The following is a 57671-nucleotide window of genomic DNA, read 5'->3' on the forward strand; positions in this document are numbered from 1 at the left end:
TATAGGAACAGAGTTTAATATAAACGCATATCTGGACGAACGCAGTATAAAAACAACCCTTGTGGAAGGAAGCGCTAAAATATCCTCTTTGTCATCCAGAGCGAAAGCGAAGGATCTCATTTTAACCCCCAACCAACAAGCTATTCTAACTAATACCAACTTAGCTACTCGACAAGTAGATGTATCAGAAGTGGTATCCTGGAAGGAAGGGCTATTTGCTTATAACAATACTACTTTAGAAGAAGTTATGCGGCAAACTGCGCGATGGTATGACATTACTATTGTTTACGAAGAAGATGCCTTAAAGCAAAAGAAGCTTAGTGGAACAGTGACTCGGTATGATAACCTATCCAGTTTATTGAAAGCCATCAGTTATACCGCGAATGTTAATTTTAAAATAGAAGGGCGTAAGCTCTTGATCAAAAGATAATCAACCTAGAACCAACCGAATCCTAAACCAAGAACCAAAAAGATGAAAAGAAATTTACGACAGCAAAATTAGTGCAGCGTTAGGTGCTTAAAGAAAAAGCGTAACTCCGAGTGCAATCGGAATCACGCCTAAAGCTTGAGTTAACCTTTCCCGAATCCAGACTTACATCAGGATGCACGGGATAAACAATTTGGACAACCGTTTATTATCAACTCAAACCGAACACTAAAGTATGAATAAATATGCTTTATACCTAGGTATGCGCGCAAAGCGAATACCTGCTAACCTATTATTAATAATGAAGCTCACCACTTTCCTATTAATGATTGCGCTGGCTCAAGTCAGCGCAGCCACGTTTGCCCAAAAGCTTACCTACAGTAAGCAAGGCGCAAGCTTAAAAGAGATTTTTGCGGAGATCAAAATACAAACTGGCTATAATGTATTGTACTCCCCAGATCAGATTGACCCTTTTAGAAAGGTTAACGTAAGTTTTAAACAAGCGAATCTTGATGATGTGCTGAATAAATTGATCAATGCGAAGACACAAGAGTATTCGATAGTTGATAAGAATATTTTGATCAAGGAGAAGGAGAAATCTTCTCTGGATAACCTGAATGCCCGATTGCATGTGATTGATGTACGCGGCCGGGTGGTAGATGAGAATGGATCGCCGTTGATCGGCGCATCTATTAAAGTGATGAATGGAAAAGGAGGAGCGACAGCAGGAAGTGATGGTAGGTTTGTGGTTACCAATGTAGATGAAGGGGGCACGCTTGTTATATCTTTCATAGGTTTCGTAAATAATGAAGTTAAGGCATCAGCAGATTTGGGTGACGTCACTCTTCATTTAAGCTACAGTAAGTTAGATGAAGTACAAGTTATAGCGTATGGAACAACATCCAAAAGATTAAGCACAGGAAATGTTACCAGTATTAAATCAAAAGATATCGAAAACCAGCCGGTTAACAATCCTTTATTAGCTTTGCAAGGACGTATACCCGGACTGACAATTACTCAAGCGACAGGTTATAGTGGAACATCTGTTATAGTTAGGATACAAGGACAAAATAGCATAAGGAACGGAAATAATCCCTTCTATATTATCGACGGTACCCCATATCTATCTGCGCAGTTTCCAAGTGGAAATATTCTAAAAGGTGATGCCAAGGAGCCTGCTATTAATGGTGGTAACGTTTATGATAATCCTTTAACTTACATTAATCCAAATGATATTGAGTCGATCGAGGTCTTGAAAGATGCAGATGCAACTGCAATCTATGGATCCAGAGCTGCAAATGGCGCAATTTTAATTACTACCAAGAAAGGTAAGACTGGAAAACTGGATGTAAACTTCAATCTTAGAAACGGCTATGGAAACGTAGCCACAAAATCAAAAGCGCTGAGTACACCACAATATCTGGAGTTAAGAAGAGAGGCATTGAAAAATAACGGTTTAAAACCTGATCCCCATATAGATTACGATTTGTTTGAAGATTATGGTTGGAGTGCCGACAGAAGTACCGACTGGCAAAAGGAATTAGTAGGCAATACTTCAAGCTACAATGATTTACAATCTTCAATTTCCGGAGGAAACGAGTATGCCCGCTATTACTTGTCTGGAACTTATCATGGTGAAACTACAGTATTGCCATCAAATTTTTCTGATCAAAAAGGGTCACTTCATTTAAATATTGATGCATACTCTCCCAATAAGCGCTTTGGTGTTGAATTCTCAGGAATGTATTTAAGCGACGTAAATCAGTTACCGGGCTATGATCTAGCAAGTGTCGCGATGACATTGCCACCAAATGCTCCTCAACTATACAATAGTGATGGTTCAATAAATAATGCGCTTGACGATAATGGAAATTCAACTTGGTTTTATACTGGAAATCCTGCGTCAGCCTTAAAGCAACGCAATAAGACAGTGGCAACAAATTTACTTGGAAATCTATCATTAAGTTATAAAATCCTGAAGGGTTTGAATTTAAAAAGTAATTTCGGATATAACAGGTTTTTGACCGATGAATCTTCTCAAACCCCTAAGTCTGCATTGCCATATGTAGCGCAGGCGGACGTACCTCGAACTTCATCATTTCGAATAAATAAAAGCACTTCGTATACAATCGAGCCGCAGTTATCTTATCTCACGAATATTGGAAGTCTGAGATTGGAAACTCTACTTGGAGGGACTATCCAAAACAGTGGGGCCTCAAGTAATCAAATCACGGCTACAGGATATGGCAGTGATGATCAAATGAGTACTTATGCGGGTTCTACAAATTTGTTGATTGGGTATGACGTATACAACAACTATAACTACAATGCCATTTTTGGGAGATTGAATTTGAATTTTAAAGATAAATATATTCTTAATGCCACTGCAAGGACAGATGGTAGTTCAAGATTTGGCGGCGCAAACCTTTATCACACATTTGCTAGTTTAGGTGGTGCATGGCTTTTTTCAGAGGAAAGTATTTTAAAAGACAATCCTTATTTATCATTCGGAAAGCTGCGGTTAAGTTATGGAACAACTGGAAGCGACCAGATAGGAAATTACAAATTTTTAAGCCTTTATGGCCCAACTCCGGTATTCGGAATGCCTTATCAAGGTATTAACGGTTTATTGCCACAAGGACATTCAAACCCATATTTACAGTGGGAAGAAACTAAGAAGTTGCAGGCAGGTATCGACTTAGGATTTTTCAACGACAGGTTTTTAATTTTCGTCAATTATTTCAGAAATCTTTCTTCGAATCAATTGCTGGATTACAAACTTCCGTCCGCCACTGGATTTTCGTCAGTAACCACAAACTTTCCTGCTTTAGTTAGAAATACTGGTTGGGAACTGTCGCTAACTTCTACAGTTATGAGGTTTAAGGAACTAAACTGGACCGCAAATTTCAATTTCACATCTTCCAGAAACATTCTGGCGAAGTTTGATAATTTGGAAACGTCAACAATATCGGCCGACTATATTTTAGGGAGACCGTTGCAACTAGTCAAGTTGTTCCCCTTTGAAGGGGTTAATTCCGCAACAGGGGCATATCAATTCAGAACAGTAAATGGAGAAGTTACTTCGCAGCCGAATTTCAATGTCGACAGGACTGTACTTGAATCTTTAGATCCAAAGTTTTATGGTGGTTTTCAAAATACTATAGGTTTTAAGATGATCTCTCTTGATTTTCACCTTCAATTTGTTAAACAGAAAGGATACAATAATATCTTCGGTTATTATCCGGGATATTTTTCAGGAACAACCGGGAACCAGCCTGTTTATGTTTTAGATAGATGGCAAAAGCCCGGCGATCAAAAGTTAACGCAACAATACGACAGTAATTTTAGCCTCAGGGGAGAATACTACAATGCAACGGTAAGCAGCGCGGCATTTACTGATGCCTCCTTCCTACGTCTTAAAAACATTACTCTAAATATTCAGGTTCCACAAGCCTGGACAGAGAAACTATATGCGAAGAATCTATCAATTTTTGCCAGTGGTCAGAACCTGTTAACATTCACTAATTATAAAGGTTGGGACCCAGAGACCAGAAGTTCAAATTCATTACCTCCGTTAAGACTTATTGCTTTCGGAATAAAAGGAACGTTTTAAAATCTTCAAAGATGAAAAATCCATTGAAACAAAACTATAAGGTATATGTACCCTTATTCTCTTCAGTTATCACAAAGCAACTGAGGTTATCTTTACTATTGACACTAATTACAGGATGTGTAGCATCGTTACAAAGTTGCAAAAAACAACTCGAGGTAGATGCACCTATTTATAATGTTAATGAGGTGAATGCTTACGATACAGATGCATCAGCCAGTGCAGTTCTTGCAGGCATTCTTCAAGTTACCAGCAAAAACACTTTCTGGAAGATATCCACACTTTCAGGACTATCTGCTGATGAACTAAATATTTTCACTACGAATACTTCTGATACAAAAGATCTTTATTATAAAAATGCGCTGGATCCAAAGTATGATTTTTTATGGTCGGAGCTCTACGGATTTGTGTATTATACAAACTCCGCCATAAATGGTCTTAATAAATCAACTAAACTTACGCCTACGGTAAAAAAACAATTACTTGGCGAAGCAAAATTTCTTCGTGCTTTCACTTATTATTATCTAGTAAATTTATATGGAGAAGTACCTCTTATTCTTCAAACGGACTATCAGACAAACAGTTTGGCCCCTAAGAATTCTATAGGAGAGGTTTATAGTCAAATCATTACTGATTTACTGGATGCACAAAATGATCTGAGTATAGACTATCTGGACGGATCCGTTTTAAAACCTGCAGCCGAAAGAGTTCGTCCAACTAAATGGGCGGCAACAGCACTACTTTCGCGGGTTTATATGCATACAAAAGCTTATGATAAAGCAGAACTAGAGGCTACAAAAGTGATTAATGCCAATATATTTCAACTGGTTCCTTTGAATGAAGTATTCAAAAAAACAAGTCAGGAAGCAATCTGGCAACTTCAAACAGTAGATTATCAGCAGGTTACTAATGATGGTTTCTATTTTATTTTACCTTCCACCGGACCCAATGGTGAACACCCGATATATTTAAACACCCGACTGGTTAGTGCTTTTGAAGCTGGAGATCAAAGAAAAGCCAATTGGACAGCTTCGGTTACCATTGCGGGCAAACCTTATTTTTACGCTTTCAAATACAAAGAGAATGCAATTTATCAGCCTTCTTCAGAATATCAAACTATTTTCAGGCTTGCAGAAGTATACCTTATACGTGCAGAAGCAAAAATTAGGCTCGGAAAGATTCAAGAAGGTATAACAGACATAAATGAAGTTAGAGCAAGGGCCACAGATGCCAGTGTTGCCCTTTCTGATCAACTTAAGCAACTATCTGGTAATCTTGGTTCAGATGCAGCGTTAACTGCAGTTTTACATGAAAAGCAAGTTGAGTTATTTACTGAACTTGGTCAGCGTTGGTTTGATCTAAAGAGAACCGGACTGGTTAATCCGGTTATGACAGTAGTAACGCCGGAAAAGGGAGGAATTTGGAATTCAAACTGGCAGCTTTATCCTATTCCCAACTCTGAAATTCTTGCGAATCCAAATTTAAGACAGAATGTTGGTTATTAACTTTACAAAAATGAAAAACCTAATTTTATTAGTGGGCGTGATGTTACTTAGTTTCTCCGTTCGCAGTCAAGAATCATCTATAAAATCATTGAGCACTGCGGATTCTTTGAGTAAGATCAATAAAAAAATAATTGAAATGCTAGATAACCTTGATAAAAAAGACTTAGATACTACAGGTATAAATCTTGCTTTGACTAATAACTTTTTTTATGATGTTGTATTTCAAAATTCATCAGACAAGAAAATCCTGAATAGAAGTATAAAGTGGATGAGTAAGCTGGTAAAATATACTGCTTACGATCAAACAAATCTAGACACCTACGCAAACCTGCTCTATAAAGCTGGCAAAGTTAAAAAGGCAATTGAGGTAGAACAGCATGCATTGGAGTTGGAACTAAAAGAGGCAAAATTACAAGGTCGAAAGCCCGATACTTCTTACGATGAAATCATCAAAAAAATGAAGTTAGGAATCAAAACTTGGAAATAGCATGGAAATCAAAATTGCACTTTACTTTTTTTTATTCTCATGTCTTATATGTTCAGCTCAAAAACCGCCAATAGATTCCAATGCCTTCTCCAGATGGGAGCAGGTATCTGATTTGAAAATGAGCGCAGATGGCAAGTTTGTAGCTTATCGGCTCGCCAGTAAAACTTTATCGAAGCTTGTCATTAGTAATGTTGAAACTAATGTTTCTGATACACTAGACAACTTAAAGTTGGGGTCGGGAATTTCATTTACCGATGACAGCAAAACAATTATCTTCCTCAGAGAGGATAATTGTTTAATGATAAAAAAAATAGGTAATGATGTTTCTGACTCCGTTAAAAATATAAGTAATTTTAACCTGATTAACATAAAAAACGAACAAATTATTATCCTACGAAATTTTGAAAACAGGATACAGATAAAAAACCTTACAAACCGAAACGAGGAGATATTTATTTATGTAAAGAACTTTGAGCTTTCTAAAGACAAAACCAAAATATTTATAACTCAAAAGGGTTTATCGGGGAAAGAACAACTTGTGAAGTTTGATTTAGCAACCCGGAAAAAGGAAGTGATTTGGCAAGGAGATGAGCTTATCCAGTTCATATCAACCAATGATAATCGAATTGTATTTCTTTTAACCGTTGACAAGCTTTCAAATTACAAAAAGGTTTGGTCTTATAGCAGTAGTTCCAAGTTAAATCCAATTGCGATAGAAGTTAAAAGTGGACATGAAATTGCCGAATTGATAGGGTTTGATTCAAAACTCAAGCACCTATATTTTCAACTTAATGACAATTTAGAAATTTCAAATAAACCAATCAGCATTCCCACAAAAGTTACTGTTTGGAATAAAAACACCTTTAAATTTTCTTTAGATGAAGTTAACGATGTTAGATCTCCTGTAGTTGGTACTTATGATATAAAGTTTGCCAAAACTAAATATCTGAATTTACCTGGCGAAAAAGTTCAATTGTTTCTTGGCAGCAAATGTGATTCAATGGCAATAATCACTCGGAGTGATAAGAAAGTATATTTAATATCACTTATAAATGGAAGAAAAACCTATCTGAGTGATAAGTATAATTTTTATATGCTTTCTCCGGCTGGTAAATATTTACAATGTTCATTTGGAAACGAACTGGCACTTTACAATTTAAAGAAGCATGCATGGACCTCAGTAAATGATCTTCTTCCACGTGCAGCTAAAAAGAAAGATGAAAATGGTGTAATGAAGTCATTATTACACTTTTTTTTCCTCTGGGAGCCTGATGATAAAACACTGTTAATTGGTGATGGATATGATATTTGGCAGGTTTCTCCAGGTCATGAGAATATTCCGATAAATCTAACTAATAGTTATGCTTTTAAGAATAAAATGAGGTTTGAGCTTCTTCAGGGAAGCGCTGACAATTATATTATTAATGATATTAATCAGACCATTTTACAATCCTTTAATTATAATAATAAAGAAATAGGATTTTACAAGTTTGGCTACTCGAAAAACACCGATCCTACTGAAATCTTCTCTGATAATTATTTTGCTCCTTTGGTTACAAAACGGCCTGACGGAAATTATATACTATTTGTTCAAAAAAGTGATTTGTCGCCAAATTATGTGATGACAAAAGATTTTAAAGCCTTTAAGCAATTGACATTTAATTATCCGGAAAGGTCTTATAATTGGTTAACATCTGAGTTGCTTAATTACCGGGCATTGGACGGTGATTCAATCCAAACAATTCTCTATAAACCGAAAGACTTTGATCCTACCAAAAAATATCCGGTGATTATACATGTTTATGAAAAAATGACTCAGGATTTGAACTTATTTATTCAGCCAGAGGCTTCTAATGGCGCGCTGAATATTCCATGGTATATTAGCCGGGATTATATAGTTTGCACACCTGATATTAATAAGAAAGCCGGTAAACCTGGGATTAGCGCGTATAACAGTGTTATAGGACTTACAAATGCTTTGAAATCTTGTACATATGTTGATACATCCAAAATAGGCTTACTTGGTCACAGCTATGGTGGATACGAGGTAAACTACATCGTAACACATTCTAATGCTTTCGCAGCTGCGTATGCTGGAGCCGCAACATCAGACTTCATTAGTTCATATGGATCAATTCGGGGAGAAGGCGTGAGTAATTCGTTTGCTTATGAACATGGGCAATACGTTATGGATAAACCAATTTGGGCCGATCCTCAAAGTTACATATCCAATTCTCCAATATTCTTTGCAGATCGTGTTTTAACCCCCATGCTGTTAATGAATAACAAATCTGACGGCTCTGTACCATATGAGCAGGGAGTCCAATTTTATCTTTCATTAAGCCGTATGAATAAGACTGTATGGTTATTGCAATACGATGATGAGGGTCATACTATCATACGTCCAGATAATCAAATGGACTTCACTATAAAAACAACTGAATTTTTCGACCACTACCTCAAAGACAAACCAATGCCAGATTGGATGAAAGTACACAACTAATCCCTAAATTCCTGTAATAGAAATTGTACTCATGCATTACGAACACCCCGCGGTGCTCCTTCTGCATAGACCAATTGCCGTTTTGCTGGTCAGTCGCGGAAAGGGAGTATTGCGGATAGGTTCGTATCGGGTAGCGCTCCAGCCCGGCCGAGTGTTTTTACTTCGGCGGGAATTAAAAATACACCTAGATGGAAATTCGCTGACGGGCCTTTTCTGGAATTTCAAAAGGTGCTGCTGGACCATTATTTAGTTAGTAGTTTAACGCTTCCAAGCATGGTCATCTTTTATCAGGATTTGCCTTTGCCATTTTTGGATGTGCGGAATAAGGCTGTACCTTTTTTGAAGAATTTACTGTCGCAATTCATCTCTTAGTTGGGAAATGGCTTCGCCTTTGGCCTCTGTTTAGCAATATTGCTTCATGTTATTTAGGCACATCAACAGAAATGATTTATTGTTATCGCATAATCAAGAAAATACGGAAAAGCCCCATCGGATTGCCCAGTTGATCGATCAGTTTTACGTGCAGGAGCGGAGCTATACTTTTAACTTGATCAATTGGGCATCTCGTCAGTGATTTAAACAAACTGGCTAGGCAGCTTTATGGCAAGCGCTTCGGTGAAGTACTACTAGTCAGGGTTTGGTTTTTAGGCTGATTTGATGCAGGCTGATGTGAAAAAGCCCATCAAGGTAATTGCATGGGCTTTGAGTTATCGGTGTAAGAGGTATTCTGCCGCTGAGTTTAGGAATCAGTCGGCATCTGGCGGCGAAGGATAAGCGCGCTGATTAATGCGACAACCAGGCCTATAGGTAATACCTCCGCATAGGTGATCAATACAACCAATAACGGACTTTTATACATTTCTTTTAAGTTGTTGAGTTCGGCAGTTTTAGCCGGCACATCAGAAGCAGCGCATTTGTTGAGTACACAGTTGCTATAAACGTCTATAAAATCTGGTACGAAGAGGTAATAGTAGACGAGCCAGATGACCACATACATAGTTGAGGCAGTAAGTGCGACTAAAGCCCCGGTTTTAAGTGCCCTGCCAAACGTAATGTAGCCATCCAGATATTTGTTGCGGTAATTCCGTACCGCAAAAAAGATGAGGGAGAATACCAATACCATTGCGGCGTAGCCGACAACATCATTACTTTTGTAATTGGGGTTGGTGTACATCATGTTGACCATGATGATCATGTTCGCGCACAGGAACAGGCCTACTAGTAAGCCAAAAATGAATACGTTTTTTTTCATACTGTTGTTCTTAAATTATGCGACAAAACTATATTGTGGCTTTCGTTTTCTACTCATACTTTAGTATCAAATTTACTTTTTTGGTACTTTGGTACTAAGTATGGGCGCTGCTATGCTATGATATTTAACCGCTTAGCCATCTCTATGGTTTGGGTTCTGCTTTTTACATTCATTTTGCTAAACAGATTTGATACGTGGGTTTTAACCGTGCTTACCGACAGAAATAATTGTTCTGCAATATCTGCATTGCTATAGCCTTTGGCCAGTAGCTGCAGAACTTCATACTCCCGACTGCTGAGTTTTAGTTTGTCTAACTCGCGTTGGTTGATTTCGGTTTGTGCCGGTTTTTCTACGACTACAGTTTGAACTTTGGGTTTAATAATTTGTGAGGCTACCCAAATGCCTAAGGCGGTAAAGAAGACTGCGATAAGACCCACGTAGATTTCTATAGCGTTATCTGCAATGAGGAATTTCCATTGCATCCATTTTAAGGCAAAGACCAGAATGGAAAGGGTTAAGCCATACAAGGCAATGTGCTGCAAATTTTTTGAGAAGGCCATTGTTATCTTTTATGATCTTAAGTTAAGATAATTGTAGTATTTAATATGTAACAGTTAGCTATTGTTTCCAAAATGCCTTATTATTTTGCCAAACCTTAATCATACTTCTGTTTTATATTAAACGATATTGTGGTTTTTATTGAGGGAAACCTCTTTTACAGACCAAGTATGATAAAACAGTTTTTTATAAGTCTTAGGATATCTTTAGTTTTCGTAATCCTGATTGGTTTTGGTTATACGGGTCAAGCAAGTATTGGTCTTAATCCTTTACCCACGGTTTTTTACATCAATCCAATCACTGGGAGCGATTTGAATGCCGGAGTTTCTAAATTAAAGCCCTGGAAAAGCTTTGCTCCAGTTAATAAACGGCAACTTTTAGCAGGCACTTCGATTGAAATTTTAGCCGGCGGTGATTTCAACCAATCTTTGTGGATTAAAGCCAAGGGCAGTAAGCAATTTCCAGTGAAGATTAGGTTTGCCCCTGGGAACTATCATTTTTATCCTGATGGTGCTGAGCAAAGACAATTGCAAATTACCAATACCAACGACCGCCCTTATGAGCCTAAGGCCATAGCCTTGTTTTTCGACAGCTGTCAGTTTATACAACTAAGTGGAGCAGGTGCAAGGTTAATCCTCCACGGTAAAATGTTGGAGACTTTTGTAAATCACTGCGATAATATTTCGATTTCGGGACTGGTTTTTGATTATAACCGACCCACGGTTTCGGAATTGCAAATTACCAATGTTGGGAATGGTTATGCGGATGCGGTAATACACAAGGATTCTAGATATAGTATAACGGATAGTGTGATTACCTGGATTGGTGATGGTTGGCAGTATAAACCTGACGGGTATTGGCAGGTTTTAGACCCTTTAACCAACAATTTGAGCCGTATAGGTATGCCGATGGAATCCTTCCGCTTTGCGCAATTGGATGGCAGAAACGTACGCATATTTTTTAAAAAGGATGTGGGTTTTAGAAAGGGTTTGATTTACCAAAACCGAGATGTAACACGCGACTGTGCTGCTTTTTTTATGCTGTACAGTAAAAATATTGCGCTGGACAATGTTAGGCTATATTTTATGCATGGCATGGGCATAGTAAGCCAGTTTTGCCATAACGTGATGATGAAGAGGGTAGTGGTGAAGCCAGATGAGCGATCTGGTCGGACGAGTGCAGCCTGGGCCGATATTTTGCACTTCGCCGGTTGCAGCGGCAAAATTGAGGTAAGTAATTGCTACCTCAGCGCGGCTAATGATGACGCGGTTAATGTTCATGGGATTCATCTTCAAGTTACGGAGCTAATGAAGGACAATAAGGTGAAAGTGAAGTTTATGCATAGCCAGACTTATGGTTTTGACGCATTTGCGCCTAAGGATTCTGTGGCTTTTATTGGCAAGGAGAGTTTGCTTTCCTTACAGAATAATCAAGTGCTGGCGGTAAAGCGTTTAAACGATAAGGAGTTTGTGCTGACTCTGTCTAAGTCGGTTTCTGCTTCTGTAAAGTTAGGGGATGCGATAGAGAATGTAACTGCTACGCCAGAGGTTTGGATCCACCATACGACGATTACCCGCATCCCCACAAGGGGCATATTGACCACCACCCGCCGGAAGGTATTGATTGAGGACAATACTTTTGATAATACCCACATGAGCGGTGTGTTTATTAATGATGATGCCTCGGGATGGTTTGAATCTGGGATGGTTAAGGATGTAACGATAAGGAAGAATTGGTTTTTGAATTGCGGGGAACCGGTGATTAGTGTACATCCTGAGAATACTGTTGTGCCTGGTGTTTTAGCGGGGAGTTCTACAGCGGTGCATTCGGGTATTAAAGTTTTGGATAACCAGTTTTGGTTGCATGCTGGGCAATTGCTGGAAGCCAAGAGTACAAAGGATATCAGTGTTTCTGGCAACAGGATTTATTATGGTGGTAGCGCAGGGATTGAGGAGTTGTTGAAGTTTGTGGATTGTACGGGGGTTGTGGTTGCCGATAATCAATTGTTAAAACTTAAGTAGTTTGTAGGCTAAGGTGCGATGCCATTATTGATGGCAAAAACAACGTTCGAGATGATGACAGGATGGATGAGGATCTTAAAAGTTAAGCTAATTTGGAGAAATCTTCCGCTGTATCAATGTCAATATGACCTAGTGGAAATTCAATTAGGCTAAGCTGATCTGGTTGAGCTGCTATGATCTTTTTTGCCCCCTGGTCCCCTGTGAGTGCCAGCAATTGATGGTAGAGTGTTTTGTTGAATAATACCGGCGTACCGATTGTGTCTCCGTACTGGCAGGCAATGATGGTTTTACTGGTTTGTATTCTGCGTTGGAGCAAACCATCAAAGATTTGACTATCGATAAAAGCTTGATCAGCCACTGTGATGATGATGTCTTCTAAATCCGGCTGCTGATGGAGCATCTCGGAAATTCCGGTGGCGATACTTGAGGACATACCTTCCTGCCAATTGTGGTTAACTACATAGGTGATATCTGGATGGTGGTGTATTTTACTTATTTCTTCAGCGTATGCGCCCAAAACCACAACAATTGGTCTGCACGAGGTATTCAATGCCGTGTTGCTAACGTTTTGCAACAAGGTTTTGCCACGGAAAACTAATAACTGCTTTGGTTTGCCCAGTCGGCTTGAACTCCCGGCTGCCAGAATGATAATTCCAGTACTCATCAATGCCAACTAGTAATGTTCGTGAATGGGGGCATTTTTATTCTTTAAGGAGCCTGCAGCCGCGCCGGTGAAGACCGACTTGATTTCGGCGAGAATGGCAATGGCGATTTCTTCTGCGGTTTCTGCCCCGATGTCAAGGCCAATTGGCCCATGAATCCTGGTTTCATTCTCGGCACTGTAGGCGCCTAACTCTTCCAGCATCCTGATCAGTTTCTTTTTTGGTCCGAGTGTGCCGATATACGCTGCGGGAGTGTGGAGCAAATATTTAAGGAGTTCCAGATCGTAATTGTAATTGTGGGTCATGAGTACAAAGGCCGTCTGCTCATCGATATTGATTTGTGGAATCAACTGATCAGCTTTGCTGACCAAAACCCTGTTGGCCGTAGGGAAGCGGGCGGATGTGGCATGTGCTGGTCTGCCGTCGGCCACGGTAACTTCCCATCCCAAGCGGGAGGCCATTTCGGCAAGAGGCTGCGCATCGTTTCCGGCCCCGGCGATGATGAGCGCAGTTGGTGGATGAAGAAATTCCAAAAAGGCATCTACTGGCTGTGCTTGAAGGTTATAAGACTTGAAAGCAGAACTTTCAGTATTTAAGCCATTTACCGCATCTGGAATGATTTGTTCATTTAAGTCGGCCGGCAATGTACTCAAACTAGCTTTTTCCCGGTAAAGGACTGCGGTTCCTAATTGATTGGAACCGTTGAGCGAAAATAAGGTAACCAAAACTGCATTTTCGCGCTGTGCCTCCAAGGCAGTGAGCAGGCTGATCGGGTTGGTTTTAAGCTCAGGTTTAATGGGTTCAAAAAGAATATAGACAATGCCGTTGCAGCCCAGCTGTACACCCAGTTTGGCATCGTCCTCATCAGTTGTATCATAGGTGACCAATTTGTTCTCCTGCTGGTGGATGGCTGATAATGCTTTACGCAATGCATCGCCTTCCAGACAGCCCCCGCTAATGGCACCGGTTAAAACACCATCAGCTGTGATCAGCATCCTTGCACCTGGCCTCCGGTAAGAGGAGCCTTCGACTTTGACCACTGTAGCCAATGCGGATTTGAGGCCAGTCTTGGTAGCCTGATGATAAGCATTTAAGATGTCTTTGATTTCCTTCAAAATGGTCTTAACTAAATGCTAAACGGATTTAAGATCAAAAGGCAGTTTGCGTATGCGTTTGCCCGTCAAATCAAATATGGCATTGGTTAACGCAGGGGCGAATGCAGGTAAACCAGGTTCGCCCATACCACCGGCTTCTGCATCGTTTTCCATGATGTGGACCTCGATGGGCGGAATGTCTGTAATCCTCGGCATTTTGTAATCGTAAAAGTTTCGCTGTTCAACCATACCATCTTTAAAGGTAATTTCGTGAATGGTGGCGGCACCAATGGCCATGACCACACTACCTTCAACCTGTGCTTTGATGATGTCTGGGTTGACGTACCAGCCACAATCTACCACTACCCAAACTTTATCGATGTGAATACCGCCGGTTGGAGACTTGGAGACTTTAACAATATGTCCAACAGTACTGGCGAAACATTCTGTAATGGCCAAGCCGTAACCGGAGTTCTTTTTTCTGCTTTTCCAACCGGAGAGCTCTTCCATTTTATCCAGCAGGTGCTGGCTTCTTTCGTCTTTTAAGTGTTGCCTTCTCAGCTCCAGCGGGTCTCTTTTAGCCTTGTGGGCAATTTCGTCCAGAAAGCTCTCGTAAGCAAAGCCGTTGGTGGACGCATAAACCGAACGCCAGAAACTGGTTGGGATAGGTGTTTTGAAAGGGACATCTGCAAAACTGATGTTTTTAATGCTATCATAATAGGGCTTTAAAAAGCCTTCAGTAGTGCTTCTGTTGGGTTTACCGGTGTCGCCACCCCTCCAGTGGTCGTTGTTTTGACCGGCCATTCTAAATTTAAGCGCAGCGATATCGCCGTTTTCTACCGCACCTTCGCAACGATAGGAAATACCTGGTCGGAAAGGCCCTTGGGTGGCATCGTCTTCACGCGACCAAACCACTTGTACGGGTGCACCGATTTCTTTAGATACCATGACGGCCTCGTAAGGATAATCTGGCATGGCCTTGCGGCCGAAGCCACCGCCCAGAAACGTCATGTTTACCGTAACATTCTCTCTGGCGATACCCAATTTTTTGCTCACATAATCCTGGATCCAGCTGGGTGCCTGAACTGGTCCCCAGATCTCCACTTTATCTCCCTGGACATGCGCAATACAATTTACCGGTTCCATGCAGCTGTGCGCCTGGTAGGGCGTTTCGTAAACCACATCTAATTTATCTGTAGCCCTGGCGAGAATGCCGTTTGGATCGCCCTGCGTTTTTACAGAGAGGCCTTCGCTGGTGCTGAGCAATTCGCGGTGGCGACTGTAGATTTCTGGTGTGCTGACGTGGTCAAAGCCGGTATCATCCCATTCTATTTTTAACGCTTTTTTGCCCTGCATGGCTGCCCATGTGGAATTGGCGACTACGGCTATACCTTCGCGGTCTGTATACCAAACACCCATTACTACTTTGAAAACGTGGGAGACGCCCGGAACCTTTAAGGCTGCGGAAGCGTCAAAGCTTTTGACTTTTCCGCGTAATCTTGGGTTGCGTTCAACCGCGGCGAACTTTAGTCCGGGGATTCTTTTGTCGATCCCGAAAACGGTTTGCCCTTTGGTTTTCATCGGTGTATCACGACGGTGGTTACCTTTACCAATGACTTTATATTCAGAACGTGCTTTTAATTTAACTTCTTTTGGAGCCGCAATTTTAGAGGCCTCTACTACCAACTCACCATAATGAAACTTTTTGCCAGAAGGCTTATGGAATACTTGTCCGAGTTCTGCGTAACACTCGGTGACAGGAACATTCCAGCGTGCTGCGGCTGCCATAATCAGCACCTGGCGTGCAGTGGCGCTTAACTTTAGGAGGTTTTTGTAACCGCCTCTGATGGTGGAGCTGCCACCGGTAAGCTGGCTTCCGTATTTCTTTTCATCACCCTGTGTAAGCTGAATATCTACTCCGTAAAGGTCTACCTCCAGCTCTTCGGCAATGATCTGTGCAATGGAATGGTAAACACCCTGACCCATTTCTGCGCGGTGACAGATGAGGGTTACTTTGCCGTTGGTATTGATGATGATCCAGGCGGCCAGAGCTACATCCGCATCTGCCTGGATGTCTTGTTCATTGTGGATGACCTTGGTTTCGCCGGAGGCATATAAACCCAGGCAAAGTGCGGTGGTACCTAAACCTGCAATCCTTAAGAAATTTCTTCTGGACAGGTGCTCAACTTCTTCTGATACTGACATGTTCTAATGATTAAGAATCAATTGGTTGCTATTATCTATTTGGTGCATAGGCACCGGTATTGAGCCAGGTTAGCCAGGCTTTCTTGAATTCTGCGTGAGATATTGGAGGTAATGAACGCCCTTCGCCAGGGTTCCATCCGGCGAGTACCAAGCCATCATCTGCATGCGCAATCAATTTCTTCATGTCCTTATGGCCATTCTGTTTAGGATCAACTAATTGTTTGGCCAGCTGACGTGGTGTTCTGCCCTGAAAGACCATCTTCATACCAGCCGGAGGTAAGTGCCAGTTTGGATTTCCCGGAGGCGTGTGTAAGCCAGGGGTGTTTTCTGGTTGGTGACAATTGGCACATTTCATGGCTAGTACGCCCTTACCATCCAATCCTCTTTTAGGAGACATGGTGTGTAACTTGCTTTCATCGCCCTGCAAGGGTATGTTGCCAGAGGGGTGACAGTTCATACAACGCGGACTCATCAATACCCTATAGACTTGTTTAAACGCAGTAACGGATGCAATACTGTCTTTCTTTACAGCAGGAGAGATTGGTTTACCTGAGTTTGTTTCCCTGGTGCCACTTAAGCCGAAGGCCATAACGGCGACCATGGTAAGCATAATTCCGATTACGATGATCCCTTTCATGATTTACCGCCTTCCTTCATTTGTAATTCTGCAGCCAAATGAATGGCTTTACGTATCCTGAGGTAGGTACCGCAACGGCAAATGTTGCCCGCCATGGCGTCGTCAATATCCTGATCTGTAGGGTTCGGTTTTTCCCGAAGCAATACTGCCGCAGACATGAGTTGTCCGGAGTGACAGTATCCGCATTGCGGAACATCTGCCTCATTCCAGGCGACTTGCAAAGGGTGGTTATTGTCGCTAGACAACCCCTCAATTGTGGTTACCTGCTGGCCAATGGCCCTTTTTACCTTTGTGACGCATGACCGCACTGCTTCTCCATTGAGGTGAATAACGCAGGCTCCGCATTGGGCAACCCCACAACCATATTTGGTGCCTGTTAAGCCCACTAAATCCCGGATTGCCCACAGTAAAGGCATTTCTGGGTCTGCATCGATCTGGTAATCTTTTTGATTTACGTTGAGTGATATCATAGCTAATCCGTTAAAAAGGCATTGGTAACTAATTTAAGTTTTTAACAATCAAAACAAGGAATTGATTGGTATTATTTCTGTTTCCAAGTTGTTAAAAGTGTGAATGCGTATGGTGTATTGCCAACTAATAATAATGATTTATCCCTAACTTAGCCCTGCCTTTATTATAAATGAAAAGATATACCTATCCAAGCGTATTGACTATTGCCGGTTTTGATGGCAGTGGAGGGGCGGGCATCCAGGCTGAAATCAAGACAATCTCAGCCCTGGGTTGTTATGCAACATCAGTGCTTACCGCTCTTCCGGTCCAGAATACTACTGGGGTGAAAGCGGTATACCCAATACCGGTTCTGGCAGTTAAGGAACAAATGGAGGCCATATTTGAGGACATTTATCCGGATGCCATTAAAATGGGAATGGTGCATACCGAAGACCTGGTAACTGTGATTGCAGCAATTTTATCTACCCATGCCCATGTGCCCGTTGTGTTTGACCCGGTTATGGTGTCATCGAGCGGGCATCGGTTACTAGAAGAGCAGACCATATGTGCTATAGTGGAAAAGCTTTTTCCAATTGCTCACCTGATCACGCCGAATTTGGATGAAGCGGCAGTGTTGGCCGAGATGGAAATTACTACTGTGGCGCACATGTACCTGGCGGGAGAGAAAATTCTTAAACTGGGCGCAAGAGGAGTATTGCTAAAAGGCGGTCACCTTAAATCAGCGCAGCTTACCACTTTATACTTTAGTGAAGCAGGTGATGTATTTGAATTCCATTCGTCTAAAATTGAGACCAATAATACTCATGGTACGGGATGTACATTATCCTCTGCCATAGCCAGTTACCTGAGCAGAGGAGAAACAATGCTTGACGCGGTGAAACTAGGGCAGGATTATGTGCAGCAAGCGATTATTAGCGGACAAGATGTTATTGTTGGTAAGGGAAAAGGTTCGCTAAACCATTTTTTTGACCCAAAACAACTTATTAAAATTAATGAGGGCTAGCCGTTACTCTTACTACTACGCTAGTCCGGTTGCTGCTGACTTCTGGATTAAAACCAACCTTCATTAAAAAATCTCCGGAATAGGATTGCTCCTTGTCGATTGGAGACTTTGTGCCGGGATAAAGGTTAATTTCCTCTAGTTTATACATCTTGTTGGGGTCCAATCCTTTTAGCTTGATGGGAAGCGATACGCCATTGGTAAATAATGTAGCCACATAGTAATTAAATAGGATGGCTTGTTCTTTAGCTTCGTCTACATAGGCGATTGATGCCACTTTGTTTTCGTAAGGATCTTGCAGGCGGTATTGTTGCCCGTGCCAAACAATGTCTTTGAACTCATTATAGGTCTGGACAGCTTTTTGGCTAAACAGCAAATCATTTTTGCTAAGCTCATTGACCCGGACATCGTAGCCCAATTTGCCCATCATGGCGACGTCTGTTTTAAACTTAATGGGTTGTTTGCCCATGTCTGTAATGTGGTTATCGACCGCGATTGAAGGAAAATAATAGGAATATTCCCACTGTATAAAGATCCGGTCGTACGGATTGGTATTGTCGCTGGGCCAGAACTCGGTAAAATATTTAAGTGCTGCGTAATCTACCCTTGATCCTCCGCCTGCACAAAGCATCATCGGGGTTTTGGGGTACTTTTTCCGAATCCGTTCCAGCACGTTATTCAATCCCCTGATGTATTCGATGTAGAAATGGTCCTGATTCTTCAACGTAGGAGAGTGGGCGTTGTAAATTAAAGAATTGCAGTCCCACTTGATGAACGCAAGTTCTGGTACTTCTTTAAAAACATCATCTACTGTTTTAAAGATGAAATCCTGAACCTTTGGGTTGGTGAGGTCCAAAACCAACTGATTGCGCATGTAGTATTCTTTTCTTTCAGGCTGCCGGATGATCCAGTCGGGATGATTTTCATAGAGTTCACTCTTGGGGTTCACCATCTCAGGCTCAAGCCAGATGCCAAATTTAACACCGCTTGCAGTGGCCTCTTTGCCTAGTGCGCTAATCCCATTTTTTAGCTTTTGTTTGTTGTACTGCCAGTCGCCCAGTCCGGAAGTGGAGCCATTGCGGGGATATTTATTACCAAACCAACCATCATCTAACAGAAAGACATCAACCCCTAATTTTTTAGTGTCTTTGGTGAGCTCGTTTAGTTTTTCGTCGTTAAAATCGAAATAGGTAGTTTCCCAGTTGTTTAAGATGGTGGAGCGCTCACCTTTGCCGTCCAGCAACTGGTAATTCCTTGCCCAGTTTTGCAGGTTCCTGCTGGCCAAACCTTTGCCGGCAGAGGAATAGGTGTAAACGAAGCGGGGGGTAATAAATTTCTCGCCTGCTTTGAGTGTATAGTTAGCCGAAAAGTTATTGATACCTGCGGTGATTCTTAAGTAATTTTCGTCGAAAGACTCAAAATCGAGTTTGAAGTTTCCCGACCATGCTAAAGAACCGGCAACCACCTCACCTATGTCTTCAGAGGCAGGCTGGTCAACGGAAACCATGAAAGAAGAGGAGTGCAGCAGGTTTGTTCTTGTGCCCAGTTTTGAATCAATAGTTTTTATACCATGCAGCAATTGCTGCTCTTCAGACCGCATTTCCCTGGTAGCACCACTGTACTGATTTTTTAGGAAGAACTTTTTGCCGCTTAAGGTTAAGTTTGCTGAAGCATATTTATTTAACACGACCGTGCCTTTTTCCTGATGCAGGATCTCCACCCATTGCTCAATCACATCTTCGTTGTAGTAGGCAAGATAGTTAAGTATTACCTGAAACTTGTATTTTGAATCTTTGAGAACGACGCTGGTTAACTTTCTGTTCTGGTCAATCTGTTCTGTTTTTACTTCGGAAAAGGTGAGAACGGTGGATTTGTTGCCATCTCCATGAGTAACTGTTAATGCAGGTTCTAATAAGTTGAGTGAGCCAGAGGCGATGTAAGCCTCATGTTTGTTAAACAGATCGTCAGACCCAGGCTTGTACTTATCCAGGGTTTGAATAACAGGATATTCATCCTCGTTATTCAATTTTTTCCCCAGGTAGCTTGATATTAGTGAATTGTCTTTATCCGTTTCCAGAACAAGGACATTGTTCTTCGTCGTTATTTTAAAAGTTTGCTGTGCAAAGTCAGTTTGAGCGATGGACATAAGTAATATGAGGATATTTATGGTTTTTTTAACTGTCATGCCTTTTTTAGTTAGGTCTTGATACAGCTAATAAACCAATATGTGTTTGTTAGTACTACACGTTTATTATCTCATTGTCACCTTATTTTGTTGAGCTTATGCACTGAATTTGCAGATGGTAAATACTTTAAACGATTCTTATTTACTGGCTTTTAAGGTTTCTAAAAGTAGGTTAGCAGTTTCTTCTGATGAACCTGGATTTTGACCAGTGATCAATAAGCCATCTTTCTTTACATGAGAAGACCAGTCGGCACCCTTACTGTAAATTCCACCCAGGCTTTTCAACTCGTCTTCCAGGAGAAAAGGTACTACATTGCTGAGTTGTACGGCATCTTCTTCTGTATTGGAAAAGCCGGTAACCTGTTTCCCTTTCACGAGCGGCTCTCCAGTACTTGACTTAACCTTTACCAGCGCTGCAGGCGCATGACAAACAAAAGCAACAGGTTTTTGATGTTGAATGAAGCTTTCAATTAGCGATATGGAGGTCTCATCATTGGCTAAATCCCAAAGAGGACCGTGACCGCCCGGGTAAAAAACAGCATCGAAGCCACTTTGATCAACCTCAGTCAACTTTAAAGAATGAGAAAGCTTTTCTTTCAGCTCATCATCTGCATGGAATCTTTTGGTCGCAGCAGTTTGATTTTCAGGGCTATCACTTTTAGGGTCTATTGGTGGCTGACCACCTTTAGGTGATGCAATAGTAAGTTCAACGCCGGCATCAGCCATTACGTAATATGGAGCAGCAAATTCTTCTATCCAAAAGCCAGTCTTATGCCCGGTATTTCCTAGTTCACTATGTGACGTTAATACAATTAATACTTTCATGTTTTTTTATAAATTAAGATCACCACTTTTATGCGGAGTTAACTGATTAAACAACCCAGCGAAGCGAAGTGTTTCATCCTACCAAAAGAATTATGACTATTTTAGCGGCACCTGGAAAGAAACATGTATAGCGCGCTTTATAATCACATCCACAAGTTTACAGATTTGAATCCGGCAGATCAGGAGGTTCTTGGCCTGCTGTTGAAGACTGTGACCTATAAAAAGAAAGCATATCTGCACCGTGCAGGAGAAATCTGCCGCTATAATTATTTTGTTGTGAAAGGTTGCGTCAGGCTGTATTTTATTGACATAAAAGGGGTGGAGCAAACTACCCAATTTGCAATAGAGAACTGGTGGATTTCAGATTTGACCAGTTTTATGTTTCAGAAAACTTCAGAATTCTATATCCAGGCAGCTGAGGTGACTGAAGTAATTGCTATAGAACACCATCATTATGAGGAGATGTTTGTTAAACTGCCTCAACTGGAGAAATATTTCAGGTTGATATTTCAGAAGCTGCACCAGGCTTCTCAAATCAGGATTAAATATCTGTGCAGTCAGACGGCCGAAGAACGGTACGTCAATTTTAATAAGATGTTTCCGCAATTTGTACAGCGGGTTCCGCAGTATATGCTTGCATCATATTTGGGTTTTACGCCAGAGTTTTTGAGTAAGATAAGGGCGAAAAAATAGATAGACAGGTTTCCATTGGCTATTTGTTTTCTTAAACTACATTAAGTTTTTTGCGGCGTAGGGGGCTGATCTTTACATCGTCATTAAAAACAATAAAATGGAAAACAGAATCAATATCCAGAAAGTGGAACCAGCGGCCTACCAGGCAATGTACAGTTTAGAAAAATACCTTTCTACCAGTAAATTAGACCCTATACTTTTAGAATTAATCAAAATGAGGGCATCTCAATTAAATGGTTGTGCGTTTTGTTTAAATATGCATGCTACAGATGCCCGCAAGCTGGGAGAGACAGAACAACGGTTATATCTTTTGAACGCCTGGAGAGAAACAACTTTGTTTACAGAGCAGGAACAAGCTGTACTGGCATTAACGGAAGAAGTAACACGCATTAGCAATCATGTTTCTGATGTGACCTATAACAACGCAGCAGGATTATTTGATGAACACGAATTGTCGCAAATTATTATGGCAATTGTAACCATTAATGCCTGGAACAGACTGGCTATTACCGCAAAATTGATGGTAGGTTAACTAAAAAATTGTTATGTTAGTGTTAACGAAATATAAGTTAACATGAAACGATTGCTATCCCCCCTTTGCTTTGCGCTTGTTTTTTTTAGTTGTAAGAAAAGTGTGCCGATTGAAGAACCACCTTCGCCTGAGCCTGTAGTGGTGGTTAAGGATTCTGTTTACTTATCGCAGGTAAAGATTGAGCCAGTCAACAACACCGATAAAGTTCAACAAGATATCATTGCAAAAATCGTTAATGATACCATTAATGTGCTGATTCCTTCTTTTGAGAACAACAAGAAGTTTGTGGTTACCTTTACCGCTTCAAACGCAAATGTGACGGTAAATGATACGTTGCAGGTGAGCGGAAAGACGCTTACAGATTTTAGCAAAATTATTGATTACAAGCTTACCTCTGCTAAAGGAACTATAAGAACTTACAAGTTTAACCTGAAGAACTTTACCGGGCTTCCAATATTGTATTTGAATACTACTGATTCTATAACATCTAAAGATACCTATGTAACAGGTAGCGTAGCAATCAATACCAATAACCTTTACGACCAACCGCTTAAAAACATCACATTGGAAGCCAAGGGGAGGGGAAATAGTACCTGGGGAATGCCCAAAAAGCCTTACCGTTTGAAGTTTGGTACAAAAGCACCAATGCTTGGAATGGCCACTGCAAAAAACTGGGTATTGCTGGCTAATTATTCTGACAAAACTTTGATGCGAACCAGTGTTGCGTTTGATTTGGGCCGTAAGATAGGAGCCGATTTTACATTTGACGGAAGGTTTGTGGAGCTCGTTATGAATGGCAAATACGCAGGAAGTTATTACCTGACGAGCCAGGTTGAAGTGAATGAGAACAGGGTAAATATCACAGAGCTTAAGTCTACGAATACATCTGCGGCAGACCTAACAGGTGGTTATCTTTTAGAACAGGATATGCGATTAGATGAAGCGGTCTGGTTTAGGACCAAGACCGCCAATCTTCCCCTAACCATAAAATCGCCCGACGGGATTACAGCCGCACAGTTGGCGTACATAAAGGATTATATGCAACAAACTGAAGATGCAATCATTTCTGAGAACTTCACTGATCCGGAGAAAAGCTATGAGAAGTTTATAAAGCCGGAATCTTTTATCAACTGGTTTATTGTTCAGGAAATTATGAAAAATGAGGACGCCCAGGAGAAAACCAGTATTTTTTATTACAAAAACAGAAATGAAAAATTAGGTTTAGGACCACTGTGGGATTTTGATCTCGCGGCAGGGAACGTTGATTATTCCAATTCAAGATATGCTACTGGCTGGTGGATTAAAGACGGGCCGCTGTTTAAGCATTTGTTTAAAGACCCAAAATTTGTGGCAAAGGTGAAAGCCAAATGGAACGCGATAAAAGGAAAAGAACTGAAAGATATTCCCGCCAATATTGATAGAACAGCATCATATTTAAGCCTCTCTCAGCGAGAGAACTTTAGAAGATGGAATATACTGGGGGTTTATGTTTGGCCTAATCAGTTTGTACTGGGCAGTTATGAAGCTGAAGTTGGGCAGCTGAAAAAGTGGCTCAACGAGAGGATTTCCTGGTTAGATGTCGAGATCAATAGATTATAAAGCCAGTGCTTTAGAAACACTGGCTTTGCAGATGACTATCCGTAGGTTACAGATAATGTAATGGGTACGCTCAATGCTTTAGATACGATGCAATTGGCTTTAGCACCTTCTGCAATCTCTTTAAATTTAGCTTCGTCAACACCATCAATGGCACTGGCTTTCAATTCTAAATGGATACCGGTTACACTTAAGGCCTGCATGTCTAAATCCAGGATTGCCTCTGTGTTCAGATCACCAGCAGTGATACCTTGTTGTGATAAAGTAGCACTCACCGCCATGGTAAAGCATCCAGCATGTGCCGCAGCGATCAATTCTTCTGGATTAGTGCCTACACCATCCGCAAAGCGGGTTTTGAAAGAATACTGGGTTTCATTTAATATTGTGCTTTGAGTACTGATTTCGCCCTTTCCTTCTTGTAAGGTACCATTCCAATGTGCTTTTGCTGTACGTTTCATGTTTCTTTGTTTTAACTATTGTAAATTTAGGGTATTTATCTTTTAATCTTCTACTGAAATTCAGCCCTTTTTGTTTGAAAAAAGTTAATGTTTTTTATCAGATGCGTAGCTCTTCTCGCCAGCTTCAATTGCTATTTTTAAATGATTTGCTTCTGGCGGTTTTGGACAAGAATACCCACCACTAAATGCGCAATACGGGTTGTAGGCTTTGTTGAAATCAATTGATACGGTTCCATCATTAAAGTCGCCCGTTCTCAAATCGATATACCTACCGCCAGCATAGGTTGTTGCGCTATTGGTTTTGTCTGTAAAAGGCAAAAAAAGATAATCAGCAAGTTCAGGTCGCTTTGCAAATGAGGTATTCCTGTATACAGTTAGCTTTTGTGGTTTTCCTTTTATATGGAATTTCAATAGTGCATAAGGCACATACTCAGCACCGGAGCCAGCAAATACGGGCATGATAAAGGGTTCAGCATCTGTTAGGATGGTAGCTGTTGCTTTAACGTTATAGGTGTTGTCGGCCTCATAAAAGCGCAGGTATTGCAGGTCTTTCTCTTTTAAAGGAGATCTAGTATCTTTCAAGAAATCCTCTGCATAGTTTTTTCTGTGCAGGGCAATCTGTGATTTAAAATCTTGAGAATAGCCCCCAAGACTAAGCAGGCATAATGATATAAGAATGTACTTCATTTAAGAGTGTATTAAGACTAGCGATCCATAAAGTTAAAGTTTATTAATCATCATCATCCTTTTTCTTCTTTTCTAAAATAACGAAGGCGCTTCTTTTTGGAGCAGGCATGATGCTGTGCTCACCTTTCACGGACTTCCATACTACTTCATTGAGGTCGAGATCGGGCGCAGCATCTTCTTTGGCAAAGTTGAAAAGCTCAGATCGTTTGCTGCTTTCATTTACCGCCACATTCCTGGTGTCTATATTGATCAGAGGCTTTTTAACCGTGTAGGGTGTGAAATCTGGTTTGCTGGTAAAGCACTCGAATAGGGGCATGGCCCCTGCATCATACTGGCTCATTGGCGGCAGACCAAGAATCAATTCCATTGTTCTCAGGAATCCGGATGTGGAATACATGGTATGAACTGCGGTATGTCTTTTGACATACGGACCGATTACATATGCTGGTGAGCGGTGTGCATCTACATGGTCTGGGCCGTTTTGTGCATCATCTTCCAGAATAAATACCACTGACTCTTTCCAGATAGAACTATGAGAAAGATGCTCAATAATGCGACCCACGGCCAGGTCATTATCTGCAACAGCTGCTTGTGGAGATACTTTGCCTTTCTTTTGACCACTGGTATGGTCGTTAGATATCCTCAAGGTGCTGAATTGCGGAACCACGCTGGCATTTAACAAAGAATCGAAATCATGTTCCCAGGCATCAGCCCTTACCTGATCGGTGATGTCCATATCAAAGCCAGGAGAATTTGGACTCATGTGCCCCTGCAGGGACTTAATATTGGCTTTACCGTAGGCACCAAACTCGCCATAACTTCTGTAGGAGATTCCGGCACGCTGACAATAATCCCAAATAAATCCACCTTTCGGATAAGTAACTACCCGTCCCCCCTCGAAACTCGTAGAACCACCGCGTGAACCATAACTTGTTGGCCATGTTTTTTCCACGATATCTGTAGCGTAAGCTGCCATGCTCCAGTTGTGTCCATCAGCACTTACTTCTGCATCTACATAAAAGTTATCCAGCAGCACATAATTCTCTGCAAGGGCATGCTGATTTGGGGTTATTTTTCTGCCGAAAAGGCAAAGAGAAGAATCGCCGTTACCCTCTGGCATGTCGCCAAGCACCTGATCGTAAGTCCGGTTTTCTTTAATTATATAGAATACGTGTTTGATTGGCGATTTCTCTCCGGCTCTGCGAGGGATAGGGTTACCGGCCTCTCCATCAGCAACAATAGTTCTTTTATCGTTGAAAGGCGAATTGGCATAGACCTGCTTGGTGTATGTTTTTAGCTCTTCTGGCTTAGGCGTGTTGATGAAAGATAAACTGCCCTTAAATAATCCCGCGATGTATTGTAGTCGGTCGTTTGCAGTGCTGCCCATATGATAGCCGCTGTCATCTACCTTGGAAATAGGCTGCGGTCCTTTCGGATTAGGCAATGATGTATTGCCTTTTCCATTGCTGACCAATATTTTATTACCCAAAGTTTTAACGCTGGTAGGATACCATCCAACAGGAATAAAACCCTGGCTCTGGCTGTTGCCCGGTTTGCTCACATCAAAAACTGCGAGGCAGTTGTTATCGGCATTGGCAATGTATAACGTTTTTTCGTTGGCACTTAATGCAAGTCCGTTGGTTGTTGAACCTGTAAGTTGCGTGGCATAAAGCGTGGTGGCTATGGTTTCTGTTACTTTGTTTGTTAATGTATTGATTACAGAAACAGTATTGTCGCTAGCGTTGGCTACAAAAAGGGTATTCCCTTTATTATTGAGCAACAACTCATTCGGATGATCACCTACCGGAATTATTTGAGCTATATTTTCTGTACTGAGATTGACAACTGCTATTCCTTTGCCGCCCCATAAAGAAACATATAACCTGGCTTCATCTTTAGAAAGTAAGCAGCTGTAGGCTATCGCAGGTAATTGAATTTTTTTAAGGATCTTTTTCTCTCCCGGGTTGATGATGTATAATGTGCTATCTTCTTTTGTTACCGTGAAAAGTTTGCTGTTGGATTTGTTAACGACAATGCCTGCAGGACAGATCTTTCCTTTTGGCCAAACAGGGCCTAATTTGATGGTGTCGCAAGAACCCAGCATTCCATTTTTTAGCTTGAAATCATATATCCAGTTGTCATTACCCCCTGAAGCGTATAGATGTTGCTCATCTTTACTGAAAGCCAACCCATACCATGATTTTGCAAGCACGCGTTCATCTATGATACGTTCTGTTTTGGGATCTATGAGTTGCAGCGATTGTGTGCTTTGTCCATTATTTGTAGTGGCGAGGAAATTTCCAGAGGGGCTTACCTGCAAATTTAGCGGTAAGTCGCCCAGTTGAATTGAATGCCCGGCCGGACTCAGTTTCCATCCGTTGGGCAACAAGATTTGATTTCCCTGACCAGTTTTTCCAGGAAGTTGTGCTAAGGCCTGTCCGCCCCAAATAAGGGTCACTAAGATGATAAGATATGATGGTTTCATGGTTACTTATTGAAAAGATTAAAATTAATCAAGGCCCGAAGTGAATAGCCATTCATGCTGGAACCAAGTTCGCGAATTGCTTCAGAAGGCAAAATGTTACTCCTTGTAGCATAAAAAACTGGTCCACCAGATAGTGAAATCGAAAGTTTTGAATTTACCGGAGATACGTTTAAGGATGGGCCGACCATGAGTTTTGCACCACCTTCAGCCTCATCGGCTTCCCAAAATCCTTCTAAATCCTGGCCAACGGCTTCAAAACCAAGGAAGACTGAAGGGGAAAGTCGGTATTGAAAACCCAGGCTACTTATAAAATCGAGTTTATCCCTGCTACTTTCAAAAGCTTTCTCGAACCTTAGGTTACCAGTTGCCCGCCATTTAGATTGGTCGTAAGACAGTACAATTCTGCTGATTGCGGATTTAACATTAGACCAATCACGGCTTGCGCCTAAACCAAGGCCAAGTCTGAAGCCATGAGTAGCTTTTCCACCACCAATCAGGTCGCGCAAAACTTCGGCTTGCTGGGCAGAATTAACCCCACCTTTGTTGGCAAAACCCAAAGAAGCAGTAGCATATAAGGTAAAGCGATTGCCGAGATAACCTTTAACGCCAAATTGCTGTCCCATCCCGTCATACCCAAATTGACCGGAGGTGTGTTCTCCATAACTTCCGGAATAGTGGACGTTCCAATAGGAGGAATTGCCTGTAAGTGAGTTAACCGTGTATAAAAATGGTTGAGGAGTTTGCTGGGCAGAAGCTCCCAATGCGAGGCCTAGTAAGGCTGTAAACAATAATTTTTTCATAAACAAAGCGCTATATTAGGTTATTACTATAAATAAATCCGTTGTTCAATGTTAATATTGAGTTAAGTCTGACCATATAAAGATAATTACAAAACTTATCCATTCATTTTAAATTAAAGCAGAATATTATCTTTGGATCAAACTTTAATATGATGTCTGCAAATTTATCTCCCATAATACAGCCTGAAGAGCTGGTAAAGCTAGCTGGATCTGAAAATGTAGTTTTAGTAGATGCCAGTGCTGGTGCTAAGGCGCGTTATGACGAGCAGCATTTGGCCGGTGCGTTCTTTGCGGATGTAAACGATGATTTGGCCAATATTGGTGATTTTGCAGTTGGTGGGAGACACCCTTTACCAACATTTGAGCAGTTTTCTATGGTCCTTGCCAAATTTGGTATATCAAAGGATACACATGTTATTGTTTATGATGATAAGAACGGCGGCAATGCAGCTGCTCGTTTGTGGTGGATGCTGAGGGCTATTGGACATGAAAAAGTGCAAGTTGTAAATGGTGGCTTTGATGCAGCACTGAAGGCTGGTTATCCTGTCGACAACCATATCGAAATACCTAAAGCAGTTCCTCAATACAAGATTACCTCATGGAATTTGGGATTGGCGGATATGTCTGAAGTTGAAGCCGTAGTGAAGACTGAAGATCATCTGGTGATCGACGTGCGCGATGCCAATCGCTATGCGGGTTTAACAGAACCAATTGATTTGGTTGCAGGTCATATTCCAGGCGCAATCAATATACCTTTCACGGAAAATTTGGATGCAAGTGGCAGGTACCTGCCGCCGAATGTGTTAAAAGACAAATATGTTGAAGCGCTTAAAGGTATTGAGCCTCAACATGTAATTGTACATTGTGGTTCCGGTATAACGGCATGCCATACCTTACTAGCAATGGATTATGCGGGCTTAGAGATCCCAAAACTATACGTAGGATCATGGAGTGAATGGAGCCGGAATAAGTTGTAATATATCCGTTACATGATACTTAACTAAGTGCTTAGTTATATATTGCAGTACCAAATATGCGCTCATGAAATTAACGGTACTGATAGGGTTTCTATCATTTCTCTCAGTTTTTAATGTTTCTGCACAAACTGATTTTTCTGTAAAAGGGCAGGTTGTAGATACTACATCTAAAGCCAGCTTAGAGAAAGCAACAGTTTGCGTGCTCAATGCCAAAGATTCCACTCTTCAAACATTTACTTACACTACAAAAGCCGGTTTCGACATCAGGAATTTGCAACCCGGTAAGTATTTGATCATGATTACTTATCCTGATTATGCAGACTTTGTAGAGAATTTTACGCTTGATGTTTCCAAACCAAGCTACAATTTCAACAAGATAGGGATGATCTTAAAAGCTACCCTGTTAAATGAGGTGATCGTAAAAGCCCGGATAGTTGCCATAAAAATAAAGGGCGATACCACTGAATTTAATGCGGCTGCCTATGCTACCCAGAAGAATGCCAAGGCCGATGATTTGTTAAAGCAGTTGCCGGGAATGAAGATTAACCAAAGCGGAGCCATAATTTTCCAGGGGGAGCAGGTAAGTAAATTGCTGGTAGACGGGGAAGAGTTTTTTAGTGATGACCCAACCCTGGTCTCTAAAACCGTAAGGGCGGATATGATCAGTAAAGTACAGGTGTACGATCAAAAAAGTGAGGCTGCGAAAAACACCGGAATTGATGATGGTATTAAGGTAAAGACTATAAACCTGGTGCTTAGCGAAGATAAAAGAAAAGGTGTTTTTGGAAAGCTGGATGGGGGTTATGGCACTGATGATTTTTATACAGGCCAGGCGATGTTTAATAAGTTTGACGTTAAACAAAAGATTTCTGCTTATGGTAATTTTGGGAATACCGGAAAAGTAGGCTTGAGTGGTTCTGACAATTCAAAATATGGCTTCGGGTATGGAAGGCCAGAATACTTTGATAGTGGAATACCGTTAGCCAGAGATGGTGGTGTACACTTTGATACCAAATGGAATAAAGACAAACAAAACATTAATGCCAACTATAAGATAGGGGCTTTAACCATCGATAGCCGCAGCAGTTCGGTTACGCAAAATAATTTGCCTGGCAATTTCAATACCCGAAATAGTACCAGAAGTGCAGATAACTATAATTTTAACCAGACGCTTAACGGTTCATTCTACTCTAAAATCGATTCTACGGCTGATCTTAATATTACCTATGGTGGAGGTAATAGAAGCGGTACTTCAGATGGAAAGAGCGCTGCAACAACGGTTCGTGGAAATGGGGTTTTACAAAATACCAATTCTACAGTTTCCATTGGCGATGGGAAAAGTGAGTCGGCCAATGTCAACGCCAACTATATAAAGCGGCTTAATAAAAAGGGAAGAAGTATTTCAGTAAATGGAAGTGCCAGTACAAGTAATAGTGACAACAAGGGCTATCAGAAATCTGATGTCGTTTATTACGACGATCTGGGAAATGTGCAGACGCAGGAAAGTATTGATCAATTTAAACCTTTAGATTATGGCGTTAGCAGTATATCCGGTGGTTTTAATTATTCGGATATGATCTCTAAGTCGTGGTCGTTAAATGCAGGTTATACTTATTCCAGAAGTGTAAACGACAACTCAAATAAGTCTTTTAACAGGTCAGGCTCCGGAGCGTACGACTTGCTGGACCCGCTTTTTAGCAGTGATTTTAGGTTGGTGAACCTTTCCAGTAAATATAATTTGTCTTTTCGCTACGTCAACGGCGATAAGAGCAATGCCAGTATTGGTAGTAGTGTAGGCGACGATGGATTTAAACAGACTGATAAAATTCTGGCAGGAAATATAATTAGTAGAAAATTTATCAATTGGTCGCCAAGTGCAAGCTATTACCATAAATTGAGTAAATCATCTAATATTAGCTTTAGCTATTCTGGTTATACCAGACAACCCTCTCTTTATGAATTGCAGCCACTTCGACAAAATTCTGATCCTTTAAACATCAATATTGGTAATCCAAACTTGAAGCCCTCGTTTTCCAGCACATTCAACTACCGATATTATTTGTACGAACCGACGCTTGACAGGGGTATTAATTTTAGGGGCTATTTTGGCAATACCCTAAACGCCATAATAAGTAACAGGAATACAGATTCTTTAGGTGTAAATACGTTTATGTTCTCCAATTTGAAAGGAAAAGCCATTACCAATTATCAGGTTTACGGCGAAGTTTATGGCCACGCAACGAAATTGGATTTTATCGTTTTTATAAGCATGACGGTTAGGGGTAATACAAGCTATAATTATGTAAATAGCGAGCTTCAAAAGTCAAAAACAACCACCTATTCTCCGGAATTCGAGATTAGAAAGAATAAAACTGTGTATTCATACTATTTAGATATTGCCCCTACTTTTACTTTAAATACCTCTTCTCTCCAAAAAGTGGATAATAATTCGAAAGGCTTTAATGTAGATTTGGGTTATTATACCAAATTACCCCGCAACTTTTTTATGGGCTCTGATTTGAACTACAAGTTTGTTGGTAAGAATAAGGTGTTTGACAAGAATTTTGAACAGGCGCTTTTTAAAACCTATTTTGGAAGGACATTTTTGAAAGAGGAGGGCCTGAAACTCGCTATTACTGCTAATGACCTATTTAATCAAAATACGGGGTATAGTCGGTATGGGAACGATGGCAGTTTTACAGAGTATCGTAACAACACCATAGGGAGATATTTTATGTTTTCGGCAAGCTGGGATTTCAGCAAGTTTGGAAAATCATTGCAAAAACAACAGCCATGAAAAAGTTATTGTCAACATTGTTTTGCCTGGTTATAGCAGGTAACTTCAACTCGATTGCCCAGCAAAATAAATTCATTACCAGCGGCAGCATCGAGTTTGAGCGTACAGCAAATATGTTTGCGTTAGTTAAAAAGAAGGTGACAAAAAGTACGCTAGACGTTAAGCCACATTATGAACAATATTTAAGAACAGAGCCACAATTTAGAACCCTAAAAAGTAATCTTGTTTTCTCTGAAAAATCAACATTGTTCACACCAGTTCCTCCTGAAAGATCACTGTATTACCAGTATGATAGTCCGATGGCCAACCAGCTAAACATTGTGTATTCTAATCTGGCAGAGGGAACTAGTACCATCCAGAAAGATTTTTATGAGCGTACTTTTTTAGTGAAGGATAAAATCAGAGCCATAAAATGGAAGATCACAGATGAGACCCGCATCATTGCCGGATACAATTGTAGAAGAGCAAATGCATTAGTATTGGATTCTATTTATGTGGTGGCTTTTTACACAGATGAGATTCATGTATCTGGCGGTCCGGAATCTTTTAACGGTTTGCCAGGAATGATCCTTGGTGTGGCCGTGCCGCATGAAAACGTAACCTGGTTTGCTACCAAAGTCATTGAATCCCCAGTAGCCCCTAAAAGCATAGAGGCCCCAAAGAAAGGTAAGGTAGTGAACAACAAAGAATTGTTTGATGACATCATGAAGGCCATCAGCAATACAGGGGAGTATGCCATTGTAGCGCTAAAAGGCCTATTGTTATAAAAATTATAATTTCAAGTCTACTTTTTTACCAGTTTTTGCAGCGAGGTAAATCGCGTCAATAATCTTCAGGTCTTTTACCGCTTCTTCTCCGTTAATTGGTACAACGGGCTTTTTATTTTCAAAGATGATCTGGGCCATTTCATCCATCTGGACAGTTTGATGTGTAGTGATCGGTTGATTTAGTTCTCCTTTGTGCGTTCTTCCCTTGATTGGTCCGTAGCCGGTTGATGGTTGTAATTCCGCGAAACCTTTCTCACCGTTTAGGAAAAATTTGTCGAGGTTGTTCATATTATAAGTAGAGAGGCAAGAGGCAGTTGCACCACTTGGAAAGCCGAATTGAAACTGTATGGTTTCATCGACGCCTTCTTTGAACTTAACAAGGTCCGTCTTGGTCTCCTGTGCTGTAACCCAGATGGGTTCTTCGCCGACCATATATCTGGCACCGTTAATTGCGTAAATGCCAATGTCCATCATAGACCCTCCACCTGCAAGCTGCTTGGTTAGGCGCCACTGCGTTGGGTCGCCGATACGGAAACCGCAAAGCCCCTGAAAGAAACTAATCTTGCCGAACTCGCCAGTATTTCTCATTCTTATGACCTCCAATGTTCTGGGTTCGAAGTGCATGCGATAACCCACCAGTAGTTTCACGTTTGCTTTTTTGCAGGCATCAATCATTTCCTGACCTTCTTTAGCATTTACAGCCATAGGTTTTTCGCAGATGGCGTGTTTACCGGCTTTTGCCACACGTATCACCTGGTCGTGGTGCAAAGCATTGGGCGTGATGACATACACCGCATCAATATCCGGGTTGTTCCTGATCTGATCAAAGTTTTGATAGTTGTAACAGTTTTTTTCCGGGATGTTATATTTGCCCTGCCAGTCTTTAATTTTAGAAGGAGTTCCACTAATTACGCCAACCAATTTAGCACGTGTGCAGGATTGCATGGCTTCCGCAACACGAGATCCATACCCTCCCAGCCCCATAATGGCTACTCTTAACACCGGCCCATCATAGGTTTCGTTGGTTAATGGGTTGCTTTCTGCCCAGCTATTGAGTGGCGTTAATTGCAACATGAGGGCTGATACCCCTAATTTTTGAAGAAAGTCTCTGCGTGTTTTCATGGCTTACTATTTGGTTATTGGTTAAAGTTCAATGATAATAGGATGATCGCTTACTGCAAATTTAACAGAAATAGCATCTTTAAAAACAATGGTTTCTCCAGTGCCTAAAGTAGGATCAAATATTTTAATCTCAGGGTAGCTATGATCCAGGTTCAGTGAAACGGTTTCTGTGCCCTTAGCTTTTTCACCCCAGATTACGAGCGCAAACTTGCCATTGCTTTTTTGAAGTAGCAGGTCATGTACAGTTTCAGGCTGATTGCTAATGTTGTAATTTAGGGATTTTAATGGAGATACCTTTCCTTGATCTGCCAAAATCGTAGTGAAATTATGCAGGTAAAGCGCGGCCTTTCTGGGCTTATAATCTTTGGTGTAAAATCCAAAGCTTTGGTTGCCGGCTTCATCAGATCGGTCTCTAAGTAAGTAAATTGCGGTATAATTCCATTTTCTTTTAAACTGTGACAGGTAAAGATTAAGATATAATTTAGCCTGCTTCTCTTCGGTGACATCACCTTCGATAACGACTCCCGTTTCGGTAGTTACTTTTGGCAGGTTAATCAGTTCTTTTTCAGTATATCCTTTGAACTTGTTTTTCCAGGTGTTACCGTAATTGCCGTACAGTCCATCTACTTTACAAGCCGGCCCGGGATCAGCAGCGTTCCAGGTTTGGTTGTCGTACAGGCCAGGATGGGAGGGATGCAAAAAGTAATTGTGGCAAACTGCAAAGTCTGCATATTTTGTTCCTTCAGGCATTTGCGCACCAGCGCCTTTTGGAATTTGCAGATATTGCAAACCCATATTATCTGTTTGCGCACCATTTTCACAAAGATCCCAAACCGGGTAGGTTTTAAGCAATGCTTCGTTTTTTACAGCTGTGTATAGGTCACGCTGAACTTCGGCCACTGCTTTCCAGCTGTTGTTGCTGCCACCCCTAACTCCTTTGTAAGTCAGGCCCCAGTTATTGGGCTCATTTAATCCTTCAAATGCAAGCAGGGCGTTATTTTTAGCTAAAATTTTTCCGTTGGCAATAAGTTTTGGGATATCAGTTCCCCCACTCAATAGTCCATAGCTGTATTTCATTCCAGTTTCCTCGTGCAATTTGATCAAGTCATCCAATGGAATATCACCCTCGTATCCCGTGCGAATCCATCTGATACCAAGGTATTTGGTGATGGAGATGGTTTGTTCCAAAGTCTCGCCCCTCTTAGAAATTGCAGAATTGACCCCAATACTGCTTAAAAAATTTGAGGTACTTATTGCTTGTACCGGCTTAGGAACTTCAATACGCTGTGAATTAGGATTACCGCTAAAAAGAAGACCTGCAAGGAAGATAATATTTAACATGTGTAGGAATGATTGCTGACTTGTACTTGACCTCTATCTATTTAGCATAATATTAAGCAATATATTCAAAGCATGAAATTATCCATCAAATTAATTGTTTTATGAATTGATTTGTGGCCGTAAGCCATTACATTTGAAATGATCGGCGCTGCTGAGATATGCAACACACACCAAATATGAAATCTAAAACATTATTAAAACAAGCTTTCTTGCTGCTACTTTTTACAACGGCATTGCAGGCACAGGTTAAGAAAACGACGGTTCCGGGAGCCGATTTAAAACTATGGGACAACAAGCCCGCTAAGGCCTGGATGACCGATGCCTATCCGATAGGAAATGGACGAATAGGTGGGATGGTTTTTGGAGGTATCTATAATGAACATATCCAATTTAACGACAATACGCTTTGGACAGGTAATGAATTGGATAGAGGAACCTATCAGGCTTTTGGAGATTTGTTTATAGATTTCAACGGCAAAGACCAAGAGGTACCGTTGGATTACAAAAGGGTACTAAATATAGATAAGTCGGTACATGAGATTTCTTATACCAAGAACAATATTGCCTATAAACGTGAGTATTTCTGCAGTTTTCCAGATAAAGTGATGGTGCTTCGGTTTACTGCGAGTAAGAAAGGTTCGTATTCAGGCATCATCAGGTTAAAGGATGAACACGGCGCAATAGCAAAAGCAGATGGAAAAACCATAACTGTAGCTGGTAGTTTAAACAATGGAATGTTATATCAGGCAGATGCAACTGCGCGTACAACCGGGGGTTCAGTTGTATCAGAAAGTGACGGAAAAGGCGGCATGCAATTAAGAGTAACCAATGCTGATGTCCTTACCATATATCTGGCCGCGGCTACTGATTTTTTGAATGATAGAAGTGAGAAATGGAAAGGCGATGCGCCTGCTGCTAAAAATATAAAGATCCTGGCTCAGGCTTTGACAAAAACATATGGCGCTTTGTTGAGTGATCATCAAAAAGATTATAAGCAATTGTTTGATCGTATGTCGATAAACCTCGGTTCATCGAATGCTGATAAATTGGCTGAGCCAACTTATCAGCGGCTATTAGACTACAAGAAAGTACCAGATCCTCAACTCGAAGCGTTAATTTTTCAGTATGGACGTTATTTACTGATCAGTTCTTCGCGAAAGGGTGGTTTGCCTGCCAATCTACAAGGCTTATGGAATGAGAGCAATAACCCACCCTGGGGAAGTGATTACCATACCAATATCAATATCCAGATGAACTACTGGCTAGCTGAACCCGCCAATTTATCTGAGTGCCATATTCCTTACCTCGATCACATTAATGCGATTAGGGAAGTAAGAAAGATTAACACGCAAAAGGAATATCCCGGAGTGAGGGGCTGGACTTTGCGCACAGAAAGCAATCCCTTTGGAGGCGAGAGCTACTTATGGAATACTCCCGGAAGCGCCTGGTATGCTCAGGCCTTATGGGAACATTACGCGTACACCAAAGACAAAAGCTACCTAAAAACTTTTGCATACCCGATATTGAAAGAGATTACCGAATTCTGGGATGATCACTTAAAACGCAGACCTGACGGGACTTTAGTATCGCCTTTGGGCTGGTCGCCTGAGCATGGCCCTACCGAAGACGGTGTTACTCATGATCAGCAAATCGTGTATGATCTGTTCACAAACTATATTGAATCTGCTGACGCTTTAGGCGTTGATAAAACCTATCGCGACCATGTTGTGGATTTAAAAGAGCACCTGCTAAAACCAAAGATTGGTAAATGGGGCCAATTGCAAGAATGGGAAACAGACAGGGACGATCCAAAAGACACACATCGCCATGTTTCTCATCTTTTTGGATTACACCCCGGTAGAGAAATTAGTCCGCTTACTACTCCTGAACTGGCAAATGCAGCCAAGGTGAGTTTATTAGCACGTGGCGACGTTTCAACGGGATGGTCTATGGCCTGGAAAATGAATTTTTGGGCAAGATTGCTGGACGGTGATCATGCGTATGTGATCTTAAAGAATTTTATTACACCTGTTGGAGGTTCCGGTATAGATTATAATGAGGGAGGCGGGATTTATTCAAACCTATTTTGTGCCCATCCACCATTCCAGATAGATGGGAATTTTGGTTATACTGCCGGAGTTGCGGAAATGCTGGTTCAGAGTCACACTGGTGAATTACAGCTATTGCCAGCTTTGCCGAAAGCATGGCCAAATGGGGAAGTGAAGGGATTGCGTGCCAGAGGTAACTTTGAAATTAGCGATTTGCAATGGAAAGATGGAAAGATTTCTAAAATCGTGATTAAGTCTCTATCTGGCGGAACATGTAACATCAGAACCGGAACTCAGCTAAAAGCAGCGTTTGCGTTAAAAGCGAGTTCCAGCGGCAATGACTTTAAATATAATTTTGAAACTCAGGCTGGCAAAAGCTACACCTTAAGTATATAATGAGTAAGATTAGTTTTATTGCTATTGGCTTAGTTGTTGGTTTATCGCTTACCGCATTGGCTCAAACCAAGCCTTTGAAACTGCAATACGATGCTCCCGCAAAGATGTGGGAAGAAACATTGCCCTTGGGCAATGGCAGGTTGGGCTTGACTCCTGATGGAGGGGTTTTTAAGGAGAAGATTGTATTAAACGACATCACCTTATGGTCTGGCGGCCCACAAGATGCAAATAATTATGAGGCCTATAAAAGCTTGCCAGCTATTCGAAAGTTGCTTGCAGATGGAAAAAATGAAGAAGCGCAGGACTTAGTCAACAAGAATTTTGTTTGTTTGGGGCCCGGATCCGGTGGCGCACAATGGGGGAAATACCAAACATTAGGTGAACTGGATATTGACTTTGATTATGGTAAAGGAACCTCTGAAGCAAGCGCATACCACAGGGAACTATCATTAGACAATGCCGTTGCCAAAACAACCTACACTGTTAATGGAAAGCAGTTTACAAGAGAGTATTTTACCAGTTTTGGAGATGATGTAGCAGTGATTAAGCTAAGCAGTAAGGTACCTGGCAGTATCAATTGCAGGATTAGCTTGACCAGACCTGAACGGTTTGCAGTAACTACCAATGGTAGGGAACTGCAAATGCGCGGACAGCTAGACAATGGAACTGATGGTAAAGGGATGCAATATATGACCCGCGTAAAAACCAAGCTATCAGGTGGAAATTTGACAACCGAGAAGGGTGCATTGCTGATAAATGGAGCCACGGACGTTACCATTTTCGTGTCTGCAGCTACTGATTTCCGAAGCAATCCTTTCCTGGAAAAGTCCAGGATTGTCCTTGAAGCGGCGATGAAAAAGAATTATACTGTGCAAAAGGCAAATCATATAGCGGCATATAGTAAGTATTTTAAGCGGGTAAATTTGGATCTTGGAGAGGGAAAATCGTCCACATTACCTACAAACCTGAGGTTGGATCATTTCTACCAACGGTTTGAGGAAGACCCGGCATTGGCGGCATTATTTTTCCAGTTTGGAAGATACCTAACTATAAGCAGTACACGTGTGGGGCTATTGCCGCCAAATTTACAAGGCTTATGGGCTAAAGAGATCAACACCCCATGGAATGGCGATTACCACCTTGATGTTAATGTGCAGATGAACCATTGGCCGGTGGAAGTAACCAACCTCTCAGAATTAAACCTGCCGCTTGCGGACCTGGTTAAGGGACTGGTAAAGCCAGGAGAGAAAACGGCAAAAGCATATTACAATGCTGATGGCTGGATTGCCCATGTGATTACCAATATATGGGGCTTTACGGAACCGGGCGAAAGTGCATCCTGGGGAGTGGCCAATGCCGGATCTGGATGGTTATGTGATAACCTATGGCAGCACTATGCTTTTACCAACGATTTAAACTATTTAAAAAGCATCTACCCCGTTTTAAAAGGTTCTGCGTTATTTTATAAAAGTGCCCTGGTACGCGATGTAAAGTCCGGATGGTTGGTTACCTCGCCATCTGTATCCCCGGAAAATTCATTTTATTTACCCAATGGGAAGACTGCTAATGTATCTATGGGGCCTACTATCGATAATCAGATTGTACGAGAACTCTTTAGTAATGTAATTGAGGCGTCTAAATTGCTGAATGTAGATATCGCGCTCAGGCAGGAACTCAAAGAGAAACTGAAATCTGTGCCGCCACCAGGTGTGGTCAGCAAAAGTGGACGTATTCAGGAATGGCTGGAAGATTATAAAGAAACAGACCCGCAACACCGACATATTTCTCACCTATGGGGATTGTACCCGGCCTCTTTAATCACACCATCCAGAACACCGGAACTGGCCGAAGCTGCGAAGAAAACTTTAGAGGTAAGGGGGGATGATGGACCTAGCTGGACCATTGCTTACAAGTTGCTTTTTTGGGCCAGGCTTAAGGACGGAAACCGTGCTTTTAAATTATTAAAAGAGATTTTAAAGCCCACTTCACGTACCGATATCAATTACGGAGCAGGGGGTGGAGTTTATCCCAATATGCTTTCAGCAGGACCGCCCTTCCAGATAGATGGAAATTTCGGAGCCACGGCGGGTATAGCCGAAATGTTGCTTCAGAGCCACGACGGCTTTATAGACCTTCTCCCTGCATTGCCAGATGCCTGGAAAGATAACGGTAATGTTACCGGACTGAAAGCGCGTGGTAATTATACGGTGGATATGCGCTGGAATGCAGGAAAAGTGACATATTTTAAGATCAAGTCTGCAAATGTTCGTAAAGTTAAAGTGAAGGTAAACGGCGTTTTAAGGGAAATTGAAACTGTTAAATAGTTGGAGAATAATTTTTTTTTACTCTATATTTAAGGCTTCTAACCAATTAAATTAATTTCTTTTATGAATTTTAAACGCTCAGTTCTCGCTTTAGCCTTGATTTCTTTATTTGCATTTGCCTTTATTCCGAAGGGCGAAGATCCTGTTGACAAGATTGTTACTGCCTTGCAAAAATGGACAGACAACAATCCACAGGAGAAAGTTTATTTGCATACCGATAAGCCCTACTACGTAGTGGGCGATACCATTTGGTTCAAAGGTTATGTTACTATAGGGTCCAAACATCAACTATCTGCCTTAAGCGGTGCGCTATACGTTGATTTAATTACGGAATCTGACTCTCTCATTTCTGCTCTGAAATTACCCGTTCAGGCTGGTACAACCAAAGGGTCATTTATTCTGGCAGACAGCAGTTTCCGTGAAGGAAATTACCGGATACGGGCTTACACGCAATGGATGAGGAATGCCGGATCAGCTTATTACTACGATCGAATATTTAGCGTTGGTAATTCTGTTACTAACGCTGTATTCGCAAAGGTTGATTATGAATTTACTAAGGACGGGGCTAAGCCTGTAGTTACTGCAGTTTTGACCTATACCAACGATAAAGGAGAACCTTTGGCCAACAAAACAGTGAACTATGATCTTTTGGAAGCTTACGATATAATCACTACCCAAAAGAAGACAACGGATAACAATGGTGTTTTACGAATAGTGCTGCAACCTGGTAAATCTGGGAATGTTTTTGGAACACGAATACACAGTAAGATCAATACCATTGATAAACAATTTGTGATCAAAGATTTTACAGTGAAGTCTGTATCGGCGTCTACCGACTTGCAATTCTTTCCGGAAAGCGGTCCGTTGGTTAATGGCATTCGCAGCAGGGTAGCATTTAAAGCTACTGGAAGCAATGGTTTAGGCGTGGCTGTAAAAGGGCTGATTACTGACGCTGAAAACAATACCGTATCAGAGTTTGAAGCTCAAAATATGGGAATGGGGTTCTTTAGGTTTATGCCTGAAGCTGGGAAAACCTATCAGGCAAAGGTTACCTATCCCGATGGTTCTGAAAATGTAGTAAAGTTACCCGCCGCTCTTGAAAAAGGATATGTATTAAGTGTATTTAATAACCCTGAGACCGATACGATCCTCGTAAGAATAAACTCCAGTCCGGATTTGTATAAAACTGCGGGTCAAACAGCTAGTCTTGTTGCACAAACAGGAGGTAATGTTCACATTGCAACAACGGTTCCGATTAACAAGGCTGCGGTTTCTATTTCAATACCTGCAAAAGACCTTCCATCAGGGATAGTCCAGTTTACGTTGTTCTCTGCTGCTGGTGATGCGCTTAATGAAAGAATCGCATTTGTACAGAACAAGGATTTGATGGACCTCTCGCTAAGCTCGGCTAAGCAAAGTTACGGTGTAAGAGAGAAAGTAGAAGTAACTCTAGCGGCTCTTGATGATAAGAAGGCACCCATAAGAGGCGATTTCTCTGTTTCCGTTATTAATGAAGCAGCTGTTCCTTATGATGAGGCAAAAGAAACAACCATATTGTCTCAACTTCTATTAAGTGCTGACATTAAAGGTTATATAGAAAAACCCAACTATTATTTTACCAATCCAACCGTTGAGACCAAAACCAACCTGGATTTACTGATGATGACGCAAGGATACAGAAGGTTTGTTTGGAAAGACATCATTGCTGAAACTCCTTTCAATTTACCTTTTAAAGCCGAAAAATTGACTTCTGAAATTACAGGTAAGTTGTTTACGTTGAGCAATAAACCAGTAGTGGGTGGAAAAGTGTTTTTATTCAGTCTTAAAGGAGGTGGACTCCCTTTAGAAGCGGTAACGGATGCAAACGGAGTCTATAAATTCAAGGACTTGTTATTTACCAGTGATATCAAGTTTACCGTGCAGGGTGCAACTGATAAAGGGGGTAAGAACGTAGAAATTAAAGTGGACAAGATCCGCGGTGAATTGATGACCCCGAATCCTAATGTTGGTGATTTTGATACCGACCAGCGCAAGACTTTACAGGCTTCTTTTGATAACAGTAAAAAGCAAGAAGAAGACCTTCAAAAACGTGGAATGTTAGGCCGCACGCAGCAGTTAAATGAAGTTCAGATTACTGCAGGTAAGAGGAAAAAAGTCTTTGGAATGGACTTAATCCTGGAGGGGCACGCCGATCAAACCATCAGGTACCTTCCAACTGATATCGCCTATATGAATATTTTGGAGTGGTTAAAGTTCAAAGTACCGAATATTACTTTCAGACAGGATAATTCAGATCAATGTGGCCCAGTTGAGGTAGCGGTAACCAGAGGTGAAGCAATGGCTATTGTAGTTGATGGAAGGAAAATCAGCCAGTGCGAAAGTCAGGATTTCTTCCTGATGGATCCGGCAGATATTGAGCGTGTTGATGTGGTGCGTACCAATATGGCTTTGATTAACATGATAGGAAGTGTAGCATTGGCATTTACCACCAAAAGAGGGATGGGCTCTATACGGACATCATACAATCCTCAAACTGCCAACATTAATCCAAGAGGATTTAACGTAGTAAAAGAATTTTATTCTCCTGTTTATAAGAATGATGGAAATGACAGTAAGGTTGCCGATTTGCGTACAACCATCTATTGGAACCCATCAGTTAAGACAGACGCAGAAGGTAAAGCGAAATTTAGTTTCTTTAATGGCGATGGCAAGGGAACCTATAAGGTAGTTGTTGAGGGTATCAATGCCGAAGGTATGCTTGGCAGAAAGACTTATAAATATGAAGTAAAATAGCAATGACGCAAACGTTTTCGATAATAAAAGGTAGATTTTCTACTCTTAGTAATTGAAACTTGCGCTATATTTAGTACTTAAAGCAGGACTTGTTCCTGCTTTTTTGTGCAAAAGAAATCCATGGATAATACCACTAAAATATATGTAATGACGCAGACCATGCGTTGGTTTGGGCCGAATGATCCGGTGAGTTTGACTGATATTAGACAGGCCGGATGCACAGGTGTTGTCACTGCACTTCATCATGTACCTAATGGTGAGGTTTGGACAATAGCAGAGATTTTAGCGCATAAAAAGTTAATTAATGAGGCCGGATTGGATTGGCATGTTGTGGAGAGCGTTCCAGTGCACGAAGCTATAAAAACACAAGCCGAGGGATTTGAGACCTACATTTCTAATTATCAGCAATCCATACGGAATTTGTCAATCGCGGGAATTCATGTCATCACCTACAATTTCATGCCTGTGCTCGACTGGACTAGAACCAACCTTTCCTTTGAATTGGACAATGGTGCTAAGGCATTGAAGTTTGAAAAAGCAGCGTTGGTTGCATTTGATGTCTATATGTTGCAGCGCCCGGAGGCGCAACAGGATTATACTGTTGAAGAACTGCGCCGTGGTAAAGCACAGTATGAACTCATGAGCGAAGAAGAACGCTTAATTCTTCAACGAAACATCATCGCCGGATTACCTGGTAGTGAGGAGCACTTTACACTGGAGCAGTTCCAGCGGGCGCTGGATACTTATCAAGGAATCGATGAAAGCCGCTTAAGCGATCATCTGATCCATTTTCTAAGGGAGGTTGTCCCGGTTGCAGAGGAAGTTGGGGTTAATTTGGCCATACATCCTGACGATCCTCCTTACCCCATCTTCGGATTGCCAAGGGTGGTGAGTACATCTGCTATGCTGAGAGGGTTGTATGAAGCTGTCCCTTCGTTAAACAATGGGCTGTGTTTCTGCACAGGCTCTTTTGGTGTTAGGCCTGATAATGACTTACCGGCCATGATTGAAGAATTTGGAGATAGGATTCATTTTATCCATTTGAGAAGCACAAAAAGAAATTCGGAAGGTGATTTTTATGAAGATAACCACCTGGAAGGTGATGTGGATATGTATCATGTTGTGAAGCAACTATATGCTGTTCAGCAACGTAGAAAAATCAATTTGCCTATGCGACCAGATCACGGTCACCAGATGTTGGACGACTTAAAAAAGAAGACCAACCCGGGCTATTCTGCTATTGGCAGATTGAAAGGACTTGCTGAGCTTAGAGGATTGGAATTCGGTATTATAAAAAGCAATTTAAAATGAAGGAAGGAAATGTAATACCTGAAGATTTTTTACTTAATAACGGCATTTCCAAACTGCTTTATCACGATTATGCTAAAGATCTGCCTATTATAGATTATCATAACCACCTTCCTCCTAAAGAAATTGCGGAGAACAAAAAGTTTGTTAACCTGACAGAGATCTGGCTAAAGGGCGACCATTATAAATGGCGTGCGATGCGTGCTATGGGGGTAGATGAACAATTCATAACAGGTAATGCTACAGACGAAGCAAAATTTATGGCGTGGGCTAAGATTGTTCCGGCAACCGTTAGAAATCCGCTATTTCACTGGACACATATGGAGTTGAAGGATCCTTTTTCCATCAATAATTATTTAAATGAATCTTCTGGAAGAGGTATTTATGAGCATTGCAATGAATTGTTAACTACCGATGCGTTTTCTACACAGGGATTGCTAAATCATTACAGGGTAGAAATGGTTGGTACAACAGATGATCCATGTGACGACCTGAAGTACCACAACCTTATTAGCAACAGTGATTTAAATTCCATTTTAGTAAAACCATCTTTTAGGCCAGATAAGGCACTAATGATAGATAAGGCAGATCAATTTAGAGGGTACGTTAAGCAGCTTGCCGAGGTTTCAGGAATTGTAATCAAGGATTTAGAATCACTGACGGCTGCACTGGTCACGCGCATTGATTACTTTGAAAGTCACAATTGCAGCATTGCTGACCATGGTCTATCTGCCTTGCCTTTTACTTATACGCTTACTGTTTCGGAACAGAAGGAGTTTCAAGAATTTCTGAAGAGTTCGGATGCATCTTATTCTAATCCAGATGCTTTTGCAGGATATGTGTTGACCGCACTGGCGAAGGTGTATCACGCGAGGGGATGGGTTCAACAGTTTCACCTTGGCGCCATAAGAAACAATAACCTTGGGATGTTTGCAAAGATAGGTGCGGATACTGGATATGACTCTATTGGCGATTTTAGTCAGGCCGAACGAATGTCGCGCTTTTTTGGGAACTTGAGTTTGACAGATCAACTCGCTAAAACCATAGTCTATAATTTAAACCCTGCCGATAACGAATTATTTGCAGCGATGACTGGCAATTTCGCTGAAGGTGGCATTAAAGGAAAAATTCAATTTGGATCTGGCTGGTGGTTTTTGGATCAGAAGGACGGAATAGAAAAGCAGTTAAACGCCTTATCCAACATGGGTTTAGTCAGTAATTTTGTGGGGATGCTGACAGATTCCCGCAGTTTCTTATCTTATTCCAGGCATGATTATTTCCGACGGATCTTATGCAATTTGTTTGGCGAGGAAATGGAAAAAGGACTGCTCCCGGATGATCAAAAATGGATAGGCAAGATCATTAGTGATATTTGCTATTACAATGCTAAAACATATTTCGGATTAGGGAAGTAAGAATACAATCATACTTTTTGGTCCGTGTGCCCCGAGTACTAAAGACTGTTCAATATCTGCAGTTTTTGATGGGCCGGCAATGAAAGCACCAAATCCATAGTCGTCATTGCCAATTTTGTCATAAGCCTGGTGCATATACGGCAAGATATCTTTAGTTGATACCACTACCGCCAGCTGCTGACAAATAAAAGGAACGACTCTCTGATGCATTTGTGTTTCCGTAACCCACAGTGCGGCATTTTCCGCTACCGCGAAATGAGCCTTAATAATCGCAAGATCAACTGTTTCGAGATCGTGAGGATCCAGATTTTCCCAACCACTTTCGGTTATGCCTGCAAGTTCCGGTATGGTAGAGATGATGCGTTTGCGATCAGCAAAGTATTCAGTGATGTACCTTTGTACTTCTTGGAGATCATTTAAAGCAATGGTTAAGCCCCCAATTCCTTGCAGCACAGCACTGAATTGATCAGCAAGGGGTAGAGGGCCGTTAGGGCTTGGGCTGAATATAGCTGGCATCTCCTTGATGGCGGGCTGATTGGCGGCAACCCTGCTTAGTATCTTTTCTCTACTCGTCATTCTTATGTTCTTTGAACCATTCTCCAAACGACTGTTTAGGTGGTTGGGGCATATCGCGTTGCTTATACCAGGTGTTGATGTTGTTGTTAACTGTAAACGGAAGATGTTTCATGAACCAACGTCCGGCTTTTCCTGCTGCTTTATAGACCATGGGTTTAGATAAAGTAAATTCCATTGCCTTCATCGCTACTGCTTTTTTAGGGTCAGCGTATCCCTCCTTAACAATAACTTGTCGCCATTTGTACAACTGCTCATGGATGTTGATTTTAACAGGACAAACATTTGTACAAGAGCCACATAACGTAGAAGCAAAAGGTAAATCAGCGTACTTCTTCATGTCCAGATTAGGAGCAAGAATGGAGCCTATCGGTCCTGCAATTGCAGTATGATAACTGTGGCCGCCGCTTCTTCGGTAAACAGGACAGGTGTTCATGCATGCTCCGCACCTAATGCATTTGAGCGAGTTGCGAAAATCTTCCCTTCCCAATTGTACAGTACGACCATTATCTACCAGGATAATGTGCATTTGCTGGCCTGGTCTTGGCTTCTTAAAATGGCTGGAATAAGTAGTAATGGGTTGTCCGGTTGCACTTCTGGCTAATAAGCGTAAAAATACAGCCAAATGTTTGCGTTCAGGAATGATCTTCTCGATACCCATACAGGCGATGTGAATATCAGCTAAATGTGCACCCATATCTGCATTACCTTCATTAGTACAAACCACAAACTCACCCGTTTCGGCAATCGCGAAATTTACGCCGGTAATGGCTGCTTTTCTGGTAACGAACTTTTCCCTTAAATGGTCACGTGCGGCAGCTGTAAGAAACACCGGATCAGATTCTCCTTCGGGAGTTCCAAGGTGTTGATGAAAGAGTTCACCTATTTCTTCTTTCTTTTTATGAATACAAGGGAGAACGATATGACTCGGAGGTTCCTCCGCAAGCTGTACGATGCGTTCACCAAGATCCGTGTCAATCACTTCAATACCATTGTGTTGCAGGTAATCGTTCAGATGACATTCCTCAGTGAGCATAGATTTGCTTTTTACTATCCTGTCGATGCCGCTGTCTTTCAATATTTTCTCTACGATCTGATTGTGCTCGGCAGCATCCTCTGCCCAATGCACCGTTATACCATTGCGCTGAGCCTGTTCCTCAAAAGAGAGTAAGTAATTGTGGAGATTAGAAAGGGTATTGTTTTTGATCTGCGATGCATTTTCACGCAGTGCTTCCCATTCAGGAATGCCGTGCGCAGCTTTATCGCGCTTTGCCCTTACAAACCATAAGGTTTCATCATGCCAGTTAACCCTGTCTTCATCTTCATTAAAAATATCAGATAATTCGGAATGATCTTTAGTGGAATTGCTCATAGATTTCTAAGATGCGTTTAGTATTTCTGCAATATGAATAACCTTGGTGCCACTGTTTTGCCGCCGCAAAATACCTTCCATATGCATTAGGCAAGACATATCAGCAGCAGTAATGTATTCCGCACCATTGTTGACGTGATCCTCAACCCGATCTTTACCCATTTTTACAGATACGGCTTCCTCGGCAACACAAAAGGTGCCACCAAAACCACAGCACTCATCCGGCCTGTTTAGTGGAACAATCTCCAATCCCTCTACCATATTTAACAAATGTATCGGCTTGGAAAAAGGTGCAGCAACCAATTCTGTCATTTGCGCAAGCATTAAACCGCGTTGTCCGTGACAGCTCTGATGAACTCCAACTTTATGAGGGAAACTAGCAGTAAGCTTCTCAACCATAAGAATATCAGTTAGGAATTCAGTTAATTCATAAACCTTCTTGCGGATTCCCTTAGCCTGGTCTTCACGATCATCAGAATGGAGATGATCTTTAATGTGCAAAGTACAGCTTCCGGAAGGGGAAACCACGTAATCATAAGCAGAGAAGTTATCTATAAATAACTCATTACAACTCCTGGTAAGGTGCTCGAATCCTGAGTTTGCCATTGGCTGGCCACAACAGGTTTGGTTGGTTGGGTAAACCACATCTACGCCTAGCTTTTTAAGTAAGGTTAGCGTTGCAATAGCTGCGTTTGGATAAAATTGGTCGATATAACAGGGTACAAAAAGGCCGACGGTCATGCTGTAAATATAGGACATATTAGCCTTAAAAAGTTAAAATATAGATCCAATTTATTGTACTTTTTGAGCATAAAGCACCGGTATAGATTTGATATATCGGTTTCATAAGTTGTAAATATTGTTTAGCTTGGCACTTACTAGATGCTAAAAGATCAAGATGAGCAATACATTTAAAAGTCGCTTTGCGGTGAGTCCGACTGAAGGCAAGCAAATGGATACTACTGCACTCAGGGAGAATTTCCTGATCGATAATATATTTACTGCCAATTCAGTTAACTTAACGCTATCACATTACGACCGCTATATAGCAGGGGGGGCAATGCCAGTGGAGACTTCAGTACCACTTTCCAATCCAGAATACCTGAAAGCAAAACATTTTTTAGAAAGGAGAGAGTTGGGGATTATCAATATAGGCGGAAAGGGCAGTGTGGTTGCGAATGACCTTACCTATGATCTTGACTTTAAAGAAGCATTATATCTAGGTAGGGGGACAAAGAACGTGGTTTTTACTTCGGAGAACCCAGCTGACCCGGCGAAGTTTTATCTTAATTCGGCACCTGCGCACCATGCCTATCCATCAAAGAAAGTAACAAAGAATGAAGCACAAATAGTGGTTCTCGGCTCCCCAGAGACGGCTAACCACCGGGTAATCAATAAACTTTTGGTGGATGGCGTTATACAAACCTGCCAGCTACAGATGGGCATGACTGAATTGAAAGTTGGTAGTATATGGAATACCATGCCAGCTCATACTCATGACAGGCGTATGGAGGTGTATTTATATTTTGAATTACCAGAAGAGCATAGTGTTTGCCATTTTATGGGTGAGCCGCAGGAAACCAGGCACTTATGGGTACAAAATGAGCAGGCGGTGATCTCGCCTAACTGGTCGGTCCACTCTGGTGCCGGGACCAGTAACTACACTTTTATATGGGGTATGGCTGGGGAAAACCTGGATTATGGTGATATGGATTTTTGTGCGATAAATCAATTGAGGTAAGCGAAATGAAAAAGCTAATGCTATTTATTGCTCTCGTAACTACGGTAGCCACAGCCACAGCGCAATTAAAAAAGGATGGGTTAATTACCATTAAAAACCCGCGACAAACATCAGCCGGTCTATCAGAGACAGTTTCTATAAGCTGGAGGAACATTATCAGTAAAATGCCAGGGTTAAGAGCTGGAAACATAAGAATTTTCGATGCGAACGGAGGTACTGAGGTACCTTACCAACTCGAATACCTGGGTATGTCAACTCCTCAGAATTTACTACTGAAAATAACATTGCCGGCCGGAAAAACAAGGGCAATGCGTATTACAGCCGGGAAACCATCGTTAGTGGTAACAAATGTTTATGGCAGATATGTGCCGGAACGTAAGGATGATTTTGCCTGGGAAAATGATAAAATAGCTTTTAGAATGTATGGAAAGGCACTAGAGGCAACTAATGAGAATGCTTTTGGCCTGGATGTTTGGGCCAAAAGAACGGAAAAGATGGTGGTTGATAAATGGTATAAAACCGGAGACTATCATGCGGACCATGGATACGGTTTGGATTATTACAGCGTCGGTTTTACACTTGGAGCGGGAGATATTGCGCCATTTATTGAAGGTAAAGTATGGTTTCCGAAAAACTACAGGAGTTGGAAGATACTGGATAATGGACCAATAAGATTTACTTTTGAATTAGGTTATGATGAATGGAATGCGGCAGGCAGAAAGGTGAAGGTTGTGAAACGCTATGCACTAGATGCAGGATCCCAATTAAACCGCGTGGAAGCTACATTTACATTCGATGGTGAGCAAGGCCAATTACCGGTGGTTGCAGGCATCGTATTGCGGAAGGAACAAAACCCAATTGTGTTAAAAGAAAAAAACGGTGTAGCAGGCTATTGGGAGCCAGAACACGGGATGGATGGGACTTTAGGGATTGGAACCATTATGCTAGATGAAAAATCTGAAATGACCAGCACAGCAGAATACTTGTTAACGCTGATAAATGCATCGACCGGAAAACCAGTTGTTTATTACAACGGTGCAGCCTGGAGCAAAGCAGGTCATATCACAAGTGCAACACAATGGTTTAATTACCTGAATAGCTTTCAACAAACCTTAGCCCAACCTTTAATTGTGACAATCAAGTAATATGGTAGTAAATGATTTATTTAACCTAACCGGACAAATAGCGCTGGTAACTGGATGCAAGAGGGGTATTGGAATGGCTATGGCAATATCCCTGGCAGAAGCCGGTGCGGATATCATCGGCGTATCCGCCACTTTACCATCAAGTAACAGCGAAGTTGAAATGGCAGTTTTAGCTGCAGGCAGGAAATTCTACGCCTATCAGTGTGATTTCTCAGAACGCGAATCTTTGCTGGCTTTTTGCAAAATCGTTAAACGAGATCACCCTGTGATAGATATCTTGGTTAACAATGCCGGGACGATTTTACGGAAACCAATTGCAGAACACCCAGACAACTACTGGGACGAGGTTATCGCAGTAAACCAAACGGCTCCATTTCTATTAACAAGAGAAATTGGCAGAGATATGGTAGAGAGAGGAAAAGGTAAGGTTATTTTTACTGCCTCATTGCTTACCTTCCAGGGAGGGATAAACGTGCCGGGTTATGCAGCAAGTAAGGGGGCAATCGGTCAGCTAACAAAGGCATTCGCCAATGAATGGGCAGGGAAAGGGGTCAATGTAAACGCGATAGCACCTGGATATATTTCAACCGATAATACAGCAGCCTTGAGAGCTGATGAGGGCAGGAGCAAATCTATATTGGAACGAATACCGGCCGGACGCTGGGGAGAACCTGATGACTTTAAAGGCCCCATCGTTTTTCTGGCTTCCGCCGCTTCAAATTACATGCACGGATCTATATTGACCGTAGATGGCGGTTGGATGGGCAGGTAATCGTTAAGATTTATTGAGATAGGATTTCTGGTAGGTAAGCGGACTTTTGCCAGTTATTACCTTAAAGTGCTTGTGAAAACTAGCAAAATTATGAAAGCCGCTTTCATAGCAAATCTGCTTTACGTTCATATTGTCCTCAATTAACAATTTGCATGCGTGGCCAACCCTAATTTCGCTAATGAATTGTGTGTAGGTCTTCCGTGTCCGTGATTTAAAATAACGACAAAAAGAATTTGGACTTATATTGGCAACAGACGCCATTTCTTCCATCTGGATCTTTCGTTTAAAATTAGCAAGCGAATAATTGTAAATCGTATTGATTCTATCGTTCTCCGTATCTTCAAAGTCATGTCTGAACCCAATGGACGACAATTGCGTAAGTTGTGCCGAAGCTTCTATAGCTGCAAGAGCCTCGATGAGGTAAATGATGCGCTTTGGCCCCTCGGCTACAAGTATAGATTCCATCAGCTCGCCTACGTGTTTTTTTTGTCTGTCGTTAACCTGCAGCCCACGTTGAGCCTTTTCAAGAATAGTTTTTAATGTTTTGTTTTCAGGCAGGGACAGGAACTGACTTCCCCAGAAATTCTCACCAAAATGCACCACTACAACGTCGGCAATGGTCTTTTCTCCTTCAGCAAAATAAACGTCATCAAAACGCCAATAATGAGGAAGGTGAGCGCCAACAAGCAATACGTCGCCAGATCTGAAGCGCTTTATACTATCACCTATAAACTGGGTTCCATTACCTTTTTTGAAATAGATCAGTTCAACCTCGGCATGATAATGCCACTTGTTGTTGATATAGGGGACTTCATCTCGCCTTACACTAAAAGAATTTACCGGATTGTTGGATACTTTAAGTAACTGGGGTTTCATGAATTTGGTTATCTAGTAAAACCTAAAGTTATAAAATCTTTGATTAATACACAATTTTAAACGAAGCACTAAAATACTTGACAAAATCGCATAATTCTTTACGTTCTGTAACTTAGCAGCGATTAACCAATAGCTATTTATAATTCGTTTAAAAAAAGGGTGTTTAAACTTTCATTTATTCAAAAAGATAATTACATTTGAGCTTACCCTTTCGGGGGTATGTTTTTCATAGGTAGATGTAGGGTCGAATATTTATATTCGGCCCTTTTTTATTTTGTGTTCCATATCTTTACATTCGCTATGAAAAAGAAAAAGATTATTGTTGCAGTTACAGGTGCCAGTGGCGCCGTTTATGCCAAAGTTTTACTAGATAATCTTCTTAAACTTAGCGACCAAATTGAGAAAGTTGGTGTGGTAATGTCGGATAATGCCAGGGAGGTATGGGAATTTGAATTGCAAAACAAGGACTTTGTGAACTATCCGTTTGATTTCTACCAGAAGATGGATTTCAATGCTCCGTTCGCTTCAGGATCAGCAAAATTCGATACCATGATTATTATTCCCTGCTCTATGGGTACTTTGGGAAGAATTGCTAGTGGAATTTCCAACGATCTGATCTCCAGAGCGGCTGATGTCATTTTGAAGGAGAGACGTAAGCTAATTGCCGTAGTAAGGGATACTCCCTTCAGTTTGATCCATATCAACAACATGAAAACCGTAACAGAAGCAGGAGGAATTATTTGTCCGGCTAACCCTTCCTACTATAGCTTACCTAAAACCATTGAAGAGGTAGCCGCAACGGTGGTAAGTCGCATTATTGACCTTTCTGGCTTGGAACAGGAGACTTACAGATGGAATGAATCATAATTTCAATTAAAACCTTATCTTTGCCGCTTCAATGAGGAAAGTTGCTTTTTATACTTTAGGTTGTAAGTTGAATTTCTCCGAAACTTCAACCATTGGCAGGCTATTTACGGATGCCGGTTATGCGGTAGTAGATTTTACTGCAGGAGCTGATGTCTATGTGATCAATACCTGTTCAGTTACTGACCATGCCGATAAAAAGTGCCGTAAAGTAGTTAAGGAAGCTTTAAAATATTCTCCAAATGCCTACGTTACCATTGTAGGCTGTTATGCACAATTGAAACCAACCGAGATTGCAGAAATTGAAGGCGTGGATATGGTATTGGGCGCCGCAGAGAAATTCAGAATTGTGGAGTATATTTCTGACCTGACCAAACAACCTAAAGCCATTGTTCATCAGCAAAACATTGAAAAGGTAAACCATAATTTTGTAGCTTCTTATTCTTTTGGCGACAGAACGCGTACTTTTTTAAAGGTTCAGGATGGTTGCGATTATCCATGTACCTATTGTACCATTCCACTGGCTCGCGGTAATAGCAGGAGCGATACCATTGAAAACGTGGTAAACCGTGCCAGGCAAGTTGCCGAAAGCGGGGTTAAAGAAATTGTATTGACAGGTGTTAATCTTGGCGATTTTGGCATCAGAAATGGCAACCGGGAGGATAAATTCTTTGACCTGGTAAAGGCACTTGACGAAGTTGAAGGCATTGAAAGAATAAGAATTTCATCAATTGAACCCAACTTGTTGAGCAACGAGATTATTGAGTTCGTAGCCGGCGCTAAGCGCTTTGTACCGCATTTCCATATCCCTTTGCAATCTGGATCTAATAAAATATTGGGACTAATGCGCAGACGTTATCAGCGCGAGCTTTATACCGAACGTGTAGCCAAAATAAAAAGCATCATGCCAAATTGTTGCATTGGTGTTGACGTTATTGTTGGTTTTCCAGGCGAAACACATGAGGATTTTCTGGATACTTACCAGTTCCTAAATGAGTTGGACGTGTCTTACCTGCATGTATTTACCTATTCAGAAAGAGACCAGACACCAGCTGCTGAAATGCAGGGCACAGTGGTTAATCGTGTACGTGGAGAACGCAATAAAATGCTCCACATTTTATCTGAAAAGAAGAGGAGGTTTTTTTACGAGAGCCAGGTAGGCTCATTAGGTGAGGTTCTTTTCGAAGATGAGCACAGAGACGGCTTTATGCACGGTTTTACCAAGAATTACGTTAAAGTAAAGGCCAAATATGATCCTGTGATGGTAAACGAAATAAAGACTGTAAAGTTAATTGCCATTACATCTGACGGTGAAGTAGAAGTTGCAGAAACAGAACAAGTTTTAGTGCATTAATCCTATATTCGCATAAAATTTTTTATTAGTATGTTTCCAACTGTATCTCATTTTATAGAATATCTTTTTGGTGTACAAGTACCACTACCATTCAATACTTTTGGAGTATTTGTAGCTCTGGCTTTTATTGCCGGATACTGGGCTTTTACACAGGAATTTAAGAGAAAGGAAGCATTAGGAATTTTGCATCCTGTCAAGAAATCTGTGATAGTCGGCTTACCTGCAACCAATGCAGAGTTGGCAGGGAATGGAATTTTCGGTTTCCTGATTGGATACAAGCTGGTTTATGCCTTGATGAACTATAAGCTTTTTGTAAATGATGCTCAAACTGTACTCCTCTCTTTAAATGGTAATTTTTTAGGTGGTATAGCATTCGCAGCATTATTTGTTTACTGGGATTATAAAGAAAAGAACGCGCACAGGCTGCCTAAGCCGAAAACCGTAGAAGTAACTCAGCACCCATACGAGCTAATGGGTAGTTTAATTGTATGGGCTGCAGTATGGGGCTTTCTGGGTGCAAAAATATTTGATAACCTTGAACATTGGGATTCTTTTGTACAAGACCCTATCGGTGGTTTACTGTCTTTCAGCGGACTTACCTTTTATGGGGGATTAATTTGCGGCGGTGCTGCAGTATTGTACCTGGCCAATAAAAACGGTGTAAAGCCTTTACATATGCTGGATATCGGCGGCCCGGGAATGATGCTAGCCTATAGTGTGGGTAGAATTGGCTGCCACCTATCTGGCGATGGCGACTGGGGCATTCCTAATTTAAACCCGAAACCTGTATCCTGGCTTCCAGACTGGTTATGGGCATATACTTATCCTAACAACGTGGCTAATGAGGGTGAACCGATTGCCAACTGCGTAGGGAAGTTCTGTAGAGAACTTGCACAACCCGTATATCCAACACCAATTTACGAGGTCATCGTTTGTTTTATCCTTTTTCTTATACTATGGAAAATACGCCGTCAATTCAATTCACCAGGTATGATGTTTGGAATATACCTGATGATGAATGGGGTTGAACGTTTTTGTGTTGAATTGATTAGAGTTAACAGTAAATACAATGTTGCAGGTATTCATTTTACACAGGCGGAGTTAATTTCCTCATTACTCTTTCTTTCAGGCTTATTGTTAGTTGCAAATGCCCGAAAGAATAAAGAAAAACTGAGTACTTACTAGACTGAAGCGAATTTGGATTACGAACTATTGTGCCAAAAGGTAATTACTACCACCAGGCTAACCGGCAATTTTATTAGAAAAGAATCAATAAATTTTGATGCGAAAGCAATAGAATTTAAAGGCTTAAATGATATGGTTTCCTATGTCGATAAACAGGCCGAAAAGCAGTTGGTAAAAAATCTTTCCAAGATTTTGCCGGAGGCTGGGTTTACTACGGAAGAGGAGACCATCAATACTAAGGGAGAGGTTTATAACTGGATTATTGATCCGCTTGATGGAACTACTAATTTCATCCATGGTATTCCAACTTATTCTGTAAGTGTTGCGCTTTATGAATACGATAAACCTGTAATTGGAGTGGTTTATGAAATTAATAGAGGTGAAATGTTTTCGGCTTATAAGGGTGGTAACGCCTATCTAAATAACAAAGAAATTCATGTGTCCAATAGGGAATCTTTATCTGAATGTTTATTGGCAACCGGGTTTCCATATTACCAATTCGACAAGCAAGCACAATACATGCAGGTATTTACCGAAATGATGCAGAAATGCCATGGATTGAGGCGTATCGGATCAGCTGCAGTTGATCTAGCATATGTGGCCTGTGGTAGGTTTGACGCCTTCTTTGAATACAACCTAAACTTCTGGGATGTAGCCGCAGGTGCATATATTGTTGAACAGGCGGGGGAAAGATCAGAAACTTTAGTGGAGGTGAAGAATTTGTCCAGCAAAGGGAAATATTAGCAACTAACGGAAATATAGATGGGGAGGTGCTTGCAATAATAGAGAAGCACTTTAATAACTAAAGTGCTTCTGACACTACTTCTTTCACTTCAGGAACCATTCTCTGTAATAAATTCTGAATACCTGATTTTAATGTGATTGTTGAGGACGGACAACCACTGCATGAGCCTCTTAGCTCAACAGTAACTATACCTTCATCAAATGACTTATAACTGATGGCACCACCGTCTTGTTCAACAGCCGGGCGCACATAGTCGTGCAAAATTTGTTGTATTTTAATCTCCAGATCTGAGCCTTCAAATGCAGGAGCATCTTCGCCAGTTTCTTCTTTAATTTTATATTCTGACTCAACAGCGCCCTTTACAAATTCTTTAAGGATGGGTTCAACATCTGCCCAATCAGTCTCATCAGTTTTGGTGATGGTTACAAAATTGCTGGCGAAAAAAACACCGTTTACAAAATTGAATTTGAATAACTCTTTCGCAAATGGAGAATGTTCTGCAGACTCACGAGTTGCAAAATCTTCACTTCCATTGATCAATAATTTATTGACCATGAATTTCATAGTTGCAGGGTTTGGAGTTTGTTCTGTATATACGTTAATCGTCATTGTCTTATTAATTTACACAAAATTAAATAATTATGCCGTGCATTTATAGCATCAGGTGTCTGATTTAGGTCATTTATTAAGACTCATTCTGAGTGTAGCTTTGTATGGTTTACTTTCTTGAATTATCTCAATTCTAATAAACCCCTGTATAGTTAAATGGCGTTATATTCTTCAATTCTTCTTTAAGCTGCTCGTTAATTGCCAGGCCATCAATAAACGCTGACATGGTTGATGCTGTTATCTTCTGATTGGTACGCGTCAGATCCTTTAATGCTTCATATGGGTTAGGATAAGCTTCTCTTCTCAACACAGTTTGGATAGCCTCTGCCACTACTGCCCAATTGTTGTCAAGATCAGCGTTTATAGCTTCTTCGTTTAACAACAACTTGTTCAAGCCTTTTAATGTAGAAGTAATCGCAATGATGGTGTGCGCCATTGGTACGCCAACATTCCT

At 41.3% G+C, this 57671-nt stretch carries 46 protein-coding genes (2 of these 46 only partly in view); 25 read left to right on the forward strand and 21 right to left on the reverse strand.

What is annotated here, in order from left to right; translation table 11 throughout:
- The 5 genes from ACXZ1K_RS11615 to ACXZ1K_RS11635 form a co-directional block, all read left to right on the forward strand.
- Positions 1 to 430, forward strand: the end of a protein-coding gene (locus ACXZ1K_RS11615) for a FecR family protein (protein ID WP_458969833.1). 779 nt of this gene lie to the left of the window's left edge; only the last 430 of its 1209 coding nucleotides appear in the window; its start codon lies off the left edge, out of view; it ends in the stop codon at positions 428 to 430.
- A 298-nt stretch (positions 431 to 728) separates the two neighbouring features.
- Positions 729 to 4040, forward strand: coding sequence for a SusC/RagA family TonB-linked outer membrane protein (locus ACXZ1K_RS11620; RefSeq protein WP_458969834.1), 3312 nt, complete (start codon positions 729 to 731; stop codon positions 4038 to 4040).
- Between the two features lie 11 nt (positions 4041 to 4051).
- Entirely contained in the window at positions 4052 to 5542 is a 1491-nt protein-coding gene (locus tag ACXZ1K_RS11625) for a RagB/SusD family nutrient uptake outer membrane protein (protein ID WP_458969835.1), read from the forward strand.
- Positions 5543 to 5552: 10 nt separating this feature from the next.
- A complete protein-coding gene (locus ACXZ1K_RS11630) occupies positions 5553 to 6029 on the forward strand; it encodes a hypothetical protein (protein ID WP_458969836.1) in 477 nt (158 codons plus the stop codon).
- A gap of 1 nt (position 6030) precedes the next feature.
- The gene (locus ACXZ1K_RS11635; RefSeq protein ID WP_458969837.1) at positions 6031 to 8532 is read left to right on the forward strand and encodes an alpha/beta hydrolase family protein; all 2502 of its coding nucleotides are present in this window, start codon (positions 6031 to 6033) and stop codon (positions 8530 to 8532) included.
- A 739-nt stretch (positions 8533 to 9271) separates the two neighbouring features.
- On the opposite strand, the gene ACXZ1K_RS11640 is transcribed toward ACXZ1K_RS11635, so the two are convergent.
- Complete coding sequence (locus ACXZ1K_RS11640) at positions 9272 to 9784, reverse strand: DUF4199 domain-containing protein (RefSeq protein WP_458969838.1); 513 nt, start codon at positions 9782 to 9784, stop codon at positions 9272 to 9274.
- Positions 9785 to 9894: 110 nt separating this feature from the next.
- Positions 9895 to 10344, reverse strand: a complete 450-nt coding sequence (locus tag ACXZ1K_RS11645) for a response regulator transcription factor (RefSeq protein ID WP_458969839.1) — start codon at positions 10342 to 10344, stop codon at positions 9895 to 9897.
- Between the two features lie 168 nt (positions 10345 to 10512).
- Here ACXZ1K_RS11645 and ACXZ1K_RS11650 point away from each other — a divergent pair, with 168 nt between their 5' ends.
- Complete coding sequence (locus tag ACXZ1K_RS11650) at positions 10513 to 12363, forward strand: alpha-1,3-galactosidase-related protein (RefSeq protein ID WP_458969840.1); 1851 nt, start codon at positions 10513 to 10515, stop codon at positions 12361 to 12363.
- An 82-nt stretch (positions 12364 to 12445) separates the two neighbouring features.
- Here ACXZ1K_RS11650 and ACXZ1K_RS11655 read toward each other — a convergent pair whose 3' ends face one another.
- Genes ACXZ1K_RS11655 through ACXZ1K_RS11675 form a run of 5 tightly spaced genes read right to left on the reverse strand, consistent with a single transcriptional unit; the run spans position 12446 to position 17431 of the window.
- Positions 12446 to 13027: a nucleotidyltransferase family protein gene (locus ACXZ1K_RS11655; protein WP_458969841.1), complete on the reverse strand. Its 582-nt coding sequence runs from the start codon at positions 13025 to 13027 to the stop codon at positions 12446 to 12448.
- A 9-nt stretch (positions 13028 to 13036) separates the two neighbouring features.
- Complete coding sequence (locus tag ACXZ1K_RS11660) at positions 13037 to 14140, reverse strand: XdhC family protein (RefSeq protein WP_458969842.1); 1104 nt, start codon at positions 14138 to 14140, stop codon at positions 13037 to 13039.
- 18 nt (positions 14141 to 14158) lie between these two features.
- The gene (locus tag ACXZ1K_RS11665) at positions 14159 to 16324 is read right to left on the reverse strand and encodes a xanthine dehydrogenase family protein molybdopterin-binding subunit (protein ID WP_458969843.1); all 2166 of its coding nucleotides are present in this window, start codon (positions 16322 to 16324) and stop codon (positions 14159 to 14161) included.
- Between the two features lie 31 nt (positions 16325 to 16355).
- Complete coding sequence (locus ACXZ1K_RS11670; RefSeq protein ID WP_458969844.1) at positions 16356 to 16961, reverse strand: hypothetical protein; 606 nt, start codon at positions 16959 to 16961, stop codon at positions 16356 to 16358.
- Positions 16958 to 17431 (reverse strand): (2Fe-2S)-binding protein, encoded by a 474-nt coding sequence (locus ACXZ1K_RS11675; RefSeq protein ID WP_458969845.1) that lies wholly within the window; start codon positions 17429 to 17431, stop codon positions 16958 to 16960. Before ACXZ1K_RS11675 ends, ACXZ1K_RS11670 begins: the two co-directional genes overlap by 4 nt.
- 170 nt (positions 17432 to 17601) lie before the next feature.
- Here ACXZ1K_RS11675 and thiD point away from each other — a divergent pair, with 170 nt between their 5' ends.
- The gene (thiD, locus tag ACXZ1K_RS11680; RefSeq protein ID WP_458969846.1) at positions 17602 to 18435 is read left to right on the forward strand and encodes a bifunctional hydroxymethylpyrimidine kinase/phosphomethylpyrimidine kinase; all 834 of its coding nucleotides are present in this window, start codon (positions 17602 to 17604) and stop codon (positions 18433 to 18435) included.
- Here the strand turns inward: thiD and ACXZ1K_RS11685 are convergent.
- Positions 18422 to 20617 (reverse strand): alpha-galactosidase, encoded by a 2196-nt coding sequence (locus ACXZ1K_RS11685; RefSeq protein ID WP_458969847.1) that lies wholly within the window; start codon positions 20615 to 20617, stop codon positions 18422 to 18424. The two genes, thiD and ACXZ1K_RS11685, sit on opposite strands and share 14 nt — an antisense overlap.
- A gap of 138 nt (positions 20618 to 20755) precedes the next feature.
- Positions 20756 to 21442, reverse strand: coding sequence for a type 1 glutamine amidotransferase domain-containing protein (locus ACXZ1K_RS11690; protein WP_458969848.1), 687 nt, complete (start codon positions 21440 to 21442; stop codon positions 20756 to 20758).
- A gap of 123 nt (positions 21443 to 21565) precedes the next feature.
- On the opposite strand from ACXZ1K_RS11690, the gene ACXZ1K_RS11695 reads away from it, so the two are divergent.
- The 3 genes from ACXZ1K_RS11695 (at position 21566) to ACXZ1K_RS11705 (ending at position 24266) form a co-directional block, all read left to right on the forward strand.
- A complete protein-coding gene (locus tag ACXZ1K_RS11695) occupies positions 21566 to 22135 on the forward strand; it encodes a Crp/Fnr family transcriptional regulator (RefSeq protein ID WP_458969849.1) in 570 nt (189 codons plus the stop codon).
- Between the two features lie 97 nt (positions 22136 to 22232).
- A complete protein-coding gene (locus tag ACXZ1K_RS11700; protein WP_458969850.1) occupies positions 22233 to 22667 on the forward strand; it encodes a carboxymuconolactone decarboxylase family protein in 435 nt (144 codons plus the stop codon).
- A gap of 42 nt (positions 22668 to 22709) precedes the next feature.
- Positions 22710 to 24266 (forward strand): CotH kinase family protein, encoded by a 1557-nt coding sequence (locus ACXZ1K_RS11705; protein WP_458969851.1) that lies wholly within the window; start codon positions 22710 to 22712, stop codon positions 24264 to 24266.
- Between the two features lie 35 nt (positions 24267 to 24301).
- Here the strand turns inward: ACXZ1K_RS11705 and ACXZ1K_RS11710 are convergent, their stop codons facing one another.
- From ACXZ1K_RS11710 to ACXZ1K_RS11725, 4 genes are all read right to left on the reverse strand, one after another.
- Positions 24302 to 24721 (reverse strand): OsmC family protein, encoded by a 420-nt coding sequence (locus ACXZ1K_RS11710; RefSeq protein ID WP_458969852.1) that lies wholly within the window; start codon positions 24719 to 24721, stop codon positions 24302 to 24304.
- A gap of 84 nt (positions 24722 to 24805) precedes the next feature.
- A complete protein-coding gene (locus ACXZ1K_RS11715; protein ID WP_458969853.1) occupies positions 24806 to 25408 on the reverse strand; it encodes a DUF1684 domain-containing protein in 603 nt (200 codons plus the stop codon).
- Positions 25409 to 25451: 43 nt separating this feature from the next.
- A complete protein-coding gene (locus ACXZ1K_RS11720; protein WP_458969854.1) occupies positions 25452 to 27893 on the reverse strand; it encodes an alkaline phosphatase family protein in 2442 nt (813 codons plus the stop codon).
- A gap of 2 nt (positions 27894 to 27895) precedes the next feature.
- On the reverse strand, positions 27896 to 28693 hold the full coding sequence (locus tag ACXZ1K_RS11725; RefSeq protein ID WP_458969855.1) for a hypothetical protein: 798 nt from the start codon (positions 28691 to 28693) through the stop codon (positions 27896 to 27898).
- Between the two features lie 149 nt (positions 28694 to 28842).
- On the opposite strand from ACXZ1K_RS11725, the gene ACXZ1K_RS11730 reads away from it, so the two are divergent.
- The 3 genes from ACXZ1K_RS11730 (at position 28843) to ACXZ1K_RS11740 (ending at position 33234) form a co-directional block, all read left to right on the forward strand.
- Positions 28843 to 29670 (forward strand): sulfurtransferase, encoded by an 828-nt coding sequence (locus ACXZ1K_RS11730; protein WP_458969856.1) that lies wholly within the window; start codon positions 28843 to 28845, stop codon positions 29668 to 29670.
- A gap of 64 nt (positions 29671 to 29734) precedes the next feature.
- Positions 29735 to 32467, forward strand: a complete 2733-nt coding sequence (locus ACXZ1K_RS11735; protein ID WP_458969857.1) for an outer membrane beta-barrel protein — start codon at positions 29735 to 29737, stop codon at positions 32465 to 32467.
- Entirely contained in the window at positions 32464 to 33234 is a 771-nt protein-coding gene (locus tag ACXZ1K_RS11740; protein ID WP_458969858.1) for a GLPGLI family protein, read from the forward strand. Before ACXZ1K_RS11735 ends, ACXZ1K_RS11740 begins: the two co-directional genes overlap by 4 nt.
- Before the next feature lie 3 nt (positions 33235 to 33237).
- Here ACXZ1K_RS11740 and ACXZ1K_RS11745 read toward each other — a convergent pair whose 3' ends face one another.
- Both ACXZ1K_RS11745 and ACXZ1K_RS11750 read right to left on the reverse strand, forming a co-directional pair.
- Entirely contained in the window at positions 33238 to 34356 is a 1119-nt protein-coding gene (locus tag ACXZ1K_RS11745; protein ID WP_458969859.1) for a Gfo/Idh/MocA family protein, read from the reverse strand.
- Between the two features lie 21 nt (positions 34357 to 34377).
- A complete protein-coding gene (locus tag ACXZ1K_RS11750; RefSeq protein ID WP_458969860.1) occupies positions 34378 to 35697 on the reverse strand; it encodes a hypothetical protein in 1320 nt (439 codons plus the stop codon).
- A gap of 176 nt (positions 35698 to 35873) precedes the next feature.
- On the opposite strand from ACXZ1K_RS11750, the gene ACXZ1K_RS11755 reads away from it, so the two are divergent.
- From ACXZ1K_RS11755 to uxaC, 5 genes are all read left to right on the forward strand, one after another.
- Entirely contained in the window at positions 35874 to 38141 is a 2268-nt protein-coding gene (locus ACXZ1K_RS11755) for a glycoside hydrolase family 95 protein (RefSeq protein WP_458969861.1), read from the forward strand.
- A complete protein-coding gene (locus ACXZ1K_RS11760; RefSeq protein WP_458969862.1) occupies positions 38141 to 40465 on the forward strand; it encodes a glycoside hydrolase family 95 protein in 2325 nt (774 codons plus the stop codon). Before ACXZ1K_RS11755 ends, ACXZ1K_RS11760 begins: the two co-directional genes overlap by 1 nt.
- 63 nt (positions 40466 to 40528) lie before the next feature.
- A complete protein-coding gene (locus tag ACXZ1K_RS11765; protein WP_458969863.1) occupies positions 40529 to 43258 on the forward strand; it encodes a TonB-dependent receptor in 2730 nt (909 codons plus the stop codon).
- Between the two features lie 120 nt (positions 43259 to 43378).
- Complete coding sequence (gene uxuA / locus ACXZ1K_RS11770; RefSeq protein ID WP_458969864.1) at positions 43379 to 44569, forward strand: mannonate dehydratase; 1191 nt, start codon at positions 43379 to 43381, stop codon at positions 44567 to 44569.
- Positions 44566 to 45981 (forward strand): glucuronate isomerase, encoded by a 1416-nt coding sequence (uxaC, locus tag ACXZ1K_RS11775; RefSeq protein WP_458969865.1) that lies wholly within the window; start codon positions 44566 to 44568, stop codon positions 45979 to 45981. The genes uxuA and uxaC overlap by 4 nt, the downstream gene beginning before the upstream one ends.
- Here uxaC and ACXZ1K_RS11780 read toward each other — a convergent pair.
- Genes ACXZ1K_RS11780 through ACXZ1K_RS11790 form a run of 3 tightly spaced genes read right to left on the reverse strand, consistent with a single transcriptional unit; the run spans position 45970 to position 48667 of the window.
- Complete coding sequence (locus ACXZ1K_RS11780) at positions 45970 to 46557, reverse strand: LutC/YkgG family protein (protein ID WP_458969866.1); 588 nt, start codon at positions 46555 to 46557, stop codon at positions 45970 to 45972. The two genes, uxaC and ACXZ1K_RS11780, sit on opposite strands and share 12 nt — an antisense overlap.
- The gene (locus ACXZ1K_RS11785) at positions 46547 to 47926 is read right to left on the reverse strand and encodes a lactate utilization protein B (RefSeq protein ID WP_458969867.1); all 1380 of its coding nucleotides are present in this window, start codon (positions 47924 to 47926) and stop codon (positions 46547 to 46549) included. The genes ACXZ1K_RS11780 and ACXZ1K_RS11785 overlap by 11 nt, the downstream gene beginning before the upstream one ends.
- Positions 47927 to 47932: 6 nt before the next feature.
- Positions 47933 to 48667, reverse strand: a complete 735-nt coding sequence (locus ACXZ1K_RS11790) for a (Fe-S)-binding protein (RefSeq protein ID WP_458973250.1) — start codon at positions 48665 to 48667, stop codon at positions 47933 to 47935.
- Between the two features lie 157 nt (positions 48668 to 48824).
- Between ACXZ1K_RS11790 and kduI the strand changes: the two genes are divergently transcribed.
- The 3 genes from kduI to ACXZ1K_RS11805 are packed head-to-tail and all read left to right on the forward strand — an operon-like array spanning position 48825 to position 51584.
- Positions 48825 to 49667, forward strand: coding sequence for a 5-dehydro-4-deoxy-D-glucuronate isomerase (kduI, locus tag ACXZ1K_RS11795; RefSeq protein ID WP_458969868.1), 843 nt, complete (start codon positions 48825 to 48827; stop codon positions 49665 to 49667).
- Between the two features lie 5 nt (positions 49668 to 49672).
- Positions 49673 to 50812 carry a DUF4861 family protein gene (locus ACXZ1K_RS11800; protein ID WP_458969869.1) on the forward strand — a complete coding sequence of 380 codons (1140 nt, stop codon included), beginning with the start codon at positions 49673 to 49675 and terminating at the stop codon, positions 50810 to 50812.
- Position 50813: 1 nt separating this feature from the next.
- Positions 50814 to 51584: an SDR family NAD(P)-dependent oxidoreductase gene (locus tag ACXZ1K_RS11805; RefSeq protein ID WP_458969870.1), complete on the forward strand. Its 771-nt coding sequence runs from the start codon at positions 50814 to 50816 to the stop codon at positions 51582 to 51584.
- A 3-nt stretch (positions 51585 to 51587) separates the two neighbouring features.
- Here the strand turns inward: ACXZ1K_RS11805 and ACXZ1K_RS11810 are convergent, their stop codons facing one another.
- The gene (locus ACXZ1K_RS11810; protein ID WP_458969871.1) at positions 51588 to 52460 is read right to left on the reverse strand and encodes an AraC family transcriptional regulator; all 873 of its coding nucleotides are present in this window, start codon (positions 52458 to 52460) and stop codon (positions 51588 to 51590) included.
- Between the two features lie 300 nt (positions 52461 to 52760).
- On the opposite strand from ACXZ1K_RS11810, the gene ACXZ1K_RS11815 reads away from it, so the two are divergent.
- The 4 genes from ACXZ1K_RS11815 to ACXZ1K_RS11830 are packed head-to-tail and all read left to right on the forward strand — an operon-like array spanning position 52761 to position 56607.
- Complete coding sequence (locus ACXZ1K_RS11815) at positions 52761 to 53327, forward strand: UbiX family flavin prenyltransferase (protein ID WP_458969872.1); 567 nt, start codon at positions 52761 to 52763, stop codon at positions 53325 to 53327.
- A gap of 31 nt (positions 53328 to 53358) precedes the next feature.
- Positions 53359 to 54678: a tRNA (N(6)-L-threonylcarbamoyladenosine(37)-C(2))-methylthiotransferase MtaB gene (gene mtaB, locus ACXZ1K_RS11820; protein ID WP_458969873.1), complete on the forward strand. Its 1320-nt coding sequence runs from the start codon at positions 53359 to 53361 to the stop codon at positions 54676 to 54678.
- A 30-nt stretch (positions 54679 to 54708) separates the two neighbouring features.
- Positions 54709 to 55863, forward strand: a complete 1155-nt coding sequence (locus tag ACXZ1K_RS11825) for a prolipoprotein diacylglyceryl transferase (protein WP_458969874.1) — start codon at positions 54709 to 54711, stop codon at positions 55861 to 55863.
- 12 nt (positions 55864 to 55875) lie between these two features.
- Positions 55876 to 56607, forward strand: coding sequence for an inositol monophosphatase family protein (locus tag ACXZ1K_RS11830; RefSeq protein ID WP_458969875.1), 732 nt, complete (start codon positions 55876 to 55878; stop codon positions 56605 to 56607).
- Positions 56608 to 56665: 58 nt separating this feature from the next.
- On the opposite strand, the gene ACXZ1K_RS11835 is transcribed toward ACXZ1K_RS11830, so the two are convergent.
- Both ACXZ1K_RS11835 and purB read right to left on the reverse strand, forming a co-directional pair.
- Positions 56666 to 57217, reverse strand: a complete 552-nt coding sequence (locus ACXZ1K_RS11835) for a NifU family protein (protein ID WP_458969876.1) — start codon at positions 57215 to 57217, stop codon at positions 56666 to 56668.
- Between the two features lie 133 nt (positions 57218 to 57350).
- A protein-coding gene (gene purB / locus ACXZ1K_RS11840) for an adenylosuccinate lyase (protein ID WP_458969877.1) crosses the window boundary here: on the reverse strand, positions 57351 to 57671 show its final stretch. It continues 1026 nt past the right edge of the window; the window shows 321 of its 1347 coding nt (coding positions 1027–1347); its start codon lies off the right edge, out of view — the gene reads right to left on this strand; it ends in the stop codon at positions 57351 to 57353.

This window comes from Pedobacter jaeyakensis (assembly GCF_054461315.1).

Bases quoted from the DNA above. Each gene is read 5' to 3' on its own strand.
- ACXZ1K_RS11670 (WP_458969844.1), bottom strand. From the start codon at position 16,961: ATGAAAGGGATCATCGTAATCGGAATTATGCTTACCATGGTCGCCGTT.
- ACXZ1K_RS11705 (WP_458969851.1), top strand. From the start codon at position 22,710: ATGAAACGATTGCTATCCCCCCTTTGCTTTGCGCTTGTTTTTTTTAGT.
- ACXZ1K_RS11835 (WP_458969876.1), bottom strand. From the start codon at position 57,217: ATGACGATTAACGTATATACAGAACAAACTCCAAACCCTGCAACTATG.
- ACXZ1K_RS11625 (WP_458969835.1), top strand. From the start codon at position 4,052: ATGAAAAATCCATTGAAACAAAACTATAAGGTATATGTACCCTTATTC.
- kduI (WP_458969868.1), top strand. From the start codon at position 48,825: ATGAGCAATACATTTAAAAGTCGCTTTGCGGTGAGTCCGACTGAAGGC.
- uxaC (WP_458969865.1), top strand. From the start codon at position 44,566: ATGAAGGAAGGAAATGTAATACCTGAAGATTTTTTACTTAATAACGGC.
- ACXZ1K_RS11765 (WP_458969863.1), top strand. From the start codon at position 40,529: ATGAATTTTAAACGCTCAGTTCTCGCTTTAGCCTTGATTTCTTTATTT.
- ACXZ1K_RS11620 (WP_458969834.1), top strand. From the start codon at position 729: ATGAAGCTCACCACTTTCCTATTAATGATTGCGCTGGCTCAAGTCAGC.
- ACXZ1K_RS11650 (WP_458969840.1), top strand. From the start codon at position 10,513: ATGATAAAACAGTTTTTTATAAGTCTTAGGATATCTTTAGTTTTCGTA.
- ACXZ1K_RS11815 (WP_458969872.1), top strand. From the start codon at position 52,761: ATGAAAAAGAAAAAGATTATTGTTGCAGTTACAGGTGCCAGTGGCGCC.
- ACXZ1K_RS11760 (WP_458969862.1), top strand. From the start codon at position 38,141: ATGAGTAAGATTAGTTTTATTGCTATTGGCTTAGTTGTTGGTTTATCG.
- ACXZ1K_RS11700 (WP_458969850.1), top strand. From the start codon at position 22,233: ATGGAAAACAGAATCAATATCCAGAAAGTGGAACCAGCGGCCTACCAG.
- ACXZ1K_RS11640 (WP_458969838.1), bottom strand. From the start codon at position 9,784: ATGAAAAAAAACGTATTCATTTTTGGCTTACTAGTAGGCCTGTTCCTG.
- ACXZ1K_RS11715 (WP_458969853.1), bottom strand. From the start codon at position 25,408: ATGAAGTACATTCTTATATCATTATGCCTGCTTAGTCTTGGGGGCTAT.
- mtaB (WP_458969873.1), top strand. From the start codon at position 53,359: ATGAGGAAAGTTGCTTTTTATACTTTAGGTTGTAAGTTGAATTTCTCC.
- ACXZ1K_RS11730 (WP_458969856.1), top strand. From the start codon at position 28,843: ATGATGTCTGCAAATTTATCTCCCATAATACAGCCTGAAGAGCTGGTA.
- ACXZ1K_RS11790 (WP_458973250.1), bottom strand. From the start codon at position 48,667: ATGACCGTCGGCCTTTTTGTACCCTGTTATATCGACCAATTTTATCCA.
- ACXZ1K_RS11805 (WP_458969870.1), top strand. From the start codon at position 50,814: ATGGTAGTAAATGATTTATTTAACCTAACCGGACAAATAGCGCTGGTA.
- ACXZ1K_RS11635 (WP_458969837.1), top strand. From the start codon at position 6,031: ATGGAAATCAAAATTGCACTTTACTTTTTTTTATTCTCATGTCTTATA.
- ACXZ1K_RS11780 (WP_458969866.1), bottom strand. From the start codon at position 46,557: ATGACGAGTAGAGAAAAGATACTAAGCAGGGTTGCCGCCAATCAGCCC.
- ACXZ1K_RS11800 (WP_458969869.1), top strand. From the start codon at position 49,673: ATGAAAAAGCTAATGCTATTTATTGCTCTCGTAACTACGGTAGCCACA.
- ACXZ1K_RS11630 (WP_458969836.1), top strand. From the start codon at position 5,553: ATGAAAAACCTAATTTTATTAGTGGGCGTGATGTTACTTAGTTTCTCC.
- ACXZ1K_RS11745 (WP_458969859.1), bottom strand. From the start codon at position 34,356: ATGAAAACACGCAGAGACTTTCTTCAAAAATTAGGGGTATCAGCCCTC.
- ACXZ1K_RS11690 (WP_458969848.1), bottom strand. From the start codon at position 21,442: ATGAAAGTATTAATTGTATTAACGTCACATAGTGAACTAGGAAATACC.
- ACXZ1K_RS11785 (WP_458969867.1), bottom strand. From the start codon at position 47,926: ATGAGCAATTCCACTAAAGATCATTCCGAATTATCTGATATTTTTAAT.
- ACXZ1K_RS11675 (WP_458969845.1), bottom strand. From the start codon at position 17,431: ATGATATCACTCAACGTAAATCAAAAAGATTACCAGATCGATGCAGAC.
- ACXZ1K_RS11755 (WP_458969861.1), top strand. From the start codon at position 35,874: ATGAAATCTAAAACATTATTAAAACAAGCTTTCTTGCTGCTACTTTTT.
- ACXZ1K_RS11740 (WP_458969858.1), top strand. From the start codon at position 32,464: ATGAAAAAGTTATTGTCAACATTGTTTTGCCTGGTTATAGCAGGTAAC.
- ACXZ1K_RS11655 (WP_458969841.1), bottom strand. From the start codon at position 13,027: ATGAGTACTGGAATTATCATTCTGGCAGCCGGGAGTTCAAGCCGACTG.
- ACXZ1K_RS11685 (WP_458969847.1), bottom strand. From the start codon at position 20,617: ATGACAGTTAAAAAAACCATAAATATCCTCATATTACTTATGTCCATC.
- ACXZ1K_RS11725 (WP_458969855.1), bottom strand. From the start codon at position 28,693: ATGAAAAAATTATTGTTTACAGCCTTACTAGGCCTCGCATTGGGAGCT.
- ACXZ1K_RS11750 (WP_458969860.1), bottom strand. From the start codon at position 35,697: ATGTTAAATATTATCTTCCTTGCAGGTCTTCTTTTTAGCGGTAATCCT.
- ACXZ1K_RS11825 (WP_458969874.1), top strand. From the start codon at position 54,709: ATGTTTCCAACTGTATCTCATTTTATAGAATATCTTTTTGGTGTACAA.
- ACXZ1K_RS11645 (WP_458969839.1), bottom strand. From the start codon at position 10,344: ATGGCCTTCTCAAAAAATTTGCAGCACATTGCCTTGTATGGCTTAACC.
- ACXZ1K_RS11810 (WP_458969871.1), bottom strand. From the start codon at position 52,460: ATGAAACCCCAGTTACTTAAAGTATCCAACAATCCGGTAAATTCTTTT.
- ACXZ1K_RS11735 (WP_458969857.1), top strand. From the start codon at position 29,735: ATGAAATTAACGGTACTGATAGGGTTTCTATCATTTCTCTCAGTTTTT.
- ACXZ1K_RS11695 (WP_458969849.1), top strand. From the start codon at position 21,566: ATGTATAGCGCGCTTTATAATCACATCCACAAGTTTACAGATTTGAAT.
- ACXZ1K_RS11665 (WP_458969843.1), bottom strand. From the start codon at position 16,324: ATGTCAGTATCAGAAGAAGTTGAGCACCTGTCCAGAAGAAATTTCTTA.
- ACXZ1K_RS11720 (WP_458969854.1), bottom strand. From the start codon at position 27,893: ATGAAACCATCATATCTTATCATCTTAGTGACCCTTATTTGGGGCGGA.
- thiD (WP_458969846.1), top strand. From the start codon at position 17,602: ATGAAAAGATATACCTATCCAAGCGTATTGACTATTGCCGGTTTTGAT.
- uxuA (WP_458969864.1), top strand. From the start codon at position 43,379: ATGGATAATACCACTAAAATATATGTAATGACGCAGACCATGCGTTGG.
- ACXZ1K_RS11710 (WP_458969852.1), bottom strand. From the start codon at position 24,721: ATGAAACGTACAGCAAAAGCACATTGGAATGGTACCTTACAAGAAGGA.